General features: G+C 63.5%; 46 protein-coding genes (1 of these 46 running past the window's edge). 13 read left to right on the plus strand and 33 right to left on the minus strand.

Features of this window, described 5'->3' with window-relative positions; translation table 11 throughout:
• The 6 genes from NFJ07_RS17460 to pgl form a co-directional block, all read left to right on the plus strand.
• Window positions 1-1,272 (plus strand): transketolase-like TK C-terminal-containing protein (locus NFJ07_RS17460; RefSeq protein WP_333482068.1); only part of this gene is annotated, 1,272 nt, incomplete at its 5' end.
• 57 nt (window positions 1,273-1,329) lie between these two features.
• On the plus strand, window positions 1,330-2,448 hold the full coding sequence (gene tal, locus NFJ07_RS17465; protein WP_269996170.1) for a transaldolase: 1,119 nt from the start codon (window positions 1,330-1,332) through the stop codon (window positions 2,446-2,448).
• Window positions 2,449-2,453: 5 nt separating this feature from the next.
• Window positions 2,454-4,085: a glucose-6-phosphate isomerase gene (locus NFJ07_RS17470; RefSeq protein ID WP_269996172.1), complete on the plus strand. Its 1,632-nt coding sequence runs from the start codon at window positions 2,454-2,456 to the stop codon at window positions 4,083-4,085.
• 15 nt (window positions 4,086-4,100) lie between these two features.
• Window positions 4,101-5,666, plus strand: coding sequence for a glucose-6-phosphate dehydrogenase (gene zwf, locus NFJ07_RS17475; protein WP_269996173.1), 1,566 nt, complete (start codon window positions 4,101-4,103; stop codon window positions 5,664-5,666).
• A complete protein-coding gene (locus NFJ07_RS17480) occupies window positions 5,663-6,586 on the plus strand; it encodes a glucose-6-phosphate dehydrogenase assembly protein OpcA (protein WP_269996174.1) in 924 nt (307 codons plus the stop codon). Before zwf ends, NFJ07_RS17480 begins: the two co-directional genes overlap by 4 nt.
• An 8-nt stretch (window positions 6,587-6,594) precedes the next feature.
• Window positions 6,595-7,413, plus strand: coding sequence for a 6-phosphogluconolactonase (pgl, locus tag NFJ07_RS17485; RefSeq protein WP_269996175.1), 819 nt, complete (start codon window positions 6,595-6,597; stop codon window positions 7,411-7,413).
• On the opposite strand, the gene NFJ07_RS17490 is transcribed toward pgl, so the two are convergent.
• The 17 genes from NFJ07_RS17490 to NFJ07_RS17570 form a co-directional block, all read right to left on the minus strand.
• Window positions 7,366-7,761 (minus strand): RNA polymerase-binding protein RbpA, encoded by a 396-nt coding sequence (locus NFJ07_RS17490; RefSeq protein WP_269996176.1) that lies wholly within the window; start codon window positions 7,759-7,761, stop codon window positions 7,366-7,368. The two genes, pgl and NFJ07_RS17490, sit on opposite strands and share 48 nt — an antisense overlap.
• Before the next feature lie 83 nt (window positions 7,762-7,844).
• Window positions 7,845-8,102 carry a preprotein translocase subunit SecG gene (gene secG, locus NFJ07_RS17495; protein WP_234749463.1) on the minus strand — a complete coding sequence of 86 codons (258 nt, stop codon included), beginning with the start codon at window positions 8,100-8,102 and terminating at the stop codon, window positions 7,845-7,847.
• A 47-nt stretch (window positions 8,103-8,149) separates the two neighbouring features.
• Complete coding sequence (gene tpiA, locus NFJ07_RS17500; protein WP_269996179.1) at window positions 8,150-8,965, minus strand: triose-phosphate isomerase; 816 nt, start codon at window positions 8,963-8,965, stop codon at window positions 8,150-8,152.
• Window positions 8,966-9,047: 82 nt separating this feature from the next.
• Window positions 9,048-10,274 (minus strand): phosphoglycerate kinase, encoded by a 1,227-nt coding sequence (locus NFJ07_RS17505; RefSeq protein WP_269996181.1) that lies wholly within the window; start codon window positions 10,272-10,274, stop codon window positions 9,048-9,050.
• 9 nt (window positions 10,275-10,283) lie between these two features.
• The gene (gene gap / locus NFJ07_RS17510) at window positions 10,284-11,294 is read right to left on the minus strand and encodes a type I glyceraldehyde-3-phosphate dehydrogenase (RefSeq protein ID WP_269996183.1); all 1,011 of its coding nucleotides are present in this window, start codon (window positions 11,292-11,294) and stop codon (window positions 10,284-10,286) included.
• 286 nt (window positions 11,295-11,580) lie between these two features.
• Window positions 11,581-12,204: a superoxide dismutase gene (locus NFJ07_RS17515; RefSeq protein WP_059389282.1), complete on the minus strand. Its 624-nt coding sequence runs from the start codon at window positions 12,202-12,204 to the stop codon at window positions 11,581-11,583.
• 137 nt (window positions 12,205-12,341) lie between these two features.
• On the minus strand, window positions 12,342-13,322 hold the full coding sequence (gene whiA, locus NFJ07_RS17520) for a DNA-binding protein WhiA (RefSeq protein ID WP_269996185.1): 981 nt from the start codon (window positions 13,320-13,322) through the stop codon (window positions 12,342-12,344).
• Window positions 13,323-13,331: 9 nt separating this feature from the next.
• The gene (locus NFJ07_RS17525) at window positions 13,332-14,348 is read right to left on the minus strand and encodes a gluconeogenesis factor YvcK family protein (RefSeq protein ID WP_269996186.1); all 1,017 of its coding nucleotides are present in this window, start codon (window positions 14,346-14,348) and stop codon (window positions 13,332-13,334) included.
• The gene (gene rapZ, locus NFJ07_RS17530; protein ID WP_269996187.1) at window positions 14,348-15,271 is read right to left on the minus strand and encodes an RNase adapter RapZ; all 924 of its coding nucleotides are present in this window, start codon (window positions 15,269-15,271) and stop codon (window positions 14,348-14,350) included. The genes NFJ07_RS17525 and rapZ overlap by 1 nt, the downstream gene beginning before the upstream one ends.
• Window positions 15,272-15,376: 105 nt before the next feature.
• Complete coding sequence (gene uvrC / locus NFJ07_RS17535; RefSeq protein ID WP_269996188.1) at window positions 15,377-17,377, minus strand: excinuclease ABC subunit UvrC; 2,001 nt, start codon at window positions 17,375-17,377, stop codon at window positions 15,377-15,379.
• 95 nt (window positions 17,378-17,472) lie between these two features.
• A complete protein-coding gene (locus NFJ07_RS17540) occupies window positions 17,473-18,141 on the minus strand; it encodes a lysophospholipid acyltransferase family protein (RefSeq protein WP_269996189.1) in 669 nt (222 codons plus the stop codon).
• Complete coding sequence (locus NFJ07_RS17545) at window positions 18,128-18,844, minus strand: HAD hydrolase-like protein (RefSeq protein ID WP_269996190.1); 717 nt, start codon at window positions 18,842-18,844, stop codon at window positions 18,128-18,130. Before NFJ07_RS17545 ends, NFJ07_RS17540 begins: the two co-directional genes overlap by 14 nt.
• 100 nt (window positions 18,845-18,944) lie before the next feature.
• Window positions 18,945-21,872, minus strand: coding sequence for an excinuclease ABC subunit UvrA (gene uvrA / locus NFJ07_RS17550; RefSeq protein WP_269996191.1), 2,928 nt, complete (start codon window positions 21,870-21,872; stop codon window positions 18,945-18,947).
• Window positions 21,873-21,937: 65 nt separating this feature from the next.
• Entirely contained in the window at window positions 21,938-22,315 is a 378-nt protein-coding gene (locus NFJ07_RS17555) for a GntR family transcriptional regulator (protein ID WP_269996192.1), read from the minus strand.
• Window positions 22,312-24,132: an ABC transporter ATP-binding protein gene (locus NFJ07_RS17560; RefSeq protein ID WP_442865367.1), complete on the minus strand. Its 1,821-nt coding sequence runs from the start codon at window positions 24,130-24,132 to the stop codon at window positions 22,312-22,314. The genes NFJ07_RS17555 and NFJ07_RS17560 overlap by 4 nt, the downstream gene beginning before the upstream one ends.
• A 68-nt stretch (window positions 24,133-24,200) precedes the next feature.
• Window positions 24,201-25,946 (minus strand): ABC transporter ATP-binding protein, encoded by a 1,746-nt coding sequence (locus tag NFJ07_RS17565; protein WP_269996194.1) that lies wholly within the window; start codon window positions 25,944-25,946, stop codon window positions 24,201-24,203.
• Window positions 25,947-26,084: 138 nt separating this feature from the next.
• Window positions 26,085-26,864 carry a trans-aconitate 2-methyltransferase gene (locus tag NFJ07_RS17570; protein ID WP_269996195.1) on the minus strand — a complete coding sequence of 260 codons (780 nt, stop codon included), beginning with the start codon at window positions 26,862-26,864 and terminating at the stop codon, window positions 26,085-26,087.
• Window positions 26,865-26,921: 57 nt separating this feature from the next.
• Between NFJ07_RS17570 and NFJ07_RS17575 the strand changes: the two genes are divergently transcribed.
• From NFJ07_RS17575 to NFJ07_RS17585, 3 genes are read left to right on the plus strand one after another with little or no spacing between them, the layout of a single operon-like run.
• Entirely contained in the window at window positions 26,922-29,447 is a 2,526-nt protein-coding gene (locus tag NFJ07_RS17575; RefSeq protein ID WP_269996196.1) for a DEAD/DEAH box helicase, read from the plus strand.
• A 20-nt stretch (window positions 29,448-29,467) separates the two neighbouring features.
• A complete protein-coding gene (locus NFJ07_RS17580) occupies window positions 29,468-29,968 on the plus strand; it encodes a GNAT family N-acetyltransferase (protein WP_269996198.1) in 501 nt (166 codons plus the stop codon).
• Window positions 29,969-29,972: 4 nt separating this feature from the next.
• A complete protein-coding gene (locus NFJ07_RS17585) occupies window positions 29,973-31,331 on the plus strand; it encodes an alpha/beta fold hydrolase (RefSeq protein WP_269996284.1) in 1,359 nt (452 codons plus the stop codon).
• Between the two features lie 46 nt (window positions 31,332-31,377).
• Here the strand turns inward: NFJ07_RS17585 and NFJ07_RS17590 are convergent, their stop codons facing one another.
• From NFJ07_RS17590 to coaE, 4 genes are all read right to left on the minus strand, one after another.
• Window positions 31,378-32,412: a TerC family protein gene (locus NFJ07_RS17590; RefSeq protein WP_269996200.1), complete on the minus strand. Its 1,035-nt coding sequence runs from the start codon at window positions 32,410-32,412 to the stop codon at window positions 31,378-31,380.
• A 179-nt stretch (window positions 32,413-32,591) separates the two neighbouring features.
• A complete protein-coding gene (gene uvrB / locus NFJ07_RS17595) occupies window positions 32,592-34,679 on the minus strand; it encodes an excinuclease ABC subunit UvrB (RefSeq protein WP_269996201.1) in 2,088 nt (695 codons plus the stop codon).
• Between the two features lie 29 nt (window positions 34,680-34,708).
• Window positions 34,709-35,038, minus strand: coding sequence for a hypothetical protein (locus NFJ07_RS17600; protein ID WP_269996203.1), 330 nt, complete (start codon window positions 35,036-35,038; stop codon window positions 34,709-34,711).
• 10 nt (window positions 35,039-35,048) lie between these two features.
• The gene (gene coaE / locus NFJ07_RS17605) at window positions 35,049-36,269 is read right to left on the minus strand and encodes a dephospho-CoA kinase (protein WP_269996204.1); all 1,221 of its coding nucleotides are present in this window, start codon (window positions 36,267-36,269) and stop codon (window positions 35,049-35,051) included.
• Window positions 36,270-36,291: 22 nt separating this feature from the next.
• On the opposite strand from coaE, the gene NFJ07_RS17610 reads away from it, so the two are divergent.
• Complete coding sequence (locus NFJ07_RS17610) at window positions 36,292-36,981, plus strand: IMPACT family protein (RefSeq protein WP_269996206.1); 690 nt, start codon at window positions 36,292-36,294, stop codon at window positions 36,979-36,981.
• A gap of 363 nt (window positions 36,982-37,344) precedes the next feature.
• Here NFJ07_RS17610 and NFJ07_RS17615 read toward each other — a convergent pair whose 3' ends face one another.
• From NFJ07_RS17615 to polA, 5 genes are all read right to left on the minus strand, one after another.
• On the minus strand, window positions 37,345-38,061 hold the full coding sequence (locus tag NFJ07_RS17615; protein ID WP_269996207.1) for a hypothetical protein: 717 nt from the start codon (window positions 38,059-38,061) through the stop codon (window positions 37,345-37,347).
• 421 nt (window positions 38,062-38,482) lie between these two features.
• On the minus strand, window positions 38,483-39,958 hold the full coding sequence (gene rpsA / locus NFJ07_RS17620) for a 30S ribosomal protein S1 (RefSeq protein WP_184735405.1): 1,476 nt from the start codon (window positions 39,956-39,958) through the stop codon (window positions 38,483-38,485).
• Between the two features lie 167 nt (window positions 39,959-40,125).
• Window positions 40,126-41,079: a polysaccharide deacetylase family protein gene (locus NFJ07_RS17625; protein WP_269996209.1), complete on the minus strand. Its 954-nt coding sequence runs from the start codon at window positions 41,077-41,079 to the stop codon at window positions 40,126-40,128.
• Between the two features lie 42 nt (window positions 41,080-41,121).
• Complete coding sequence (locus tag NFJ07_RS17630) at window positions 41,122-42,426, minus strand: GNAT family N-acetyltransferase (protein ID WP_269996210.1); 1,305 nt, start codon at window positions 42,424-42,426, stop codon at window positions 41,122-41,124.
• Between the two features lie 104 nt (window positions 42,427-42,530).
• A complete protein-coding gene (polA, locus tag NFJ07_RS17635; RefSeq protein ID WP_269996286.1) occupies window positions 42,531-45,173 on the minus strand; it encodes a DNA polymerase I in 2,643 nt (880 codons plus the stop codon).
• Window positions 45,174-45,354: 181 nt separating this feature from the next.
• Between polA and NFJ07_RS17640 the strand changes: the two genes are divergently transcribed.
• On the plus strand, window positions 45,355-45,822 hold the full coding sequence (locus NFJ07_RS17640; RefSeq protein WP_269996211.1) for a hotdog fold thioesterase: 468 nt from the start codon (window positions 45,355-45,357) through the stop codon (window positions 45,820-45,822).
• On the opposite strand, the gene NFJ07_RS17645 is transcribed toward NFJ07_RS17640, so the two are convergent.
• The 7 genes from NFJ07_RS17645 to NFJ07_RS17675 all read right to left on the minus strand — a co-directional run bounded on the left by NFJ07_RS17645 (window position 45,775) and on the right by NFJ07_RS17675 (window position 55,714).
• Window positions 45,775-46,371: a dihydrofolate reductase family protein gene (locus tag NFJ07_RS17645; RefSeq protein ID WP_269996213.1), complete on the minus strand. Its 597-nt coding sequence runs from the start codon at window positions 46,369-46,371 to the stop codon at window positions 45,775-45,777. The genes NFJ07_RS17640 and NFJ07_RS17645 overlap by 48 nt on opposite strands.
• A gap of 36 nt (window positions 46,372-46,407) precedes the next feature.
• Window positions 46,408-46,629 carry a hypothetical protein gene (locus NFJ07_RS17650; protein WP_269996214.1) on the minus strand — a complete coding sequence of 74 codons (222 nt, stop codon included), beginning with the start codon at window positions 46,627-46,629 and terminating at the stop codon, window positions 46,408-46,410.
• On the minus strand, window positions 46,626-47,840 hold the full coding sequence (locus tag NFJ07_RS17655) for an inorganic phosphate transporter (RefSeq protein WP_269996215.1): 1,215 nt from the start codon (window positions 47,838-47,840) through the stop codon (window positions 46,626-46,628). The genes NFJ07_RS17650 and NFJ07_RS17655 overlap by 4 nt, the downstream gene beginning before the upstream one ends.
• A gap of 174 nt (window positions 47,841-48,014) precedes the next feature.
• On the minus strand, window positions 48,015-48,512 hold the full coding sequence (locus tag NFJ07_RS17660; protein ID WP_269996216.1) for an HAD domain-containing protein: 498 nt from the start codon (window positions 48,510-48,512) through the stop codon (window positions 48,015-48,017).
• A gap of 52 nt (window positions 48,513-48,564) precedes the next feature.
• Window positions 48,565-52,698, minus strand: a complete 4,134-nt coding sequence (locus NFJ07_RS17665; protein WP_269996217.1) for a Pls/PosA family non-ribosomal peptide synthetase — start codon at window positions 52,696-52,698, stop codon at window positions 48,565-48,567.
• A gap of 27 nt (window positions 52,699-52,725) precedes the next feature.
• Window positions 52,726-54,180, minus strand: coding sequence for a diaminobutyrate--2-oxoglutarate transaminase family protein (locus NFJ07_RS17670; RefSeq protein WP_269996218.1), 1,455 nt, complete (start codon window positions 54,178-54,180; stop codon window positions 52,726-52,728).
• 112 nt (window positions 54,181-54,292) lie between these two features.
• Window positions 54,293-55,714: an aspartate kinase gene (locus NFJ07_RS17675; RefSeq protein WP_269996219.1), complete on the minus strand. Its 1,422-nt coding sequence runs from the start codon at window positions 55,712-55,714 to the stop codon at window positions 54,293-54,295.
• A 166-nt stretch (window positions 55,715-55,880) separates the two neighbouring features.
• Here NFJ07_RS17675 and kynA point away from each other — a divergent pair, with 166 nt between their 5' ends.
• Together kynA and kynU are read left to right on the plus strand one after the other, a co-directional pair.
• On the plus strand, window positions 55,881-56,765 hold the full coding sequence (kynA, locus tag NFJ07_RS17680) for a tryptophan 2,3-dioxygenase (protein WP_269996221.1): 885 nt from the start codon (window positions 55,881-55,883) through the stop codon (window positions 56,763-56,765).
• 61 nt (window positions 56,766-56,826) lie between these two features.
• Window positions 56,827-57,671: the 5' portion of a kynureninase gene (gene kynU, locus NFJ07_RS17685; protein ID WP_269996222.1), read on the plus strand. The gene runs 394 nt beyond the window's last position; 845 of the gene's 1,239 nt are visible here — the first part of the coding sequence; it begins with the start codon at window positions 56,827-56,829; its stop codon lies off the right edge, out of view.

Consider the following 57,671-nt stretch of genomic DNA (forward strand, 5'->3'; position numbering starts at 1 on the left):
GGCGCCGAGGAAGTCGCAGCCCTGAAGGAAGTCCTGGGCTTCGACCCGGAGCGTTCCTTCCAGGTTGACGAGGACGTCCTGGCACACGCCCGTGCCGTCGTCGAACGCGGCGCAGCCGAGCGCAGCGAATGGCAAGCATCCTTCGAGGCCTGGCAGACCGCCAACCCCGAAGGCGCTGCACTGCTCGAGCGCATAGAGGCCAAGAAGCTTCCTGTCGAGCTCGACGCCGCGCTGCCGGTGTTCGAAGCAGGCAAGGAAGTCTCCACCCGCGCCGCGTCCGGCAAGGTCCTGAACGCGATCGGCCCGGTCCTTCCGGAACTCTGGGGCGGCTCCGCCGACCTCGCCGAGTCCAACAACACCACCATCGAGGGTTCGCCGTCGTTCATCCCGGCTTCCCGCTCCACCGGTGCGTGGAAGGGCAACCCGTACGGCCGGGTGCTGCACTTCGGCATCCGTGAGCACGCCGCCGCGTCGATCGTGAACGGCATCAGCCTGCACGGCCGGACCCGGGCATTCTCCGGTACGTTCCTGATCTTCAGCGACTACCAGCGTCCCGCGATCCGCCTCGGCGCCCTCATGGGTGTCCCGTCGCTGTACGTATGGACCCACGACTCCATCGGCCTGGGCGAGGACGGCCCCACCCACCAGCCGGTGGAACAGCTCTCCACCCTTCGCGCGATCCCGGGCCTCGACGTGGTCCGTCCCGGCGACGCCAACGAGGTCGCCGCAGCATGGAAGACCATGCTGGAGAACCACGAGAACCCGGCCGGCATCGTGCTGACCCGCCAGAACATCCCGACCTACGCACGCGGCGAGGGCATTGCCGAGGGTGACACCTTCGGCTCCACCGCCGGCGTCGCGAAGGGCGGCTACGTCCTGGCAGAGGCTTCGAAGGATGGCGCCACGGTCCCGGCCTCGGTCATCCTGATCGGCACCGGTTCAGAGGTCCAGCTCGCCGTGAACGCCCGCGAGGCACTCCAGGCCGAAGGCATCGCCACCCGCGTCGTCTCCATGCCGTGCGTCGAGTGGTTCAACAAGCAGGACTCCGCGTACCGCGAGTCCGTGCTCCCCGCAGCCGTGAAGGCCCGCGTGTCCGTCGAAGCCGGCCTGGCACTGGGCTGGAAGGAATTCGTCGGCGACGCCGGCCGTTCCATCAGCCTCGAGCACTTCGGCGCCTCGGCAGACTACAAGCGCCTCTTCAAGGAGTTCGGCATCACGGCAGAAGCAGTCGCCGCCGCCGCCAAGGACTCCCTCGCGGGTCTCAGCAGCTGAAAACCCGTCCGAGACGAATCCGACTGCAACGAACAGATTTCCAAGGAGATTAAAGAAATGACTACGACTCCCACCCAGCAGCTCTCCGACGCCGGCGTGTCCATCTGGCTTGACGATCTTTCCCGGGAGCGCCTTTCCAGCGGCAGCCTGCAGAAGCTCATCGAAGAGAAGAACGTCGTTGGTGTCACCACCAACCCGTCCATCTTCCACGCCGCCATCACCGCCGGCAGCGACTACGACGCCGTGATTGCCGAAGAGGCCGCGAAGGGCGCGTCCGTCGAAGAGACCGTCTTCGAGATCACCACCACCGACGTCGCCGATGCCTGCGACCTCTTCGCCCCGGTCGCAGCAGCGAGCAAGGGCGTGGACGGCCGCGTCTCCATCGAGGTGGACCCCCGCCTGGCGTGGGACACCGAAGGCACCATCGCCGAGGCCAAGCACCTGTACAAGAAGGTCAACAAGGACAACGTCCACATCAAGATCCCGGCAACCCTTGAAGGCCTCGCCGCCATCACGGCCACCCTGGCCGAGGGCATCAGCGTCAACGTGACCCTGATCTTCTCCCTGGAGCGCTACCGCGCCGTCATCAACGCTTTCCAGTCCGGCCTGGAGCTGGCCAAGGAAAACGGCCACGACCTCTCCAAGATCCACTCCGTGGCATCCTTCTTCGTCTCCCGCGTGGACTCCGAGATCGACAAGCGCCTCAACGCCTTGGGCACCGATGAAGCGAAGGCCCTCAAGGGCAAGGCAGGCGTTGCCAACGCCCGCCTGGCGTACCAGGTCTACGAAGAGCTGTTCTCCACCGAGCGCTGGGCAGTCCTGGCCGAAGCCGGCGCACTCCCCCAGCGCCCGCTGTGGGCCTCCACCGGCGTCAAGGACCCGGACTACCCGGACACCCTCTACGTGACCGAACTGGTCGCCGCGGGCGTCGTCAACACCATGCCGGAAAAGACCCTCGACGCCACGTTCGACCACGGCGTGGTCACGGGTGACACCGTCTCCGGCACCTACGAGGAAGCAAACAGCGTCCTCAACGCGCTGGAGGGCCTGGGGATCTCCTACAACGACGTCGTCGCAATCCTCGAATCCGAGGGCCTGGACAAGTTCGTCGCCAGCTGGAAGGAACTTCTGGCCGACGTCGAAGGTGCCCTCGCCACCGCACGGAAGGCTTCCTAACCCACATGAGCACTCTCAGCTACGACGCCAGCGGTGCTGCGCAGCAGGCCATCGAGCAGCACATCCCGGCACTTGTAGAAGACCGGATTGCCACCAGGATTTTCGCTAAGGACCACACGTTGTGGGGTCCGGATGCCGAATCCGAGTCCGCCATCCGCCTCGGATGGGTGGAAGCGGCAACCGTTTCCCAGCCCTTGGTGGAAGGAATCCTGGAACTCCGGGATGCCCTCCGGGCCGAAGGCGTCTCCCGCATTGTCCTGTGTGGCATGGGCGGCTCTTCGCTTGCCCCCGAGGTCATTGCCGGCACCGCTGGCGTCGAGCTGACCGTGCTGGACAGCACAGACCCCGAACAGGTCGGTGCTGCCCTCGCGGACCGCCTGGCCGAGACCGCAATCGTGGTCTCTTCCAAGTCGGGTTCCACTGTGGAAACCGACTCCCAGCGACGGGTATTCGAACGGGCCTTCACCGAGGCCGGCATCGATGCCAAGAGCCGCATCGTCATCGTGACCGATCCCGGTTCCCCGCTGGACAAGGCCTCCCGTGAAGCCGGCTACCGTGCCGTCTTCAACGCCGACCCGAACGTCGGCGGCCGCTTTTCGGCGCTGACGGCGTTCGGATTGGTCCCCAGTGGCCTCGCCGGAGTCGACATCCAGGCATTCCTGGATGAGGCCGAGGAAGCTGCTGAAATCCTCAACGAGGACTCAGCCGAAAACATCGGGCTCCGGCTTGGTGCTGCGCTTGGCGGAACCAGCCCGCTGCGCAACAAGATTGTCATCGTAGAAGACGGTTCCGGCATTGTCGGCTTCGCCGATTGGGCCGAACAGCTCATCGCCGAGTCCACCGGCAAGCTCGGCACGGGCGTTCTGCCGGTTGTTGCAGGTCCTTCCGCACCCGAGGTCAGCAGCGGCGCGGAAGACGTCCTGGTGATCCGCCTCGTCGGTGCGGAATCCGACGTCGAACTCGGCGAAAACGAAGCCGCCATCGCCGGTGGCCTGGCCACCCAGATGTTCGTCTGGGAGTTCGCCACATCGGTCGCGGGGCGCCTGCTCGGTATCAACCCCTTTGACCAGCCCGACGTCGAGGCGGCCAAGATTGCCGCGCGCGGCCTCCTGGACGCGCGTCCCGAGCCGACGCCGGCGAACTTCGTCGACGGCGCGATCGAAGTACGGGGCGGTGACTGGCTCCGTGGTGCAGCCACTGCAGAGGAAGCCGTCGGCGCCCTCTTGGGAACGCTCGACGACGACAGTTACCTGAGCGTCCAGGCATATTTCGACCGGATCGCATTCGCGCAGCTGGAAGGCATCCGCGACGAACTCGCCAGCGTCAGTGGCCGGCCGGTCACTTTTGGCTGGGGTCCGCGCTTCCTGCACTCCACCGGACAGTTCCACAAGGGCGGACCGGCCATCGGTTCGTTCCTGCAGGTTACGGCCTCCGCGACCGGCGACATCGCCATCCCGGAACGGCCGTTCACGTTCGGTCAACTGATTACGGCCCAGGCGGCCGGCGATGCCCAGGTTCTCGAGAACCACGGCCGTCCGGTCCTGCGGCTGCACCTCACGGATCGCGGAGCCGGCGTTGCCCAGCTCCAGGACATCGTCGCCGCATTGGCCGGCCAGGCCAGCGCGCTCGAAAGCTAAGGCACAAACCCAAACATGCCAGAAACTGAAATCGGTTACCGGTCCACCGGGAAGGCAATCCACCGTAATCCCCTCCGGGATCCTCGGGACCGGCGCCTGAACCGCATCGCAGGGCCGTCGTCATTGGTGTTCTTCGGAGTCACCGGTGACCTCGCCCGCAAGAAACTCATGCCGGCGGTCTACGACCTCGCCAACCGCGGGCTGTTGCCGCCGAGCTTCGCGCTCGTCGGCTTCGGCCGGCGGGACTGGAGCAACGAGGACTTCGCGAACGAGGTCAAGGAGAACGTCAAGGCGCACTCTCGCACGCCGTTCGACGACGCCGTCTGGAACCAGCTCTCCGAGGGCATCCGCTTTGTCCAGGGAGAGTTCGACGACGACCAGGCGTTCAAGCGCCTCAGCGCCACCCTTGACGAACTGGACGAGACCCGCGGCACGCGCGGCAATCACGGCTTCTACCTCTCGATTCCGCCCAAGGCCTTCGAGCAGGTCTGCCGCCAGCTGTCCAAGCACGGGCTGGCGCAGGCCGGCGACGGCCAGTGGCGTCGGGTGGTCATCGAAAAGCCGTTCGGACACGATCTTGAGTCCGCGCGCAAGCTCAACGACATCGTGGAGTCCGTCTTCCCGCCGGACGCGGTCTTCCGCATCGACCACTACCTGGGCAAGGAGACGGTGCAGAACATCCTGGCCCTGCGCTTCGCCAACCAGCTGTTCGAACCGCTCTGGAACGCCAACTACGTTGACCACGTCCAGATCACCATGGCCGAGGACATCGGCACCGGCGGCCGTGCAGGCTATTACGACGGCGTCGGCGCGGCACGCGATGTCATCCAGAACCACCTCCTGCAGCTGCTGGCCCTGACCGCCATGGAGGAGCCCATCTCCTTCAACGCCGATGACTTGCGTGCCGAGAAGGAAAAGGTCCTGGCAGCGGTCAAACTGCCCGAGGACCTCTCCACCCACTCGGCCCGCGGCCAGTTCGCCGGCGGCTGGCAGGGCGGGGAACTGGTGCAGGGCTACCTGGAGGAAGAGGGCATTCCGGCCGATTCCAAGACCGAAACCTATGCGGCCATCCGCCTGGACATCCACACCCGGCGCTGGGCCGGGGCGCCGTTCTACCTGCGGGCCGGAAAGCGCCTGGGCCGGCGCGTCACGGAGATCGCCGTGGTGTTCAAGCGGGCGCCCAACCTGCTCTTCCGCGGTCACGGCGAGGACGACTTCGGCCAGAACGCCGTGGTCATCCGGGTCCAGCCCGACGAAGGCGCCACCATCCGCTTCGGGTCCAAGGTTCCCGGCACGCAGATGGAAGTCCGCGACGTCACCATGGACTTCGGCTACGGGCACTCCTTCACCGAGTCCAGCCCGGAAGCGTACGAACGCCTCATCCTGGACGTGCTGCTGGGCGAACCCCCGCTCTTCCCCCGGCACCAGGAAGTCGAGGAGTCCTGGAAGATCCTGGATCCCTTCGAAGAATACTGGGCCGGGCTCGATGAACAGCCCGAACCCTATGCTCCCGGCAGCTGGGGCCCGGCCTCGGCCGACGAGCTGCTTGCCCGCGACGGACGAACCTGGAGAAGGCCATGATCGTAGATCTTCCCGACACCACCACCTCCAAGATCTCCAAGAAGATCACCTCCCTGCGCGAGCAGGGAGGCGTGATCGCCCTGGGACGCGTCCTGACCCTCGTGGTCGTCACGAAGTCGGGTCTCGAGGAAGAAGCCATCGAGGCAGCCAACGAGGCCAGCCGCGAACACCCCTGCCGCATCATCGTGCTCGCGGACGCCGGCAGCAAGGCGCCGAACCGCCTCGACGCCCAGATCCGGGTCGGCGGGGACGCCGGAGCATCAGAGGTCATTGTCCTGCGCGGCTACGGTGAGCTCGCCAAGGAAAACGAATCCCTCGTCGCGGCCCTGCTCCTGCCGGACGCCCCGATCGTGGCCTGGTGGCCGCACGGAGCACCAGAGAACGCCTGCGAGACCTCCATCGGACGCATCGCGCACCGCCGCATCACGGACTCCGCCAACGAGGCCGACCCCGCGGCAGCCCTGGCCCGGATCCGGAAAACCTACCGGGCAGGCGACACCGACCTCGCCTGGACACGCCTGACCAACTGGCGCCTCCAGCTCGCGGCAGCCCTGGACCAGGTCGACGAATCCCCCGTGACGGCAATCGCCGTCGAGGGCGCGTCGGACTCTCCCAGTACCCTGCTGCTGGCCGCCTGGCTCACGCTGTTCCTCGATGCTCCGGTCCAGATCGTCGCCGACCCGGCAGGAACCGGCATCCGCCGGGTACGGCTGAGCCGCGCCACCGGCGACGTCCAACTGGTCCGTCCAGGCCTCACCATCGCGGAACTGACCCAGCCGGGCCAGCCCGCCCAGCGGATCTCCCTGCCGCGCCGCAGCCTGCGGGACTGCCTCGCCGAAGAACTGCGCCGCCTTGATCCGGACGATGTCTTCGGAGAAGTGATTACTATGGGACTGCCCCGAACCAATAGCAAGGAGTGACCGTCCCAGTGAGCGCTGACCCCAGAGTAAGCATCCATCCCGACTCCGCCGTCCTTATGGCCGCGATCGCAGCACGGCTCATCACCAAGCTGGTGGACGTGCAGGACAAGCACGGCGAAGCCACTGTGGTCCTCACCGGCGGAACCGTGGGTATCGGCACCCTGAAAGCTGTTGCCGACTCACCCGCGGCGCCCGCTGTTGACTGGTCCCGGGTGAACTTCTGGTGGGGTGACGAGCGTTTCGTCGCCAAGGACAGCACGGACCGCAACACCGTACAAGCGCGTGAGGCACTGCTTTCCAGCTTGCCGGTGGACTTGGCCCGCGTGCACGAACCGGGTTCAACGGACGAGTTCGCCACGGCGGACGACGCCGCGGCGGACTATGCAGCCCGGCTCAAGGCTGCAGCTGTTGCCGAGCACGCGGCGGATACTTCGGACAATCGTCCGGAGGAGGCCAGCGAGTTGCCTCGTTTCGACATCCTGCTGCTCGGTGTGGGTCCAGATGCGCACATCGCCTCGCTTTTCCCCGAGCAGGCCGGCATCCGTGTGCAGGACCGTACGGTGGTGGGGGTCGAGAACTCCCCCAAGCCACCGCCGTCGAGGATTTCGCTGACTTTGCCCGCCATCAACTCCGCCCAGGAAATCTGGATGGTTGTGGCAGGCGAGGACAAAGCCGGGGCCGTGGGACTGGCCCTCGCCGGGGCCAACCCGGTCCAGGTTCCCGCCTCCGGTCCTATTGGCCGGTCGAGGACCCTATGGCTCATCGATGAAAACGCAGCCTCACGTGTCCCCCAGCAGCTCATCCGTAAGGACCCCGCGGGCGCGTAGCCGCTTAAGCGCTCCGGCCAGGACAATCTCCGCGTCCTGGCTGGAGCGTCTTTCTTTAACGTAGTCCAGGTGGCTCTTGAAGACCTCTTCATCCGCCCGTTCCATGGTGGCCTCGCCCTGTTCGCGGACAGCAATCAGGCCACATTTCGGGCAGTCCCAGCGAAGCGGAATTTGCTCTTCCGGGAGCTTAACGAAAACAAGCCGCGTTTCATGTCCCTTGGCGCACCAATAGGGAACACGAATACGCGGCAAGCTTTCGCCAACTACAGAGTCGGGTTGGTTTCTCGGGGCCGATCCAGCTGTTACGCCGGCCCGTGTGCCCCGGAATCCTGAAGTACCATGAACCATCGTCGATCCCCTTGAGAGTTCGGCTGCATGGCGGTGAAGGCCATGCTGCCTAGTCTAGTGCGAGGATCCCGACGGCGGCAGTACTAGGAGTCTCCGCCCGTGGTGAAGCGCATGATGAGGCCAAGGCCAATGATCACGACGCCCCAAGTGCAGCCCAAGACAATGGTGAAGCGGTTGAGGTTTCGCTCTGCGACACCGGAAGAACTCAATCCCGAGCTCATGCCACCGCCAAACATATCGGACAACCCGCCGCCACGCCCCTTGTGGAGGAGGATGAGCAGCGTCAGCAGAAGGCTGGTAATGCCCAGCAGGATCTGCAGAATGACTTGAAGAACGTCCACGACGGCCTTTCAGAAGAACGGAAAACGGGAGCGGAACCTAAAACGGACTAAGCCGCGCTGAGGTGGCTCTCGAACCTGACAATGTTAGCAAACTCGGCAGGGTCCAGGCTCGCCCCACCCACCAGCAGGCCGTCCACGTCGCTCTCGGCCATGATCGCTGCCGCGTTGTTGGCCTTTACCGAACCGCCGTAGAGGAGGCGCGTCTTGGCAGCCACAGCATCGTCGAACAAGGAAGCGAGCTCCGAACGGATCGCGGCGCACATCTCCTGCGCGTCTTCGGGACCCGCGACTTCGCCCGTCCCAATGGCCCAGACAGGCTCGTATGCGACAACCAGTTCGCTTGCTTGCTCTGCCGAGAGGCCTTCGACGCCGGCGCGCAGCTGGGCCAGCGTGTGCTCCACGTGGGTGCCGGCCTGGCGGATCTCAAGGCCTTCGCCGACACACAGGACCGGCGTGACCTCATGGCGGAAAGCGGCCTTGACCTTCGCGTTGAGGACCTGGTCGTCCTCGTTGTGGATGGTCCGGCGTTCGCTGTGGCCCACCAGGACATAGGCGCAACCGAGCTTGTTGAGGAACTGGCCGGAGACATCACCGGTGTACGCTCCGGAGTCGAACTGCGAAAGGTCCTGTCCGCCGTAGACGACGTCCAACTCGTCGCCCTGAACGAGGGTTTGCACACCGCGCAGGTCGGTAAACGGCGGGAAGACCGAAACCTCCACCCGGCTGTAGTCGTGCTTTGCGTCGGATAGGGTCCATGCCAGCTTCTGCAGCAGGGTGATGCCTTGGACGTGGTCCATGTTCATCTTCCAGTTGCCGGCGATGAAGGGCTTGCGGATGAAGTTTCCGTTCGCAGAAGTTGTCACGTGTGCTCCAAAGATGCGTTGAGATAGGGAAGCCGGCGGGGCGCTTGCCTTCCAGGAAGGGCGCCCCGCCGGCCGTGTAGCCTTAGCGGTCCAGAACGCTCAGGCCCGGAAGATCCTTGCCTTCAAGGTATTCCAGGCTGGCGCCGCCGCCGGTGGAAATGTGGCCGAACTGGGAGTCCTCAAAGCCGAGGGTCCGGACGGCTGCGGCGGAGTCGCCGCCGCCCACCACGGTGAATGCCGGTGTCTCAGTCAAAGCCTGGGCGATGGCACGGGTGCCGCCCGAGAAGGCTTCGAATTCAAAGACGCCCATGGGGCCGTTCCAGAACACGGTCTTGGCGGCCTTGATCTGCTCTGCGAAGGCCGCTGCGGATACCGGTCCGATGTCCAGGCCAATGCCGGAGGCACCGAACGAGCTGTCCTCGATTGCGTCCGCGGCGACCACTTCGTGTTCAGCGTCAGCGGCGAAGCGGCTGGCGACCACCACGTCGGTGGGGATGACGAAGGTGGTACCGGCGTCGGAAGCGCGCTTGAGGTAGTCCTGGACCACGGGGATCTGGTCGGCTTCAAGCAAGCTGCCCGCGACCTTGTGGCCGGCCGCTGCGAGGAACGTAAAGAGCATGCCGCCACCCACGAGGATGGTGTCTGCCTTGCCCAGGAGATTGTCGATCACCGCGAGCTTGTCCGAGACCTTGGAGCCCCCGAGAACCACGACGTACGGGCGCTGGGTATCCGTGGTGAGTTTGCGCAGGACCTCGACCTCGGTGTGCACGAGGTCCCCCTGGTAGGAAGGAATCCGGGTGGCGACGTCGTAAACGCTGGCGTGCTTGCGGTGGACGGCACCGAAGGCGTCATCCACGAAGGCACCGTTGTCACCGGTCAGCGCCACGAGTTCATCGGCGAAGGCGCCGCGCTCGGCGTCGTCCTTGCTGGTTTCGCGGGCGTCGAAGCGGACGTTCTCCAGGACCAGGACGTCTCCGTCGCCCAGGGATCCGGCCAGCTCCTTGGCGGATTCACCAACGGTGTCTTCCGCGAGCTGGACCTTGAATGGCGCGAGCTCCGCAAGCCGCGCTACTGCGGGCTTGAGCGAATACTTGGCCTCGGGAGAACCCTTGGGGCGTCCCAGGTGGGCCGTGACGAGCACGCGGGCACCGGCGTCCGAGAGCTTTTCGATGACCGGGAGGGAGGCCTTGATGCGGCCGTCGTCGGTCACTGTAGAGCCGTCGAGCGGCACATTCAGGTCACTTCTGACAAGAATGTACCGCCCGCGGACACCTTCAGCGATCAGTTCGTTGAGGGTGTGAGATGTCATGTGTCTACCCTAGCCCAGCTTGGATGCGACGAGCTCCGTGAGGTCAACGAGGCGGTTGGAGTAGCCCCATTCGTTGTCATACCAGGAAACAACCTTGACCTGGTTGCCGATGACCTTGGTGAGGCCGGAGTCGAAGATCGAAGAAGAGGGATCGCCGACGATGTCCGAAGAGACGATCGGATCTGCCGTGTAGCTCAGGATGCCCTTGAACTGCTCGGTCTCGGAAGCGGCCTTGAGCGCTGCGTTGACTTCCTCAACGGTCACTTCGCGGGAAACCGTGACGGTCAGGTCCGTGGCGGAACCCGTCGGGACCGGAACGCGGATGGCGTAGCCGTCGAGCTTGCCCTTCAGCTCCGGAAGGACGAGTCCGATTGCCTTGGCAGCACCCGTGGAGGTGGGGACCATGTTGATGGCAGCGGCGCGGGCACGGCGAAGGTCACTGTGGGGGCCGTCCTGCAGGTTCTGGTCTGCCGTGTAGGCGTGCACCGTGGTCATGAGGCCGCGCTCGATGCCGAAGGCGTCGTTGACGACCTTGGCCAGCGGGCCCAGGCAGTTGGTGGTGCAGGAAGCGTTGGAAATGATGTGGTGCGCGGCGGGGTCGTAGAGCTCGTGGTTGACGCCCATGACGATGGTGATGTCTTCGTCCGAAGCAGGAGCGGAGATCAGGACCTTCTTGGCACCGGCATCGATGTGCTTCTGTGCGGCGGCAGCCTTGGTGAAGAAGCCGGTGGACTCGATGACGATGTCAACGCCCAGCTCGCCCCAGGGGAGGTTCGCAGGATCGCGCTCTGCAAGGACCTTGATGATGTTGCCGTCAACAATGAGGTTTCCCTCCTTGACTTCAACGGACTGGGTCAGGCGACCGCCGACGGAGTCGTACTTCAAAAGGTGGGCAAGCGCCTCGGGACTCGTGAGGTCGTTGACCGCAACAATTTCGAGGTCTGCACCCTGGGCGAGTGCTGCGCGGAAGTAGTTGCGGCCGATGCGGCCAAAGCCGTTGATACCAATACGGGTGGTCACTATTTCAGTCTCCTTGGTGCTCTTGCAAGCACACCTAGTGAGTCGGATCTTGATTCCAACTAACAATTCCCGCACATCATTGGGCAGAAGTGATTATCAGATCGGAGGGCGACCAGCCACATTGCTGAAGGCTAACCGCCTTCCGTGACCCATCTTACGTTTAACTACGTCTGCCCCCGCAACTGCGGGGGCAGACAATCCGGTATTTGGGCGAAATTCACCTGAATGTGAAGTTTGTTACATCCTCATGTATTCCGCGTCACGCACCGATGTAGCAGGAATTTTCCTAGAGAACAATCAGCCCGGTGGCGTTCGCGCGAGCCGCTTCGAAGCGCTTCGCGACGTCGGCCCAGTTGACGATGTTCCAGAAAGCCTTGACATAGTCAGCCTTGACGTTGACGTAGTCCAGGTAGAAGGCGTGCTCCCACATGTCCAGCATGAGCAGGGGCGTGGTGCCGACTGCGACGTTGCCCTGCTGGTCGTAGAGCTGCTCGATGAGGAGGTTGCCACCGATGGGCTCGTAGGCGAGGAAGCCCCAGCCGGATCCCTGCAGGCCGAGCGCAGCCGCCGAGAACTGGGCACGGAATGCATCGAAGGAGCCGAAGGCATCGTCAATGGCTGCAGCGAGCTCGCCTTCGGGCTTGTCGCCGCCGTCCGGGGAGATGTTGTTCCAGAACACGGAGTGGTTGATGTGGCCGCCGGTGTGGAACGCGAGGTCCTTGGAGAGGCGGTTGATGTTGGCGAAGTCGCCCTTGTCGCGAGCCTCGGCCAACTGGGCCAAAGCGTTGTTGGCGCCTGCTACATAGGCAGCGTGGTGCTTGCTGTGGTGCAGCTCCATGATCTTCGCCGAAATGTGCGGCTCAAGTGCTGCGTAGTCGTAGCCGAGCTCGGGCAGTACGTACTCTGTCACGAAATCCTCCAATGTAGTGGACCGGGGTCCGGTTGGTAACTCTCGTTTTGTTCATCCGGCCGGCGAACCGGCCGGAAACCTATGGGAAGGAACCCCTGGGCATTCCTCCGCACCCTGACGATTCTAGGGCGGGTGTTTTATTCGTCCATCATTTCGGGGGTCACATTTGCCTCAGTGCCCGGGATCCCCAGGTCCCCGGCCCGTTTGTCCGCCATGGCCAGAAGCCGGCGGATCCTCCCCGCAATGGCGTCCTTGGTCATGGGCGGATCAGCAAGCCTGCCCAATTCATCCAGGCTGGCCTGCTTGTGGGCCACCCGGAGCTCACCGGCGTACTTGAGGTGGTCCGGAACGTCGTCGCCCAGGATTTCCAAGGCCCTGTCCACGCGGGCGCCGGCCGCTACGGCAGCCTGGGCCGAGCGGCGCAGGTTGGCGTCGTCGAAGTTCGCGAGGCGGTTTGCCGTGGCGCGGACTTCCTTCCGCATGCGGCGTTCCTCCCACACCATGAGGGCGTCATGGGCGCCCATCCGGATGAGCAAAGCGGCGATGGTGTCGCCGTCACGGATGACGACCCGATCCACGCCGCGCACTTCCCGCGCTTTGGCCTGGATGCCGAGGCGACGGGCTGCCCCAACCAACGCAAGCGCGGATTCCGGTCCGGGACACGTGACCTCGAGCGAAGAGGACCGGCCAGGTTCAGTGAGTGAACCGTGGGCCAGGAACGCGCCGCGCCACACGGCCTCCGCGTCTGACGCCGAACCGTTGACGACGGCGGACGGCAAGCCTCGTACAGGCCGTCCCCGGCCGTCCAGGAGGCCGGTCTGGCGGGCCAGGGCTTCGCCGTCGCGCACTACACGGACAACATAGCGGCTACCGCGCCGGAGTCCCCCGCCCGAGACGACGATGATCTCGCTCTGGTGCCCGTAGACTTCGGCGATCGCGGCGCGCAGCCGCCGCGCCGTCGAGGCGAGGTCAACCTCGGCCTCGATCACGATCCGGCCCGAAATGATGTGCAGTCCGCCGGCAAAACGCAGCATGGCCGAGACTTCGGCCTTGCGGACGGACGACTTCTTGATGTCCAGCCGGGAAAGTTCTTCCTTGACCGATGCGGTCAGTGCCATCGCATGTTCCTAACTATTCCCGAAGATATCGTGATACGCCGATGCCAGACGCAGCGGGTCATGGACTGGACGGCGGCTCGACGCCCCCACTTTACCCAAGACCACCTCTGCACCGATCATCCCGGCAGCGCGTTCGAATTCCTTGAGGTCCGATATCGAGGAGGGATCGGCCAGGACAACGTCCACACTGAACTCCGGCGCATAGTGGCGTAAGGCATCCAGATGGTCCGCAGCGGACATCCCGGAGGTTTCCTTCGTATCCATGGCGAGGTTCATGGTGAGGCAGCGTTTGGCGGGAGTGTCGCACAAGGCTTGGCGCATTTCGGGCAGCAGCAAATGCGGCAACACGGACGTGTACCAGGAGCCGGGACCCAGAATGATCCAGTCGGCAAGCTCGATGGCCGTCAGCGCTTCGATGCAAGCGCGCGCGTCTTCCGGAAGGAGCCTGACGTTTTCGAGGGATCCGGCAACGGCGCACTTGGCCTGGCCTTTGACGGCCTGGAACTCATACCCGCCCCCGGGCAAGGGCACCCGGACGTCGCCCTCGATGTTCAGCGGCTGCGTGGACATCGGCAGGACCTGGCCGCGGGCACCCAAAAGGGCGCCTGCCCATTTCAGTCCCGCCACGGCGTCGCCCAGAAGCTCCCAGAGGGTAACAATGAGCAGGTTCCCCATGGCATGGTCGTCCAAGGAACCTTGGCGGCCGCTCGGAGTCTTGAAGCGGTGCTGCATGACGTCCCGCCAGGTGCGCCCCCAATCGGTGTCATCACAAAGGGCGCTCAGCGCCATTCGAAGATCGCCGGGCGGAAGGACGCCGTACTCTTCGCGCAGCCGCCCGGAGGATCCGCCGTCGTCGGCAACCGTGACAATCGCGGTGAGCTCGGAGGTCAGCAGCCGCAACGCCGACAGTGATGCCGAAAGCCCGTGTCCGCCGCCGAGCGCCACAACCGAGGGGCCCTTGGCAGGCTGGCTGCCAGGGGTGCCCTTCGGTGGAACCAGCGGCAGGGGTCCGGTCAGGACCCCCATTACTCGCGACCCAGATCGCGGTGGCTCGTGGTGACAGTGACCCGGGGATATTGCGCCAGCCGTTTGGAAAGTTCGACGGCGACCGCGACTGAACGGTGCTTGCCGCCTGTGCATCCGACAGCGATGGTGGCGTAGTGCTTGTTTTCCGTCCGATAGCCGTCGAGGACGGGCTCCAAGGCAAGGACGTAGCGGTCAACGAAGTCCTTCACGCCCGCGGCCCCCAGCACATAGTCGCTGACATCGGCGTCGAGTCCCGTGTGCGGACGCAATTTCGGAACCCAGTGCGGGTTGGGAATGAAGCGTGCATCCGCCACGAAGTTGGCGTCCACGGGCAGGCCATATTTGAAGCCGAAGCTCATGACGTTCAAGCGCAACGCCACTGGGCCTGTCTCGGTGAAAAGTTCGGTGATGGCCGTCGCGAGGCCGTGGACGTTGTACGTACTCGTGTCCAGGACTACGTCGGCCGATTCCCGGAGTTCCTTCAGGACGTCGCGTTCCGCCGCGATGCCGTCCAGGATCCGGCCACCACCCTGGAGCGGATGCGGGCGGCGGCCTTGCTCAAAGCGCCGCACCAGGACGTTGTCGCTGGCATCGAGGAAGAGGAGGCGAAAGGTGATTCCGCTGGCGCTGAGGGCGCCGAGGGCCGTCCTGATATCGGTGAACAGGCCTTTGCTGCGCACGTCCACGACGACGGCAAGCTTGGGGATGGACTGGGGCGCGTGCGAGACGATTTCCGCAAGCGTCCCCAGCATCTGCGGCGGGAGGTTTTCGACGACGTACCAGCCGTGGTCTTCCAGGGCGTCAGAGGCGGTGCTGCGGCCTGCTCCGGACATGCCAGTCACCACCAGCAGCTCCGCTTCGACAGGCTTGACGGGTATGAGGCCGTCCTGCTCCGCGCCGGATCCTGCTGTTGACTCTGACATCAAGTTTCCCCGTTCTGAGATGGTCCAAAGTTTCCGGGACGGTCCAGGTTTCTGGGATGGCCCACAGGCGGACCACCTTCAGGAGGCGTCCGCTTATTACCCTAGCTAAATTTCAAGGATTTCGCCGGTGGTCATGTTCACGGCGGGAGCGGCTTCTCCCGAGGCGCCGGCCACCGCCAGATGGCTGACGACGGCTTCCGCCAATGCCGGGCCGATCCCCTTCGCGGCTGTGAGCTCAAGTGCCGTTGCGGCCTTGATTTTCTTGAGGGAGCCGAAATGCGCCACGAGCGACTTCCGTTTTGCTTCGCCGAGGCCCGGAACGCCGTCGAGTGCGGACACCGTCATGGCCTTTCCACGCTTCTGCCGGTGGAAGGTGATGGCGAAACGGTGGGCTTCGTCGCGGATGCGCTGGAGCAAGTAGAGTCCCTGCGAGGTGCGGGGCAGAATCACCGGGAAGTCGCTGTCCGGCAACCAGACTTCTTCGAGCCGCTTGGCCAGACCCACGACGTAGACGTCGTCGATCCCCAGTTCCGCGAGTGCCCGGGCGGCCGCATTCACCTGGGGCTGCCCGCCGTCGACGACGACGAGGTTGGGCGGATAGGCGAATCTCGCCTTCGCTCCCGTGAGGGCAGCATCATCCGACGACGACGGTGGCTCCCCGCCGCCGGGGTTCGGAACTTCCCCGCTCTTGGGAAGCTGGGCGGATTTATCCTGCAGATAGTGCCTGAAGCGCCTGGTAAGGACGTCGTGCATCGCAGCTGTGTCGTCGCTTGCGGCCGCGCCGGTGATGGAGAACTTCCTGTAGTCGGCCTTCTTAGGGAGGCCGTCCTCCACCACCACCATGGACGCAACCACGTTGGTGCCCTGCACGTGGGAAATGTCGTAGCACTCGATCCGGAGCAGCGGCACGGGAAGCTCGAGCGCCTCTTGCAGTTCTTGGAGCGCCTGGGAGCGGACGGTAATATCGCCGGCCCGCCGGACTTTGTGGAGCTTCAGCGCCTGCTCGGCGTTGTCGCGGACCGTGGACATGAGGGCAGCCTTGTCACCGCGCTGCGGCACCCGGATATCCACTTTGGCGCCCCGGAGGCCACCGAGCCATTCAAGCAGTTCGTGATGGTTGCTCGGAATCTCCGGCACGAGGACTTCGCGCGGAATCCTGCCCTGGTTGTCGCTGTCCTCGCCGTAGACCTGCTGCAGCAAGTGCTCGATGAGCTCCGGAGTGGTGGCGTCTTCGACTTTTTCCACGACCCAGCCCCGCTGGCCGCGCACCCGGCCACCCCTGACGTGGAATACCTGCACGGAAGCCTCGAGGTCGTCGTCGTGCAAGGCGAAGACATCCGCGTCGGTGTCTTCGGAAAGCACCACGGCGTTGCGCTCGAACACTTTGCGGAGGGCGATGATGTCGTCCCGGAGCCGCGCTGCCCGTTCGTAGTCCAGCTCGGCGACGGCGGCGCCCATGTCCTTTTCGAGGCGGGTGATGAAGCGTTTCGCTTCGCCACCCATGAATGAGCAGAAGTCTTCAGCAATGGCCCGGTGCTCCTCGGCGGTGACACGGCCCACACACGGGGCCGAGCATTTATCGATGTAGCCAAGCAAGCATGGCCGGCCACTGGCCTGGGCGCGCTTCAGCACTCCGGGACTGCAGCTACGGACCGGAAAGACCCGCAGCAAGGTGTCCATGGTTTCGCGGATGGCCCCGGCCGTGTACGGTCCGAAATAGCGGGTTCCCTTGCGGCGCTCCCCGCGCATGACCTGGACCCGGGGGAGCTTCTCCGCCATGCTCACGGCAAGGTACGGATAGGTCTTGTCATCGCGGAAGACGACGTTGAAGCGGGGCTTGAATTCCTTGATCCAGGTGTATTCGAGCTGAAGGGACTCAAGCTCGCTGCCCACCATGGTCCACTCGACGCTGCTGGCCGCGTGCACCATCGCATGCGTCTTCGGCAGCAAGCCCGCAGGGTTGGCGAAGTACGAGTTCAGCCGGGAACGGAGGTTCTTCGCCTTGCCGACGTAGATGACGCGGCCGTGCGGATCCCGGAACCGATAGACACCGGGGGTGGTGGGGATTTCTCCCGTCTGGGGTCGATAACTCGCTGGATCTGCCACAGATCCAGTCTAGTAAGGGAATCGCACTCCCCTGGCACGCACCAAGTGCGCGTGCCAATTGCGCTCACCCGTTCTGACCGGCCAGCCCACCGAAGCTACTCCGCGGATTTGCTCTGGTTGTAGCTCGTGGAACGTTCCTGGCCGCTCAATACCGCAATGGCATCCATGATCTTGTCCGTCACTTCGCGCCGGGCAGGCAGGGAATGGTCCGGGCCTGTCTTCTCGAAGTAGAGCGGCTCGCCCACCTTCATGATGAAGTGCTGCGGACGGACAGTGTTGCGATCCACAGGCTGCAACTTGTCGGTGCCGATAAGGCCAACCGGCACCACGGGCGCCCCCGTGGTCAGGGCAAGCCAGCCGACACCGGTACGCCCGCGGTAGAGCAGGCCGTCGCGGGAGCGGGTCCCCTCCGGATAGATGCCGATGCCCCTGCCGTTCTCCAGGATGTCCAGGAGGGTCTTGAGGGCCTGCACACTGGCCGCTTGCTCTCCGCGTTCCACCGGAATGGATCCAACAGCCTGGAAGAAAGCCTTCATCGCGCGGCCTTTGAAGCCCTTGGTGGTGAAGTACTCGGCTTTTGCAAAGAAGCCCACCGGACGGGGCATCAAGGCCTGGACAATCACGCTGTCCAGAAAAGACAAATGGTTTGGGGCCACAATGAAGGGCCCTTCCTTGGGCACGTTCTCCAGCCCGATGACCGTGGGCCGGCAGCTGCTGGAAATTAGTCCGCGCGTGGTCCAGCGGATGACATCAAAGGCTTCCATCGTTCTGCACCTCGCTCAGGGCCGCCGCGCGGACCGCGTCAAGTTCTTCGATCTTCTTCAGCAGCTGCGCCGTGGTGTCCACGACGGCGACGGCGCCTGCCTCTTGAAGTTCGCCGTCGGGCGCAAATCCCCAACTGACCCCGATGCAGTCAAGTCCGTTGGCCATGGCACCGGCAACATCCTGGTGGCGGTCCCCGACCATCACCGCAGGCTGGGAATGCAACGTCGCCAGCGCAGCACCAACGATTGCCACTTTGCCCGGAGCTGTATTGGCCGCCATTGATTCGTCGTCCGAGGCGCCGCAAATGGAGGCAAAGAAATCGGAAATGCCGTGGTGCTCCAACACGATGTGAGCCAGGCCTTGGGGTTTCTGCGTGGCCACTGCCACCGGCCGCCGCGACTCCGCGAAGAACTCGAGGAGCTCACGGATGCCGGGGTAAAGCCGGCTTTGGCCGATTCCCACAGAACGGTAGTGGCTGCGGTAAAGCCCAATGACTTCGTCGACTTTTCCTGCGGGAACTCCGGCAATATGCTCCAGGGAATCGCTGAGCTTGGGTCCAACCATGGAGTCCAGCACGGCTTGTTCCGGGACACGGAGGCCCATTTTGTCCAGGGCCGCGGCGATGCCGCCGGTTATGCCACCTGCAGGATCGACAAGGGTGCCGTCCAGATCAAAGATTACGGGCACCATTGTTTGAGTCACCGGGTTAGTTTCTCACGAGTTGAGGCATGCCTGAAACTCACATGCCGGCCGGCGAATACTTCGGCCGCCACCGAAATATTCCCCGGCCGTTGCCGCATGACTAGCCGAGAATCTCCGCCAGGAACGAGGCGGTATGGCTTTCCGTGGACTTGGCTACCTGTTCGGGCGTGCCCGTTGCCACGATGCGCCCACCGCCTGAACCGCCATTGGGGCCAAGGTCCACAATCCAGTCTGCGGATTTGATGACGTCAAGGTTGTGTTCAATGGTGATGACCGTGTTGCCCTTGTCCACCAAACCCTGCAGCACCATGAGCAACTTGCGGATGTCCTCGAAATGGAGGCCCGTGGTGGGCTCGTCCAGGACGTACACGCTCCGACCATTCGAACGCTTCTGCAGTTCCGAGGCCAGCTTCACGCGCTGCGCCTCGCCACCGGAAAGCGTGGTGGCGGGCTGCCCGAGCCGGACGTAGCCGAGGCCGACGTCGACGAGGGTGTTCAAATGCCGGGCGATGGGGCTGAAAGCGGCAAAGAACTCGGCACCCTCCTCGATGGGCATGTTGAGGACGTCCGCGATGGTCTTGCCCTTGTAATGAACCTCCAGGGTCTCCCGGTTGTAACGGGCTCCATGGCACACCTCGCAGGGGACATAGACGTCCGGCAGGAAGTTCATCTCGATCTTCAGGGTGCCGTCGCCGGAGCACGCCTCGCAGCGGCCGCCCTTGACGTTGAAGGAGAAGCGTCCTGGTTGATATCCGCGGACCTTGGCTTCGGTGGTTTCCGCGAAAAGCTTCCGGATGTTGTCGAAGACGCCGGTGTACGTGGCCGGGTTGGAACGTGGAGTCCGGCCGATAGGGCTCTGGTCCACGTGGACCACCTTGTCGAGGTGCTCAAGGCCTGCCACGGAACGATGCCGGCCGGCAACCTGCTTGGCACCGTTGAGCTTGTTGGCAAGAACCTTATAAAGGATCTCGTTCACCAGGGTGGACTTCCCTGAACCACTGACGCCCGTGACTGCCGTGAAGAGGCCCAGCGGGAAGGTGGCGTCAACGTTGTTCAGGTTGTTTTCGCGCGCTCCGATGACCTTGAGCTCGCGCTTCTTGTCATACTTGCGCCGCTTGGCCGGGATGTCGATCTTGCGTCGCCCGGACAGGTAGTCGCCGGTCAGCGAGTTCCTGTTCTCCAGGAGCTCCTTGTAGGAACCGGAATGCACCACCTGGCCACCGTGCTCACCGGCGCCGGGTCCGATGTCCACCACCCAATCGGCTTCGTGAATGGTGTCTTCGTCGTGTTCGACCACGATCAGCGTATTGCCCAGGTCGCGAAGCCTGGTGAGCGTTTCGATGAGGCGGCGGTTGTCTTTTTGGTGTAGCCCGATGGACGGCTCGTCCAGGACATACAGGACACCCACCAAGCCGGAGCCGATCTGCGTGGCCAGCCGGATGCGCTGGGCTTCACCGCCGGACAGCGTCCCGGACGGCCGTTCGAGATTCAGGTATTCGAGTCCGACGTCCAGGAGGAATGTCAGGCGCGCCTGGATCTCCTTGAGAACCTGGTGGGCAATCTGGGCCTCGCGGTCAGTGAGCGTGAGGCCGCCGAGGAAGTCGGCGCAGTCCCGCATCGGGAGGGCCGCTACTTCAGCGATCGACTTGCCGTTGATCAGCACGGAAAGCGATGCCGGATTAAGCCGGGCGCCATTGCATTCAGGGCAAGGAATCTGCCGCATGTACTCTTCGTAGCGGTCGCGCGCCCAATCCGAGTCCGTTTCACCGTGCTTGCGGTGAACGTACTGGATAGCGCCCTCGAACCCAGTGCTGTACTTGCGCTCCCGGCCGAACCTGTTGCGGTACTGCACGACGACCTTGTGGTCCTTGCCAAACAGCACGGTCTGCCGTACTTCCTGCGACAGCTTTTCCCAGGCGGTATCCATGGAGAAGTCGAGTTCCAAGGCAAGGCCCTCCAGGAGCCGGTTCCAGTACTCCGTGGTGGCAGTACCCAGCGACCAAGGCGCTATGGCTCCCTGGTTCAAGGAAAGTTCCGGGTTGGGGACCACCAATTCTTCATCGACTTCGAGCTTGGTACCGATACCGCTGCAGGCCGCACATGCGCCGAAGGGGTTGTTGAAGGAGAAGGAGCGTGGCTCGATTTCGTCAATGGCAAGCGGGTGCTCATTGGGGCAGGCAAGGTTTTCGGAGAAGGCCCGGATCCGTGCGGGGTCTTCGGCGTCGAGATCCACGAACTCGACCAGCACCCGGCCTTCCGCAAGTCCGAGCGCGGTTTCGATCGAGTCGGTCAGCCGTTGGCTGATCCCTTCCTTGACCACCAGCCGGTCCACGACCACTTCAATGGAGTGCTTGAATTGCTTGCCGAGCTTGGGCGGATCGCTCAGCTGGACAAGGTCTCCGTCCACCCGGGCGCGTGAGTATCCCTTGGCAGTGAGCTCTTTGAAGAGCTCGACGAATTCGCCCTTGCGTCCGCGGACCACAGGGGCAAGGATCTGGAAGCGCGTGCCGGATTCGAGCTCCAGCAACTGGTCGACGATCTGCTGCGGCGTCTGGCGCGTGATCGGCTCGTGGCACACCGGGCAATGCGGCCGGCCGACACGTGCCCAGAGAAGGCGCATGTAGTCGTAGATCTCGGTGATGGTGCCCACGGTGGAACGCGGATTCTTGCTCGTGGACTTCTGGTCGATGGAGACCGCCGGGGAAAGGCCCTCGATGAAATCCACGTCCGGTTTGTCCACTTGGCCCAGGAACTGGCGGGCATAGGCCGACAATGACTCCACGTACCGGCGCTGGCCCTCGGCGAAGATGGTGTCGAAGGCCAAGGACGACTTACCTGAACCTGACAAGCCCGTGAAAACGATCATCGCGTCCCGGGGCAGGTCGAGATCGACGTTGCGGAGGTTGTGTTCTCGCGCTCCCTTGACCACGAGCCGGGACAGGTCATGTCTTACGGGCGACGCAGCTTGCTGCGCGGAAACACTTGCGAAGGATTCGACGGCGGGAACTTCAGCTACGGCTTTAGGCACCCACTAATGCTAATCGAAAACTTCTTCGAATTTCCATGTGGCTTCCCACAGCCTACCGACGGGTATCAATCGGCGTCATAGGCGGCGGCCAGAAGCTGCACAGCCTGCGCGAAACTGGCACCCTGCGCTTTGGCCGCCGCCGAGTAGCTCGCAGCCACGGCTGCCAATGCGCTCCAGCGGTCATCCCGGGCGCACACTACTGTTCCGTTACGGCCACGGGTTGCGACTACTCCCGCAGCTTCAAGTTCCTTGTAGGCACGGGCCACCGTGTGGGGGGCGACATCCAACTGGCCGGCCAGGCTGCGCACCGCGGGAAGTTTGGTACCGACAGCCAGGGTGCCGCCGTCGGCCAACTCGATGATGCGGAGCCGAAGCTGTTCATACAGGGCGACGGTGCTGGACTGGTTGGGACGCCACGAACCGGGAAACTCGAGCGGGCTCATGAGGCTTCCCTCTCCCCCTGGCTGGCGCGATGCTTGGCGGACCTCACCGGCATCGCGGCGAGCTCGCCACCTCCGGCGGCAAACTGTGCTTCGTGCAAGCGGGCGTAATGCCCGCCAAGCTCCAACAGCGAATGATGGGTGCCGTGTTCAACGATCCGTCCGTGGTCCATGACGAGAATTAGATCAGCGTCGCGGATAGTGGACAAGCGGTGCGCAATGACGAATGAGGTCTTGTTGCTCCGCAGCCTGTGCATCGCTTGGCGGATGAGGACTTCCGTGCGGGTATCCACCGAACTTGTGGCCTCGTCCAGGATCAGGATGGGGCGGCCCGAGAGACGTGCGCGCGCGATGCTCAGCAATTGCCTCTGGCCCTGGCTGAGGGGTTCCCCTCCGTTGCTGAGCATGGTTGAGTACCCGTTGGGCAGTGAGCGGACAAAGTGGTCAACATGGCTTGCCTCGGCTGCGGCGACGATCTCCGCGTCGCTGGCGCCCGGAAGTCCATATTCAATGTTCTCCCTTATGGTGCCCGTGAAAATCCACGGGTCCTGGAGAACGACGCCGAAATTCCGGCGGAGTGGATCACGTCCCATTCCGGCGATGTCCACGCCGTCGATGGTGATCCTTCCGGAGCCGAGTTCGTGGAAACGCATGAGGAGGCTGACCAGCGTGGTCTTCCCCGCGCCGGTGTGCCCGACAATGGCCACCGTTTGTCCCGGTTCCACATGGAAGGACAGGTCCTCGATCAGTGGGGCATCCGGCCGGTAGCTGAAGGATATGCGTTCAAAGGCAACCCGCCCCGAAGGGGCATCAAACCGTGCATCAAAGCTTGAACCGGCGTCAGCGCGCGCACCGACACCCGGTTCCGCCGGTTCCCCTGTTAATTCAGCGGCGTCCAATAGCTCGAAGACCCTGCTGGCGGAAACTGCGCACGATTGCAGGACCTGGGCCATTCCGCCGATCTGGCCCAGCGGCTGGCTGAAGAGCCGGTTGAATTGGATGAACGCTTGAATGCCGCCAATAGTCATCGCCCCGGCGAGGAACTGGAGGGCACCAACAATCGCAACCCCCACATAGCTGGCGTTCGAGACGAAACCCATGAGGGGTACCAGCAACCCCGAAGCGAACTGTGCCTTGGAACTGGCGGCGTACAGGCCGTCATTGTGGGCAGCGAAGCGGACCGCCATCGCAGGCTGGACGTTGAAAAGCTTGATGGTCTCATGACCGGTAGCTGTCTCCTCCACGAGGGAGTTCACGTCCCCCGTGGTTTCCCACTGCCGGACAAAGTATTTCTGCGAGCGTCGGGTCACAATAATCGACGCCAAGGCCGATACGGGAACAGCCAACAGGGACACGACGGCGAGGAGGGGCGAAAGCAGCAGCATCATCCCGAGGGAACCGATGACCATCAACGTCGAGGTCAAGAGCTGGGAAAGGAGCTGGTTGAGCGTCTGGGACACGTTGTCGAGGTCGTTCGTGGCACGGCTCAGGACGTCGCCCCGGGAGCGGCCGTCGTAGTAGGCCACGGGAAGCCGGTGCAGTTTCGCTTCCACCGCTTCCCGGAGGTCGTGCGCGAGCCGCTGCACGGCGAGGGCGTTGAGGCGGCCCTGTGCCCAGCTGAGCAGCGCCGTGACGCAATACATGGCTGCGGCCACGAGCAGCAGGGAGACAAAGCGCCCGGTGTTGAACTGCGCTCCGAACACGGTGGCCGCGATGACGTCGGTGGCGTCGCCGAGTATCTTGGGGGCCGCGACATTGAGCGTGACAAAACCGCAGATGCACAGTATCGCCGCAGTCATGACTCCCCGGGCGGGCTTCATCAAGCCCACCAGGCGGAGGAGCGACCGCGATGGTTTTCCGGTGACAGCGAGGAGCTCGCTTTCGCTGCTCACGCGGCTTCTTCCGTTTCCAGCTGGGACGCCACGATTTCCCGGTAGGTCTCCGAGGACCCAAGAAGTTCGTCATGGGTTCCGTTTGCCACCAGGCGGCCCTCGTCGATGAGCAGAATCTGGTTCGCCGACACCACGGTGTTGACGCGCTGGGCGACGATGATGACGGTTGCCCCGCGGAGTTCCGGTTCAAGCGCGGCACGGAGCTTTGCTTCCGTCACTGTGTCCAGCGCTGAGAAGCTGTCGTCAAAGAGGTAGACAGATGCTGGGCGCAGAATCGCGCGGGCTATGCATAAGCGCTGTCTCTGACCGCCGGACAGGCCGGCGCCGCCTTGGGACAACGTGGTTTCCAGTCCTTGCGGCAACTCATTCACGAAATCTGCCGCCTGGGCCGTCTCCAGGGCATGCCACAATTGCGAGTCTGTTGCGGACGGCAGTGAAATCCGCAGGTTCTCGGCAATGGTTCCGCGGAACAGCCAGGCCTCCTGGGGCACGACGGCGAGCTGGTTGCGCAAGGCGGCGAGGGGAACGGCAGCGATGTCCCGGCCATCGAGCGAGATGCTCCCGCTGCTCGCCTCAAGCAGTCTCGGCACAAGGCTGACGATGGTCGACTTGCCGCTTCCCGTGGAGCCGATGACCGCCGTCGTGGTTCCCGGAGCCGCGTGGAAGGTGATGCTATCCAATACGGGCGTTTCGGCTCCCGGGTAGGCGAAAACGACATTATCGAAGCGCAAGCCCTCTGCTTGCGAGGGGCCTACCACCATTCCACCAGCGGTGTTTGCCGGCAGGACCATTTCAGATTCCGTATTGAGCACTTCGGTGACGCGTTCAGCGCTGACAGCCGCGCGGGGCGCAGTGCTCAACACGTACATTGCCATCATGATCGCGAGGAGGATCTGCATGATGTAGGCGATGAATGCAGTGAGCGCACCCAGTTTCATGTCTCCGGCAATGATGCGGTGGCCGCCGAGCCAGACCACGCCCGCAGACGAGAGGTTGACCACGGTCATGACGAGCGGAAGCATGGCCGCGACGATCCGCGCAGAACGGAGATTGTTCTTTGTCAGGGCGTCGTTGGCGGCCTCGAACCGTTTCATCTCGAACGGCTGGCGGACAAAGGCACGGATGATCGCGGTCCCTAGGATCTGTTCGCGGAGCACGCCGTTGATCCGGTCCACCAAGCCTTGGCCCTCCCGGTACAGCGGGACGAGCTTGCGGACAATCAACAGCATGATGATCAGCAACACGGGAACGATGGCGAAAACGATCCAGGACAGGGCAAAGTCCTGTTCGACTGCCAGGATCACGCCGCCGATGCCCATGACGGGCGCTGCCACCAGCATGCTGAAAACGAGCACCGTGATGTTCTGCAGTTGCAGGACGTCATTGGTGGTCCTGACCACGAGGCTGGCCGGTCCGAAGGCTGCGACGTCTTGGTCGGGCAGGGAATGAATCTTGTCGAAGAGTTCCTGCCGCAGTCCGCGGCCGACCTTCATGGCGACGATTGCTCCAAGGTAGCCGGCCAGCACGGCGGCAAGCACCTGGATGACCGTGAGAACCAGCATCCAAGCGCCCAGGCGCAGGATCACTTCGCTGTTCCCGGCGACAAGGCCGTCGTCGACGATCTTGGCGTTGAAGGTGGGTAGGAGGAGTGTGGCGCCGGTCTGGACAAGCTGCAGGAGAACAATGGCGAGCACGTGGGTCTTGTAGGGGGCCAGGCGCTGCAACAGCAAGGATGCCAGCACATTGCCTCCAATCGTTGGTCTCCGGAGCAGCGGATTCCACACGATGCCGCCCCGCGATCGCGTTGCCATTGTAGTTCAGATCACAGTGCGAAACCTTGTAATCGGGGCACTTCCGGGGTCCTTTGGGCTTGGGCCCGCTCAGACCTGCTTTTGTGCCACCGCAAAAATCCTGCGGAAGGCAAACACGGTCCCCTGCCGCTCCATTGGATAGGCCTCGCGAAGCGCGGCTGCGTATTGGTTTTCGAAGGTGCGTGCTTCGTCTTCGGGAAGGGCTGCGAGCACCGGACGCAGGCCGGTCCCCCGCACCCACTCCAGCACGGGATCGGCCCCCGGCAAAAGTTGCTGGTAGGTGGTTTCCCAAGCGTCGGCGTCGCATCCGGCGTCGAGCATGATCCGCAAGTAGTCGGCCGGTTCCCCGACCGCGTCGTCGTGGCGGAGCACACCGGACAGCTTTCCGGACCATTCCGGCGAACCGGCCAGTTCGCGCATGAGCACGTGTGAAGGCGCACCGAAGTTTCCGGGGACCTGGAGCGCAAACCATGCGCCCGGTTTCAGCCCTTCCAACCACGCGGCGAGCATCGCCAAATGGCCTGGCACCCATTGCAGCGCCGCGTTGCTGACCACGACGTCGGTGTCCGGTTCCGGTGTCCATTCGGCAATGTCGCTTTGGACGAACGAAAGACCCGGTTGCGCGGCTGCGAGGACTTGGGCTTTGGCCAGCATCTCGGCTGAGGAGTCCAGCCCGACGACGGCGGCACCAGGCCATCGCGTCGCGAGGGTCGCCGTCAAGTTCCCCGGGCCGCAGCCCAGATCCACGACGCGCCGCGGATCCTTCGCCAGAATCCTCGAGGTCAGATCAAAAAACGGCCGGTCGCGGTGATTGCCGAACTCGATGTACTTGGCTGGATCCCACTTCACTGCATCCTCCATCGTCCGTCTCCGTGGCCTGCTCCACCCACACTAAGCTGGAAGGCAATGAAACTTCTTGAGCAACTCCCCGGCAGCGGACGCATTGACCCGGACGAAATCTACACACGCTTCGTTGAGTGGACCGAGAGCCGCGGGCTTCAGCTCTACCCTGCCCAGGACGAGGCCATCATGGAACTCGCGTCCGGCTCCAATGTCATCCTGGCAACCCCTACCGGTTCCGGGAAGTCCCTTGTGGCGATCGCCGCGCACTTCGAGGCGATGTCCCGGGGCATGCGCAGCTATTACACCGCCCCCATCAAGGCCTTGGTCTCCGAGAAGTTCTTCGCACTCTGCGACATCTTCGGAGCCGAAAACGTTGGCATGATCACCGGTGATTCAGGGGTCAACCAGGATGCCCCGATCATCTGCTGCACCGCCGAAATCCTCGCCAATATCGCTCTGCGTGAAGGCAAGGAAGCCGAGCTCGGCACGGTCATCATGGACGAATTCCACTTCTACTCCGATCCCCAGCGCGGTTGGGCGTGGCAGGTGCCGCTTCTGGAACTCCCCCAGGCCCAGTTCCTGCTGATGTCGGCCACCCTGGGAGACGTCAGCCGCTTCGAAACCGGCCTAAGCGAACTCACCGGACGGTCCACTACCACCGTCAGTTCGGCCGAACGGCCCATCCCACTGCACTACTACTTCCAGGAAACGCCGGTCCACGAAACCCTCGAGGAACTGCTGAGCACCAAGCAGGTTCCCGTGTACGTGGTGCATTTCAGCCAGGTCGAGGCCATCGAGCGGGCCCAGAACCTCATGAGCGTCAACATGTGCACCCGCGAGGAGAAGGACAAGATTGCCGAGCTGATTTCCGGTTTCCGGTTCGCCGCCGGCTTCGGCAAGACCCTGAACCGGCTGGTCCGCCATGGCATCGGCGTCCATCATGCCGGCATGCTGCCCAAATACCGCCGCCTCGTGGAGCAACTGGCCCAGGCAGGACTCTTGAAGGTCATCTGCGGCACCGACACGCTCGGCGTCGGGATCAACGTTCCCATCCGCACAGTCCTCCTGACGGCGCTCAGCAAATACGACGGCGTCCGCACCCGCCTGCTGAACTCCCGGGAATTCCACCAAATCGCCGGCCGCGCGGGCCGCGCAGGCTATGACACTGCCGGAACCGTCGTGGTGCAGGCTCCAGAACACGTGGTGGAGAACGCGAAGGCGATGGCCAAGGCCACCGCGAAGTTCGGCGACGACCAGAAGAAACTACGGCAAGTCGTGCGGAAGAAGCCGCCGGAAGGCTTCGTCTCCTGGGGGCAGCCCACCTTTACCCGTTTGGTGGAGTCCGTGCCGGACCCGTTGACCTCGAGTTTCACCGTGACGCATGCAATGCTGCTCAACTTGATGGAGCGCCCCGGCGACCCCTTCGCCGCTGCCCGCCGTCTCCTCACCGAAAACCACGAGGCACGGCCCGCCCAACTGCAGCTCATGAAGAAGGCCCTGGGTATCTACCGCGAGCTGTTGGCAGCCGGAGTGGTTGAACGCATTCCCGAGGCCGAGCAGGAGAAAGAGGGCCGTTCCGTACGGCTGACCGTTCATCTGCAAGCCAACTTTGCCCTGAACCAGCCGCTTTCACCGTTTGCCCTTGCCGCGCTCGAACTCCTGGATCCGGAGTCGCCGTCGTACGCCTTGGACGTGGTGTCCGTGATCGAAGCGACCCTCGAGAAGCCCCGGCAGATCCTCTCTGCGCAGCAGAAGAAGGCACGCGGCGAGGCCGTCGCCGCGATGAAGGCCGATGGCATTGATTACGACCAGCGCATGGCGATGCTTGAAGCGGTCAGCTACCCGCAGCCCCTGGCGGAGATCCTGGGCGAAGCATTCGAGGTGTACCGCAAGGCCGCTCCCTGGGTGGGCGACTTTGAGCTGGCTCCCAAGTCGGTGGTCCGCGATATGTATGAGCGCGCCATGAATTTCGGAGAGTTCGTCCAGTTCTACGGACTCGCCCGCTCCGAGGGGATCGTGCTGCGGTATTTGGCCGATGGCTTCAAGGCCCTGCGTCAGACGGTCCCCCAGGACTCGCTCCGCGAAGACCTCGAGGACCTCATCGCCTGGCTGGGTGAACTGGTCCGCCAAGTCGACTCCAGCCTGCTCGACGAGTGGGAAGAGCTCACGTCCGGGGTGGCTCCGACGCCGCACGACGCTCCGCCTCCTCCGCCGCCGTCGCTCACGTCCAACATCCGCGCCTTCAGGGTCATGGTCCGCAACGAAATGTTCCGGCGTGTTGAGTTGTTCGCGGACGAGGATGCGGCTGCCTTGGGCGAGCTCGACGCCGGCAGCGGCTGGGATGCGGAGCGCTGGGAAGACGCCCTGGACGACTACTTCGACGAACACGACGACATCGGAACCGGCCCCGACGCCCGGGGCCCGGGACTCCTCATGATCACCGAGGAACCCGGCGTCTGGCGGGTGCGGCAGATTTTCGATGACCCGGCCCGCAACCATGACTGGGGCGTTTCCGCCGAAGTGGACTTGGCAGCCTCCGACGAGAGCGGCACCGCCGTGGTCAAGGTGACCGAGGTCAACCGCCTCTAGGGGCCTAGTAAGCTCGAATCATGAGTGTTATCCGCCCTGCCACAGTGTCCGATGTCCCCGCGATCCTGCAGATGATCCATGAGCTTGCGGTCTACGAAAAAGAGCCCGACGCCGTGAAGAACACGCCGGAAATGCTGAGCGATGCCTTGTTCGGCGAGAATCCGCGGGTGTACGCGCACATGGCGGAAAACGCGGCCGGGGACGTCCAGGGATTCGCCTTGTGGTTTCTGAACTACTCCACGTGGGAAGGCGTGCACGGCATCTATCTCGAGGACCTCTACGTCACCCCCGATGCACGGGGCGAAGGCCACGGGAAGGCGCTCCTGCAGCATCTGGCCGCCACCGCCGTCGAACGCGGCTATGCGCGGGTGGAATGGAGCGTCCTGGACTGGAACGAACCATCTATCAACTTCTACCGTAGCCTGGGTGCCGTGCCCATGGACGGCTGGTCAACGTTCCGGCTGACCGGCGAAGCACTGGGTGCCTTCGGCAGCGATGACAAGGTCATGGCGCGTGGCTGAGCGCATGGTTGAGCGGGTGGCTGAGCAAGGCGTTGAGCAAGCGGCCCACGCCGTCCGGGCACATCACGAATTCCGGGGTGTCCGGACCTCGGAGCACTTCTTCACCGTTCCCCTCGACCATTGGCCTTCCACGGCTGGGGAGGCTCCCGGCACCGCGGAGACGATCACCGTCTTCGCCCGGGAGTTCGTCTCCGCCGAGCACTCGCAGGAGGACGCAGCCCGGCTGCCGTGGTTGCTCTACCTCCAGGGCGGGCCCGGCGGACGCGGTACCCGGACTACGTCCCTGTCGGGCTGGATGAAGGCTGCGGCAAGGAGTTTCCGCATCCTGATGCTGGATCAACGGGGCACGGGCCTCTCCACGTCAGCGGACCGCAATACCTTGCCGCTTCGGGGCGATGCCGCGGCGCAGGCGGATTACCTCACGCATTTCCGGGCGGACTCGATCGTGGCCGACGCCGAACTCATCCGGAAGGCCTTGGGCTCGGAGCCGTGGACCGTCCTTGGCCAGAGCTTCGGCGGTTTCTGCGCGCTGACGTACCTGTCCTTCGCGCCGGAAGGTTTGAGCGAAGTACTCATCACGGGAGGGCTGGCGCCGTTGGATGGTCCGGCCGAGCGCGTCTACCGGGCCACCTTCCAACGGGTTGCGGAACGGAACGCTGAATACTTCGCGTGGTATCCGGAGGACCGCGCCGTAGTGACCCGGATAGCGCGGCATCTTGAATCCACGGAGGAGCGGCTGCCCAGCGGAGAACGCCTCACCACGGAACGCTTCCAAATGGTGGGATCGTTCCTGGGCGGGAACGCCCGTGTGGATGCCCTGCACACCCTCCTGGAGGATGCCTTCGTACCCTCCGCCGACGGAGAACGACTCTCCGACGCGTTTCTGGAACAGATCCACGGGCTCGTCTCCCGGGCATCGAATCCCCTGTACGCGGTCTTGCACGAGTCCATCTACGGCCAGGGGCAGGCCACTGGCTGGGCGGCGTGGCGGGTGCGGGCCGAGTTCCCCGAGTTCCATCCCGACGCCGCAGAGCCGCTCCTGACGGGCGAAATGGTCTACCCCTGGTATTTCGAACAGGATCCGGCGCTTGTACCCCTGCAGGAAGTAGCCGCGCTGTTGGCCGGCAAGCAAGACTGGAAACCCCTCTACGATGTGTCCCGGCTGAACGCGAATACTGTGCCTGTCGTGGCTGCTGTGTATCGGGACGACATCTATGTGGACTTCCAGCTATCCATGGAAACCGCAGCCGCCGTGCGGGGACTGCAGGCCTGGACCACAGGGGACTTTCATCACGATGGCATCGGCGAAGACGGGGAAGGAATCTTCAACCGACTCTTGGGAATGGCTCGCGGCAAGAACTGAGCCCCGGCCACAGAAATGACCGGGGCTCAGAAGCGCTCCGCAGTTGTTAGTGGCCGCTAACCTTGTTCATGCTCTTGCGGGAGTCTTCCTCGAGCCGGGCGTCCAGTTTGGATTTGCTGGCGGCCGGGGTCAGGAGGCTAGCGACAACCGCCACCACGATGGTGCCGATGATGACCGCCAGGGACACATAGGTCGGGATCTCCGGAGCCCATTCAATATGGTGTCCGCCGTTGATGAAGGGCAGTTCGTTGACGTGCATGGCATGCAGGACCAGCTTGACGCCGATGAACGCGAGGATGACCGACAATGCGTGCTTGAGGTAGATCAACCGTGTCATGAGGCCGCCAAGCAGGAAGTACAGCTGGCGCAGGCCCATGAGGGCGAAGATGTTGGCAGTGAAGACGATGAAGGCGCTCTGAGTCAGTCCGAAGATGGCCGGAATGGAATCCACGGCGAACAAGAGGTCCGTCATGCCGATGGTCACGAAGACGATCAGCATGGGCGTGAACAGCTTCTTGCCGTCAACCGTGGTGCGAAGCTTGCCGCCGTCGAACTTCTCCGACATCGGGACAACCTTGCGGATGCGGGCAATAATCGGACTCTCGGCGGCATCTTCCTCGTCCTCGCCGCTGTCCGTGGCCTGCTTCCACGCGGTCCACAGCAGGAACGCGCCGAAGATGTAGAAGACCCAACTGAACTGTTCAATTACCACGGCACCAAGAGCAATGAAGATACCGCGCAGGACGAGGGCGATGATGATGCCCACCATGAGCACTTCCTGCTGGTACTTACGGGGCACTGAGAACCTCGCCATGATGATGATGAAGACAAAGAGGTTGTCGATACTCAGGCTGTATTCGGTCACCCAACCGGCGAGGAACTGGCTGCCATGCTCCGGGCCGGCAAAGGCGAACAGCGCTCCTGCGAACACCAGGGCGAGGGTGACGTAGAAGGCGACCCAGAGGCCTGCTTCCTTCATGGAGGGTTCATGCGGGCGCTTGACCACCAGCAGAAGGTCGACAAGGAGGATGATTCCGAGAACGACGAAGGAGCCGATCTCAAACCAGGCGGGGAGTTGCATTTAAAATGCCTTTCGCAGGTACGCCAAAACGGCGTAAGTCTCTCCGACCTGCCTGCGTCTGCATGCCCAAAGGCAACAACGCTCAAACGGCGATCCACTAGGCCCGGCGAGGCGTCTGTGCCTTGCGTGTTGACGGACCTAGCGCTTGGGATACTCCCCTACGTAGGCCCAACTTTACCCTAGGCGTGCCCGGCGGACTGCATCTGGCGCAGTTCGCGCTTGAGGTCGCCCACCTCGTCACGGATCCTCGCAGCGATCTCAAACTGGAGTTCAGCGGCGGCCGCGTGCATCTGCTCCGTCAGCTGTTCGATCAGGCCCACCAGGTCTTCGGCCGGCGCCGCGGCCAGGCCGTCGCGCCGTATCGTGGCGGCCCCCTTGCCCTTGCCGGTCCTGCCGCCCTTTCCGGCTGCGGCCAGCAACTCGCGGGTGTCGGCGTCTTCGCGGGCAAGCTGATCGGTAATATCTGCGATCTTCTTGCGCAACGGCTGGGGATCGACACCGTTGTCCGCGTTGTACTTGACTTGAATTTCCCGGCGGCGGTTGGTTTCCTCGATGGCCTTGGCCATCGAGTCCGTGATCCGGTCGGCGTACATGTGGACCTGGCCCGAGACGTTTCGGGCGGCGCGCCCGATGGTCTGGATGAGGGAGGTGGCCGAGCGGAGGAAACCTTCCTTGTCGGCGTCGAGGATACTGACAAGTGAGACTTCTGGCAGGTCGAGGCCCTCGCGGAGCAGGTTGATTCCCACCAGGACGTCGAAGCTGCCCATGCGGAGTTCGCGGAGCAGTTCCACACGCCGGAGGGTGTCGACGTCGGAGTGCAGGTATTGAACCTTGACCCCGTGGCCCAGCAGGTAGTCGGTGAGGTCCTCGGCCATGCGCTTGGTCAACGTGGTGACCAGCACGCGTTCGTCGCGCTCCACCCGCGTCCGGATTTCGCCAAGAAGGTCGTCGATCTGGCCCTTGGTCGGCTTCACGATGACTTCGGGATCGATCAGTCCGGTCGGGCGGATGATCTGCTGGACGAACCCGTCGGCCTTGCCCAGCTCGTACTTGCCGGGAGTCGCGGAAAGATAGACGGTCTGGCCCACTCGCTCCAGGAATTCATCCCACTTGAGCGGTCTGTTGTCCATTGCGGAAGGTAGCCGGAAGCCGTGGTCCACGAGGGTGCGCTTGCGCGACATGTCGCCCTCATACATCGCGCCGATCTGTGGGACCGTGACGTGGGATTCGTCGATGACCAGCAGGAAGTCGTCCGGGAAGTAGTCGATGAGGCAGTGCGGGGCTGTGCCGGAGCCGCGGCCATCGATGTGGCGTGAGTAGTTCTCGATCCCGTTGCAGAAACCCATTTGCTGCATCATCTCGAGGTCGTAGGTGGTGCGCATGCGCAGCCTCTGGGCCTCCACCAGCTTGTTCTGGCCTTCGAGGACCTTGAGCCGCTCCGCGAGCTCTCCTTCGATAGCGGTGATGGCGCGGGACATGCGTTCAGGCCCGGCGACATAGTGCGAAGCCGGGAAGATGTACATCTCGGTTTCTTCTCGGATGACGTCCCCCGTGACCGGGTGCAGTGTGTAAATGTTCTCGATCTCGTCGCCGAAGAACTCGATGCGCAGGGCCAGCTCTTCGTACATGGGGATGATTTCCACGGTGTCTCCGCGGACCCGGAAAGTGCCGCGGTGGAAGTCCATGTCATTGCGGGTGTACTGCATGGCGACGAACCTGCGCAGGAGATCGTCCCGGTTCAATTCTGCGCCCTTGGTGAGCGTGACCATCCCGGCGATGTACTCCTCCGGGGTGCCGAGGCCGTAGATGCAGGACACCGTAGCCACAACGATGACATCCCTGCGGGTCAGCAGCGCGTTGGTGGCCGAGTGCCGCAGCCGCTCGACTTCCTCGTTCACCGAGGAGTCCTTTTCGATGAAGGTATCCGTCTGGGGAACGTAGGCTTCGGGCTGGTAGTAGTCGTAGTACGAAACGAAGTACTCCACCGCGTTGTTGGGCAGCAGCTCCCGGAACTCGTTGGCGAGCTGCGCGGCCAGGGTTTTGTTCTGGACCATCACCAGGGTGGGCCTCTGGACCTGTTCGATCAACCAAGCGGTGGTGGCACTCTTGCCCGTACCGGTGGCACCGAGCAGCACGACGTCTTTTTCGCCATTGTTGATCCGTTCGGTCAGCTCCGCGATAGCGGTGGGCTGGTCACCTGCCGGCTTGAATTCGCTAATGACCTCAAAGGGCGCGACGACACGGTTGATCTCCTGGGCAAGACTCATGAATCCAATGTACCCCCGCCTGCGGACAGTTACTGTCCGCGTTTTCCGGTTGAACCGGTACCGCCGCCGGGCCGGGTCCAGCTGCCGTCCAGCCGCCCCATGATGGAACGGAACATCTTGATGGCGAACCACACTCCGGACACAAGCCAGACCGTCCACGCGAGCCAGAAAGCAACTGACGGGACAAGCACCCGCCATGTCACGGGCTGCGTTCCGGCGACGAACTCCTCCCGGCCGCCGGCCAGGAACCACAGCAGCGCAGCCCCGGCCATGAGGACCACGCCTGCCCACGCCAGGGCACGAACGGCGCCGAGCCGCTGCCCCTCAAGATGCGGCGTGATTCTCCGTTTCCCGTTCATGCGTGCCAGCCTAGCCTTGCGCCACGGAGTACGACGGCGGCTGCCACCCGCTGCTCCCGGCCCAGGCATCCATGAGCGGCCAGGCCACCTCCGTAAACCAGGGCTCCTTGGCTTCCGCATACGCCAAGGTCCGGGGGTCGCCGGCGTGCAGCGCGGCAAGCGCCTGTTTCATGTCCGCATACATGCGCACGGCGTCGGGGTTGGCGCGGAGCCAATCGCGGAACAACAACGCATAACGCCAGCCCGGACTTCCAAGGACCCGGACATGGACATTGGCGGCCCGGCCAGGGTCCGCGTTGCAATGGAAGCGTTTTTGCCATGCCGATGGATCCAGGTCCGGCGGCTTGGGCGTGTCACGGGCGGAAGCCTCCCGCAACGGGAAACCGGCCTCGCCCAGGGCCTCGGCTATCCGGTCCGCGGCTTCCAGCGATGACACATTTACTTGCAGGTCGATGATGTCTTTGGCTCGAAGTCCTTGTACCGAGGTCGAACCGATATGGTCTGCGCCCAACACCTCCGGAGACGCCCGCCGGATCCTGGCAAGCAGCCGTTCAGCCTGGACCGGCCAATTGGGGTTTGGCGCGGACAATACGGGGCCGCCGGCTCGTGGTGCAGGGCGGCCGGCTGCAAGATTTCGGGCAAACGGTTGGAAGCGATCTTCCCACAAGGTGTCCACGAGCGCCGTTACATCCTCGACGCTTCCGGAGTTGTCCAGCACGATGTCGGCCGCCGCCAACCGTTCATCCCTGCCGGCTTGCGCGGCCATGCGGGACACCGCGTCCTCGACTGTCATGCCGCGGATCTCCGTCATGCGCCGGATCCGTTCTTCGTCCGGCGCATCGACAACCAGCACCAGGTGGAAGCTGCTGCCCTGCCCGGCTTCCACAAGCAGCGGAATATCCTGGACGACGATGTCTCCGGGTCTAGCCGTCACGAGCATCGCGGCAGCCTTCTCCCTGACGCGCGGATGGATGATGGCGTTGAGCGCTTCCCGGCGATCGGGCTCAGCGAACACAATCGCACCCAGGCGTGCCCGGTCAAGGCGCCCATCGGCGTCGACGATGTCTTCACCAAACTCGGCCACGACGCGTGCCAAGCCCGGCGTGCCCGGTTCCACGACCTCGCGGGCCAACGCATCGGCGTCGATCAAGACAGCGCCCAACTCCGTCAACCGGGCGGACACGAGTGATTTGCCGGAGGCGATCCCGCCGGTAAGTCCAATCTTCAGCACTCCTCCACACTAGACTGGGTCGGTGGCAGAACAGGAAGAAAGCCGGGCGACCGCGTACACAACGTTGGCGCTTGGTGAAGATTTCCGCCACGAACTCGAAATCAAGCGTTCGCGCTTCATCACGGTGCTGCGCCGCGCCTCGGACGAGGACGCCGCCCGCGCCTTGGTGGCGGAACTGCGCAAGGAATTCCATGACGCCCGGCACCACTGCTCGGCATTCGTCCTCGGTCCGGATCGGGTCATCCAGCGTTCAAACGACGACGGCGAGCCCTCCGGAACCGCCGGCATCCCCATGCTTGAGGCGCTCATCAAACGCGAGACACTGCCCGGGGTGACTGACCTCAGCGACGTGAGTGCCGTCGTCGTGCGCTATTTCGGCGGGATCCTCCTGGGCGCCGGCGGACTGGTCCGTGCCTACTCCGAGTCAATCTCGGCCGCACTGGACTCCGCTCCCCTGGTTCAGCGACGCCGCCTGCGGATTTGCGACATCCCCGTGCCCCACCACGCGGCCGGAAGGCTTGAAAACGATCTGCGCTCCGCGGGCTACGTCATGGCCGAAACAAGTTACGAGCCCTCGGAGACGATCCTGCGCGTGGCCCTGCCTGATAATGCAAACGCAATCGCCGACGCCGGTGAGCGCCTGGCATCAATGACCGGGGGCGCCGCGGGACTCCAATTGCGCGGAGCGGAATGGGTCGACGTCCAGGCCTGAGCGTCCACGCGCGGGGACATGCTCTCCCCTTCTCACCACCACTGGACATAGTGGGTTTATGTCCAGTCCTTGCTGCCAACGAGGGGCATGTCCCGTGGGTGACACTAGGATCGCACCGTGCAGGGCGGGATCCATGCTGCAACGAGTTCTTGAACAGGCACACGGTCTATTTCAGATCGTGGTCATCCTGCGATGCAGTCCTTCCGCGTGAGCTCTGCTGGTGCGCCCTGGATACTGCCTTTCGGAATAACTTGACTGCATAGAACGTGATGATGGCCAGAGCTGCCAGCAAGAGGAAAGCCAGCGGGGCAAAAGAAAGTACTGCCTCGGGAAAAGTAGGAACCAAGGGGTTCATGAGTCTGATCACGCCCATCTGCACGAGACTACTCCGGGGCCGTTGGTTACCAATCGGAGATTAGCGGATCGCGTGGAGTGGTTCCACCCAAAGATGTTCCGCGTCACCGTCACGGTGGTCTGAAAATAGCCCCGTCCGCCGGAAACGTAGTGGCTGAAGTTACTGAAGGATATGCTCGATCCGGGATCGTATGAGTGTATGACATGTGCAGTTGCACCGTTGGTTCCCAATACGATACCGCTTCCCGTAATGTACGTCCCGGTCAAGCGAACCTTGGTCACGCTAATTCCCGCGAATCTGAACTCCTGGTCACAATTGGCAGTGACGTTATACGTCGAACGAAGCATGGCTCGGGAGCTGACCCCTTCAGCGGGTGATGTACATTCGCCGGTTCGTACGACTTCAACGCCACTACCTGGGCGCTGAGAAGCTTGAATGATTCCCTCGTCGAGGAGGATCCTAGCGAGTTCCGATTTCTGCTCCTTATCGAGCATGCCCAACGCGCTGAGGGAGTCTTTGGCAGTCTCGTCCCCGGCCATCGCCGCAGATGCGAGCTTCTGCGTCAGCTCATCCAGAATCCTGAACTCCGCTTCCCCCGGGTGGGATTCTGCTGCGTTCTCGACGGTTTTTTCGGAAGTCTCGGCATAGGCCGGGACGGCCGCCCCCGCGGCCAGCAAGGTCGATAGCGAAGCGATCATAAGGCCGGTCTTGATATGTTTCAGCACAATGACTATCCCCTTAGATCCATTGACTTGTCCAAAGAGCCAAACACATGCCACTAATGGATGGGACATATCTGATAGATAGTTATCAGTTAGTTATCTCCGGAACACAAAATGGGGCGGTCGCGGCGCACGCCTGGCATCCATGACCGGCGTGCGCCTTCGCACTCCAATTGCGGGGAACGGCATGCGTCCACGCGCAGGGACATGCTCTCCCCTGACCACCACCACTGGACATAGTCGGCATATGTCCACTCCTTGCTGCCAACGAGGGGCATGTCCCGTGGAGGCGTCGGCCAAGGGGACCGGGGCACGGTGAACTTGGGCAAGAGCGAAACGGGGTTAAAGAAAGCGGCTCCTGCGATTCGTAAATGAATCGCAGGAGCCGCTTTTATCCCAGCCCGGAAAACCGGGCCAGTGGCAATTAGTTGCCGGTCAGCTTCTCGCGCAGAGCTGCGAGGGCCTCGTCGGATGCCAGGGTGCCCGCGTTGGACTCGGTGGCAGCCGGCTCGGAGGAGTAGCTGGTGGTGCCGGAGTCGCTCTCGCCGGAAGCGGCAGCAGCGGCGTCGTCAGCAGCGTGCTGGGAAACCTGCTTCTTGTGAGCTTCCCAACGTGCCTGGGCGTCAGCGTACTGCTGCTCCCAAGCGGCGCGCTGCGTCTCGTAGCCCTCGAGCCATTCGTTCGACTCGGGGTCGAAGCCCTCGGGGTACTTGTAGTTGCCCTCTTCGTCGTACTCGGCAGCCATGCCGTACAGAGCCGGGTCGAACTCGGTGCTGTCAGCGTCAACGCCCTCGTTAGCCTGCTTGAGGGAGAGGGAGATGCGGCGGCGCTCGAGGTCGATGTCGATGACCTTGACGAAGAGCTCGTCGCCAACGGAGACGACCTGCTCAGCAAGCTCAACGTGGCGGACAGCCAGCTCGGAGATGTGAACGAGGCCTTCGATGCCGTCTTCGACGCGAACGAACGCACCGAACGGAACCAGCTTGGTGACCTTACCCGGAACAACCTGGCCGAGGGCGTGGGTGCGGGCGAAGGTCTGCCACGGGTCTTCCTGCGTGGCCTTGAGGGACAGGGACACGCGCTCGCGGTCCAGATCCACTTCGAGAACCTCGACGGTGACTTCCTGGCCAACCTCGACAACCTCGGACGGGTGGTCGATGTGCTTCCAGGACAGCTCGGAAACGTGAACGAGGCCGTCTACGCCGCCAAGGTCCACGAATGCACCGAAGTTGACGATGGAGGAAACGACGCCGGGACGAACCTGGCCCTTTTCCAGCTTGTTGAGGAACGTGGAGCGAACCTCGGACTGGGTCTGCTCGAGCCATGCACGGCGGGAAAGAACAACGTTGTTGCGGTTCTTGTCCAGCTCGATGATCTTGGCTTCGATCTGCTGACCGATGTACGGAGCGAGGTCGCGGACGCGGCGCATCTCGACGAGGGATGCGGGCAGGAAGCCGCGCAGGCCGATGTCGAGGATAAGACCACCCTTGACAACCTCGATGACGGTACCGGTGACAACACCGTCTTCTTCCTTGACCTTCTCGATGTCGCCCCAGGCACGCTCGTACTGAGCACGCTTCTTGGAGAGGATCAGTCGGCCTTCTTTGTCTTCCTTGGTGAGCACCAGGGCTTCGACCTGATCGCCAACGGAGACGACGTCCCCGGGGTCAACGTCGTGCTTGATGGAAAGCTCGCGGGAAGGGATGACACCTTCGGTCTTGTAACCGATGTCGAGCAGAACTTCGTCGCGGTCAACCTTGACGACGATACCTTCGACGAGGTCTCCGTCGTTGAAGTACTTGATGGTGGCGTCGACAGCTGCGAGGAAGTCCTCAGCGGTACCGATGTCGTTGATCGCGACTACGGGGGTACCGGGCTTCTCGGTGGAGGTGATGGTCATGTAGTAGGGGCTCCGTTGTGGATAGAGTATCGGTCAGGCAAACCGCCCGCTTTCCGTCGCCGGTCCGCAGGACACGGCAAAATGCCGGGTCATCCTGAATTGTGGATTGTAAATTTGCGCGCACGTAGTATGCGCCCGTTCATTCTAGTCGTTCGCCTCAAGGAGGGTCAAAGCGGCAGCGTGTCACCGAGCGGCGCGAACGTCACGCCACGGTCCAGCAAGATTGGGAGGGCACGCGCATATCCCTCTGCGGTGCCGCTGGCGGGCTGGTTGAAATGCGAGATCACTATGTGGCCGGAGCCCTGTCCCGCAGCGATTTTACCCACCTCGGACGCGACAGTGGGGGCCGGGAAGGTCGCGCCGCCGTCGCCGTTCACCGTGAAGCTCACTGGAACCAGTCCCAGGGCATTGGTGATCGCCGCCGCGACGTCGTCGTAGTAGGCGGTTCCCGCCCTGAAGAAACGGGGGGCTTTGCCACAGAGCCGCTCCATAACCTCCTGGTTGCCCATGATTTCGTCATAGACCTCGCCCGCATTGGACGTGCCCGGGATGCCGTACGCTGAGCGCCCGCTGACCGACAGTGGCTGGTGCCGGAAGCCGTGGTTGCCGAGCTCGAACAAAGGATCAGCCGCGAGATCGGCCGCTAGCCCGGGGTTGGCCTTGATCCAACGGCCGTTGACGAACAACGTGGCGGGAACGTTGAGCTTCCGCAGGGTCTTGAGCAAACGTTGATCGCAATCCGAGCCCTGGGGGCCACCGCAAGCATCAAACGTCAAGACCGCATGCGTGGACGCGGTTTTCGATACCACGCCAGTGACTGCAAGCCCCCACTCGACGGGCTTGCGCCCGGAGAATTCGGCCATAACCTGAGACTTCGAAGGCGGTGCCGGCCGCGTTTCGGGCACGACTGGATGCTGACCCGCCGCCTCCATGACCGGCGTTGAAACCGATGCGGGGCCAGGCGCGGGTGCAGCCGGCGGTTGCGCGGGTGCAGCCGCCGGTTGTTGGGCGCAGGCGGCCAGGCCGGTCACCACGAGTCCGGCGGCAACCGCCAGCAATGACCGCCGGCCCGGCAGCCCTGATTGGCCGGAGGAGTGGCCCCCCGGCTGGAATTCCCCCATGGAATCCTTCTTCTGTTGTAGATCCTGCGTGCGGAGATGTGCCTAGAAATGCGTTAGGCAATGGGCTGGACGTTCGACGGCGAACATGTGCTGGGCAGCCAATGCTGCTCCTGGCGTGTGCTCGCGGATCCGGCCCGCCGAAGCCAAGATTACAGGACTGACGGCACCCAAATAGACAGACCCCAGGTCTGTGACGTCCAAGGTCAAATCCGGGCCCCCGCCAGGCGCCTCACTGACCGTGACGACGCCGCCGTCGGACGTCAATTCCCACGTACCGTCGGCAAAACCGAGCGCATCCCGGACTTCCAGCACCAGGCGTCCATCGGTGCCATAGCGGCGGGCTGACAAGGCTGCAGGGACGTCAAGGACGCGCAACCACAACATGTCGCGATAGTCGGAAGACATGACGCAACGCCCGTCCACGAGCGCCCACGCAAGGGGGTCTTCAACGGGAGCTTCAGGCCAGGAAACCTGTTCGACAAGATCCAGGCTGCCCAGGAATTGCCACAGTTCCAGGTACGCGGAGTCCGTCACGGCGACGAGGTCCACGATTTCCACCGTGTATGGCTTCGTGTCCCAGCCGGCGAACTTGTAGGACACGTAGCCGTCAATGGCGGCGTCCGGTCCGTAGTGGAGCGCGCATTTGATGGCTTTGTCTTCACTGCCGTCACGCTTCATGGCACCGGAGACGTGATGGCGGTAGGAGTCCTGCCTCACGATTGACCCCGGCGTACGGTGGTGAACGCGTTCGAAAACTTCAGGCGCGAGTTCGAGAAGGACTCTTGGATCTGCGATCTCCACCCGGCCGACTGACTCGTGCCTGATGCGGAATTTCGGACCGGTGTCAACCTTGATGCTCCGCTCAAAGGTTGCGACGCCAAAACCAAAGCGGCCGTAGATTGATGCCTCGGATGCGGTCAGTGCGGCCATGGCGAGGCCATCGTCCTTGGCATCGGCGAGATCGGCGGTCATCATCCCCCGCAGGATGCCATGGCGCCGATGCGTCCCGCGCACGGTGACAGCGGTGATCTGGCGTGTCGGCAGTTCCTGGCCGAAGCCAACATTGAGCATGTTTTCCAGCGTTCCAAAGGTCGCCACCGGAAATCCCGGGTTGAGCGCGTGCAACGGTGGTTCGTCGTTGACGTAAACTCCGGTCAGCTCACGGTTGTCCGCTTGGTACATCGCGAGAGTCTTGTCGATGAACTCATCGCTTCGTTGCTCGTCGTGGAATCCGAAGCCAACGGCCTGGAGCCAATCACGTGCTTGTCCGTAGTCCGGGTTCTCCTTGTCGACGGAACGAAAGCGCTTGACGTTGTATTTTTCGTTTGTTTCCTTGGGATCAGCCACGTCCCGAGCCTAGCCAGACAGCATGGGGGCACGCCACCATATCGGCGGCGTGCCCCGTGTCAGCCCTCAAACCGTGTCGGCCTCCAACCGGGCCGGCCCGCCTGCTAGTGCCCGGCGTCGTACCAGCTGGACCCGACTCCGAGCTGCACGTCCAGCGGCACCGTGAGCTCGGCCGCCGTCCCCATTTGTTCGGTGACGAGCTTTTCCACGGCTTCGCGTTCGCCGTGGGCAACCTCGAGCACGAGTTCGTCATGGACCTGCAACAGCATCCGGGACTTCAGCCCCTGGCTGGTCAACTCCGCCGAAACTCCGAGCATGGCCCGCTTCATGAGGTCCGCCGCCGAACCCTGGATCGGCGAGTTCAGCGCAATGCGTTCGGCGATCTCCCGGTGCTGGCGGTCGGTGCTGGTCAGGTCCGGAAGATAGCGACGGCGGCCTTCGATCGTGGCGGTGTAGCCGTCGATCCGGGCCTGCTCCACCACGCCGCGCAGATAGTCGCGCACTGCGCCGAAGCGGTCGAAGTAGTCCTTCATGAGGGTCCTGGCTTCGTCGACGGAGATTTCCAGTTGCTTGGACAGGCCGAACGAGGTCAGCCCGTAGGCCAATCCATAGGACATGGCCTTGACCTTGGAGCGCATGGCACTGGTGACCTCTTCCGGTGCCACGTTGAAGATGTGCGAGCCGACATAGCGGTGCAGGTCCTCGCCCTCCTTGTACGCCTGGATGAGCCCTTCGTCGCCGGACAGGTGCGCCATGATACGCATTTCGATCTGCGAGTAGTCGGCAGACAGCAGGCATTCGTAGCCCTCGCTGACGACGAAGATCCCGCGGACGCGCCGGCCTTCCTCACTGCGCACCGGGATGTTCTGCAGATTGGGGTTGTTCGAGGAAATACGCCCCGTGGCCGCGACGTTCTGTGCGTACGTGGTGTGGATGCGGCCGTCCTCCGCAACTGATTTCTTGAGGGTCTCCAGCATTTGGGCGAGCTTGGAGGATTCCCGGTGGGCCATGAGCTGCACCAGGAACTCGTGGCCGGTCTTCTCCAGGAGGGCCTTCAACGAGGCGGCGTCCGTCGTGTAGCCGGACTTGATCTTCTTGGTTTTGGGCAGGCCAAGTTCTTCGAAGAGGACAGTCTGGAGCTGCTTGGGCGAGCCAAGGTTGACCTCGTGGCCGATTGCGGCGAAAGCCTGCTCCTGGGCGTTGTCGATCACTTTTGCGAGGTCCGCGAGCTGTTCGTTCAGGCGTTCCGTGGAGATGGCAATGCCCGAGAGTTCCATCTGGGCCAGAACCCGCGCGACCGGCAGCTCCAAAGTGGTCAGGAGCGCCTCAGCCTTGCGCTCGGCGAGCTCGCTTTCGAAGTGCTTGCTCAGTGCGTGCACGACGGCGGCCTGCTGGACGAGCGCGCTGGCCGCGGCTCCGTCCGGTCCATCACCGAGTTCAAGCTCCAGTTGGCCTGTTTGCGCCGCGGCCGTGGTGAGCGTGATCCTCAAGTGGTGCTGGGCAAGCTCGGCGAGTTCGTAGCTGCGGCGGTCCGGCTGGATCAGGTAGCCCGAGATGGCGGTGTCGTCCACCACGCCTTCCAGGCCAAGTCCACGGTGATGAAGGGCCTTCAACGCGTCCTTGAACTCGTGTATGACCTTGGCTTCTTCGGGGTCCTGCAGCCACTTGGCCAGGACAGCATCGGCCGCCGCGTCCAAGGACGATAGCTCGATGTAGGCGGCTCCGTTGGACCGCGCGACCGCGAGGGCAGTGGCGTCGTCGCCAATCCGCCCTGGAACCAACTGCACGGCAACTGCGGCGCGACTCCCCACGCCCGCAGCGAAAAAGGCCTCCAGGGCACCGGCGTTGTCCAGGACCGAGTAGTCGGGTGCCTCGATGGTTTCCGGAGCCGCTCCGGCGGTGTCGTCGCCATAGAGTGCGAACAGCCGGGTGCGAAGCGTCCTGAATTCGAGGGTGTCGAACAGAGTCTCGACCTCCTGGCGGTTCGGGCGCGGTTCCTCAAGGTCGGCAAGTGTCACGGGGAGTTGGAGGTCGTGCAGGAGCCGGTTGAGGCGTCGGTTCCGCTTCACGGCGTCGATGTTTTCCCGGAGGGCTCCACCGACCTTGCCGCCGATTGAATCCAGGTTCTCCAGGATCCCTTCCAGGCCGCCGTAAAGGTTGATCCATTTGGCTGCGGTCTTGGGGCCGACGCCTGGAACGCCGGGGAGGTTGTCGGCAGACTCCCCTACCAGCGCGGCGAGATCGGAGTAGCGGGACGGCGGAACGAAGTACTTCTCTTCGATGGCCGCTGCATCCATGCGCGGAATGTTGGAAACACCCTGTTTCGGATACAGAACGAACACGTTGTCCGTGATGAGCTGGAAAGCGTCACGGTCTCCCGATACGAGGAGAACTTCGAAGCCCGCGGCGTCGCCTTGGGCCGCGAGAGTGGCGAGGATGTCGTCAGCCTCGTAGCCGGGCATCTTGATCGTCTTGATGCCCCACGCTTCCATGACTTGATCGATGAGATCGATCTGCCCGCGGAATTCCTGCGGCGTCTCGTTGCGGCCACCCTTGTATTCGCTGTACTCCGCCTTGCGGAACGTCGTGTCGTCCGAGACATCGAAGGCCACCGCAACGTGGGTGGGCTTCTGATCCTTGATGAGGTTGATCAACATCGAGGTGAAGCCATGCACGGCGTTGGTGTGCTGGCCCGAGGATGTGGCGAAGTTCTCAGCCGGCAGGGCATAGAACGCCCGGAACGCCATCGAGTGACCATCGAGGACCAGAAGCCGCGGCCGGCCACCCGACGCGGTGCCCGCAATGGTTGTTGAAGGGTCTGGTGCCGTTGCGGTGGCAGTTGACGCTGCGCTTACCGTTGACGTTGACGTTGCCGTTGGAACTGAGTCCGGTTTGGTTGTTTCGCTCACAGGTGCCAGCCTAGTTGCCATGATGGACAATTTCACGCCGGGCCCATTCACTGACGAACTCAATGCGGCTGGCGTTCCGCAGGAGTTGCATGGTTGGCTTTCCCGCTACGGCGTGGGCTCGCTCGTGGCGAAGATGGGCATCAAGTTCCTTGAGCTGGGCCCGGAACGGACCGTCGCCACCATGCCGGTGGAGGGCAACACCCAAGTTGCCGGCATCCTCCACGGCGGAGCCCATGTGGTTCTCGCCGAAACCCTGGGCTCCTTCTCGGCGGCATTGCATGCGGGAGCCGGACGCCACGTGGTGGGAATCGAGGTGGGCGCAACCCACCATCGCTCCGTAGCAAGCGGCCTGGTCACCGGCACATGCACAGCCATCCACCTGGGCGGTACGCTCGCCACCCACGAAATTGTCATGACCGATGAACACGGCCGACGGCTGTCAACTGCCCGAATCACCAACATGATCCGGGAGAACAGGGCCCGCTGACCCGGCACGCGCGGGAAACTTGTAGCGCAGCTCAACCGCCGCGCCACCAAGGGTGCGGGACGAGACTAACTCAAGCGGCGCCGTCGGGATCTCGACAGGCAGCAATCGCTTACCGGAACCCAAGGCGACGGGGATAAGGGTGACGATCATCTCGTCCAGCAGGCCGGCCTTGGTGAACTGGGCCACCAGGTTTCCACCGCCAACCAGCCACACGTTCTTGTCACCGGCGTCGGCAATCAGGTCCGGCGCGAATTCCTCAACCTCGCCACGCACGAACGTGACGTCCGCACCCGGCGGCGCGGCGTATTCGCGGTGGGTGAAGATCCAACATGGAACACCCGGATAGGGCCATTTGCCCGGTTCGTGTTCCATGAGCCAGCGATAGGTCTGGCCGCCCATGACGATGCAGCCGATGCCTGCCATGAAGTCTTCGTAGCTTTCGGTGACACCCTCGGCCTCCTCGAACTGCATGAGCCAGCCGAGATCGTCATCTTTGGTGGCGATAAACCCGTCAAGCGAGGATGCCACGTAGTACTGGAAATCCGCCATGGCCCCACCCTACTCAGTAGGCAGCAGCGTTCCCAGCTACTTCGTGAAGTACGGGACGATCAGATAGATCCCGAAAAGCACGGCGATTCCGCAGGCCACGAAACACAGGTAGGCAAGGGACCGGACCATGGCCGGTGATTTCTGCCGGGCGTCCCCCGCGATGGCAGTGAGACGGACGCCGAGCGAATACAGCACTACGAGGAGCACGGCCGCCACCAGGGTCGCGCCGGCTACCTGCACCAAATCCAACCACTTCATGCCTGGAGGTCCTTACTCATGCTCTTGCTCAGACTTTTTTCTCGAGAGTTCTTCTTGAGGAAGCGGACTGCGGTGCCGGCTTCCTCGACTTCGACGGCGTTGTGGTGGCCCACGTGCGACTTCTTCGAGTACATGAACATGTAGACGACGACGGCGGTGCCCACGACTGCGGCGATAGCCACGCCGACGGTGCCTGTTCCGACGAGGAACGCGGTCAGGGCGCCCACGATCGCGGCCGCGGGGAGGGTGAAGAGCCAGCCGGTGGCGATGCGCCCCACCGTTCCCCAGCGCACCGTGGTGCCTTTGCGTCCGAGTCCCGAGCCAATGACGGACCCGGAGGCCACCTGCGTGGTGGACAGCGCGAAGCCGAGATGGGAGGAAGCAAGGATGGCCGAAGCGGTGCTGGCTTCCGCAGAGAAGCCTTGGGCCGGCTTGACGTCGGTCAGCCCGGAGCCCATGGTCCGGATGATGCGCCAGCCGCCAGCGTAGGTTCCGATGGCGATGGCGAGTGCGCAGGCCCCGATGACCCAGAGCTGCGGGCCGCTGCCCGCCGGCTGGGTTCCGGCGGCGATCAGGACGAGGGTGATGATGCCCATGGTCTTCTGCGCGTCGTTGGTACCGTGTGCCAGCGCGACCAAGCTGGAAGTGAAGATCTGGCCGGTACGGAATCCGCCCCGCTTCTGGGTCAGCTTGTCGCCGGTTTCGGGGTCGTGCCGGGACGTCAGGGCGTAGGCCAGCTTGGTGCATAGATAGGCCACGGCACCGGCGAGCAGTGGCGAGAAGATGGCCGGAAGGATGACCTTCTGGAGTACGGTATCGAAGTTGACGGCGTGGAATCCGATGCCAACGATCGCCGCACCGATCAGGCCGCCAAAGAGCGCGTGCGAAGAACTGGACGGCAGCCCCTTGAGCCACGTGAACATGTTCCACAGGACGGCCCCCATCAGCCCGGCGAAGATGATCTCCGGCGTGATGTGGATACCGTCCGTGCCCTCGCGGATAAGTCCTCCCGAAATGGTCTTCGCCACTTCGGTCGACAGGAACGCGCCCACGAGGTTGAGCACCGCGGCAAGGGCAACAGCCGTCTTGGGCTTGATGGCACCCGTGGCGATCGGAGTGGCCATTGCGTTCGCAGTGTCGTGGAACCCGTTGGTGAAGTCAAAAAATAAGGCCAGCGCTATGACAAGCGCGACCATGAAGGTGATTCCCACCTGGTGCCCAATCTGCAGAGTCGACGATGCGCAGTTCCACTTCCCCGGGCCCGCCTAACACAAAACAGTTCAGCAAGCGTTCATCTGACTGTACTGGCGGAATTAACTATGGCGGGCGTGAAACCTTAAGAATCCTACGTGCCATTGCCGGCAGGGCAAAACGTAGGCCCAGCATCATCCCAGGAAGTGCCGAACAGCCGCGATATCGCTCCGTGACAGGCCCCGCCGCGGGTCTGGTGAGATCCAAAGCACACGGCTGCCGAGGAATTCTGCCCAGGACCGGGCCGCGGCTTCGTGGTTCAGTTGATCATCCATCCACACGATGCGTTCGGCTCCTGACTCCTGGACGTCCCTTTGCAAAACGTCCAGCTTCCACCAATCGGCAGTCTGGTCCCAACCGTCGCTGGTCAAGACGGGCCAATGCTCACCGTTGAGACCGATTGCCGGGCACAGGAACTCAGGCGCGAGCCGTTGCCACGTCGTCAGCCAAACAAACCTCGCCGCTGGATGCGCGGCCAACTCATTGAGCTCGTCAACCAGTTCGGAGGCGTAAACGACGTCAAGGATTCCGGCGTCGGCGATTTTCCATTCAGTACCCCAATCGGTGAAGCCCATGGGACCGAAGGGGTTCACCACGCCGTCGACGTCCAGATACAGCGACACGGTGGTCATGCAGCCCCCTCCCGGACTTGCCAACAATGCCAGCGTAAGGCACGCGCTGGTGTTAGAGCAGTCCGGGAACGGCTTGCCCGGTCAGTTGGCGCGCGGGATTGCCGCCGAAGATACCGCCGGCCGGGACGTCCTCGCCCTTCATCAGGAACGAGTCGGCTTCGAGTTCTGAACCCTCGTGCATGGTGGTGCCGTAATGGATGAATGCACCCACTCCAAGGGTGCAGCCGGTGTCAAGGGTGATGGCATCGAGTTTGAACGCGCCGTCCTCCATGGAGTGGCATTGCGCGACGGCGTAAGCGTTCAGGGTGCAGTAGTCCCCGATGCTGACGAGGGTCCTTTCCGGGATCCCGCAGCCGTCGTCGAAGACCTTCTTGCCCATCCGGACCCCCAGGACCCGCCAGATCACGGGTTTGAGGGGCGTGCCGTTGAACATCTGCACGATGCCCCCGGCGCCGAGCTTCCAGTAGCGCTCATGCCGCCAGAAGGGCACTTCGTAGATGGAGCAAAAGGTGGGCGAAAGTCTTCCGAAACCGAGGGATGCCCGCTCCACGAGGACCATCAGGGCGCCTGTGGTTACGACCATTGTTCCCACCGCAGCCACGGCAGCGAGCCCGCCTGCGGTGGGGAGGTAGGCCTGCGATGCCCAGGCGGCGAGCAGAATCACGTACAGTTCGGCCCAGCGGGCCAGGAGGTAGAAGATCACCGTCATGGTGTTGTGCAGGTTCTTGGCCGGGATCCGGCGCCTCAGTTCCTCTGCCGTCCTGAACCGCTCAAAGGTGCTGTCACGGTCCACAGTGCGCGGTATTTCAAAGGGCGGTGAGCCCAGGAGGCCCACCCCCTCGCGGAGCGGACCCTCCAAAGGCACCATGGTCTTGGTCCCCAGGAGGCAGTTATCCCCCATCCTGGCCCCGGCGGGATAGGCGATGTTGTTGCCGAAGAAGCTCCTGGCCCCAATGATGGCAGGCGAGAGGCGGAAAGCGGTGTTCGAGTAGTCGGCATTGATGATCGACAGGCCGTCCGAGACCATGGTGCCGCTGCCGACAGTAGTCAGTGTGGGACTGTCATGCTTCAGCCCGACGCCGAAGTTGGATCCGGTCTGCACCATGTCCGGCTGGTGGTAGCCCAGCACGTTCAGGTAGTACACGATCAGGGAACTGTCGCCGCTGAGCTGGAGGAGGGCTTTGAGGTTGGTCAGCCGCTGAGCTGTCCGCAGAAGTCCGAAGCGGACGCCGTAGAGGGGGTAGTCCTTGCCTGGAACCAGGAGCAATGCCAGCAGCCTGGGAAGGGTGGCGGCCAGGGCGAAAGCGGCCAGGATGCTGCCGAAAAGAAGGACGGCGGAGATCAGCAGTAGTGCTTGCCAGAAAAGCGGCTTGGCCGGGTTTGTTTCGCCCGTGGGGAGGGAGGCGAGCACGACGTCGATGGCTCCGAGCCCGATGGATGACACCATTACCACGTGGACCACCACGGTCCAGAAACTGAAACTGGCCCTTCGGGGCGTCCCGGAAGTGGCTTGTCCCGCCCGACGGTAACTAGTGGTGGTGGGCTCGGCCGGCGAGCCGGCCCAGGCTCCGCCCGGCGGAACGCTTTGGAAGCGATGCAGGCACGAGCTGTGTCCCAGTTGGGCGTCGTCGCCCATGGCGGTGTCGATGTCCAGCGTCGTCAGTTCGCCGATCAGGACATTGCGGCCCAAAGTGACTGGCCCCGTCTGGATCCGGCCCGCGTGCGCACGGTAACAGTTGAACGTGCAGTCCCTCCGGATCACCGTGTCCGCCCCTACCGTCAGCAGGTCGGTGCAGGCCGGAATCCTTGAAGAGAGGATGGTTACCCGGGGGCCAACCTTGGCCCCAAGTGCCCTGAGGTACAGGGGGAAGATGGGCGTCCCGACGAACACTCGGAGGGGGCTCGTATTGACCAAGGTTTTGACAAACCAGAAGCGGACGTAGCGCAAAGACCAGAGGGGAATCTCTTCGGTCTTCCACCGGCCGATAAGCGCCCATTTGAGCACAATGGGTATGGCCGCCAAGGCAATGAAGGATATGGTGCCGACGGCGACGGAGCGCGCCACGAGGGCGCCGGGCTGCCGGGACCCGCCGATCCACTGCTCGCCGGCTAAGGGGATCAGTAGGACGATGTAGCCGTAGGCCAGGGCGACGATTGCCTGCAAAACCCCGCACAGCAGGTACTGTCCAGTCCCCACGCGCAAGAACGGTTCGGCTATCGCGGATCCCCTGCCCTCGGCCGGGGAGAGTGCGTGGTCGTTCGCGGCGTCCAGGGCGGCGGCCAGGGCGGCGATGGTCGGATGTGCATAGACTTCGCGCATCGAGACGGAGGGTGAATTGGCCTCCTTGCGGACATTGGCGCAAAAATGCGCCATGAGCAGGGAGTTTGCTCCGAGGTCGTTGAAGAAATTGGCAGCGGTTGAAACCCGCTCGAGCTGGAGGGCCGCAGCCAAAGCCGGGGCGAGGATCCGTTCCGTGGGCGTCACCGGCCTGGTGTCGGCGAAGTCTGTACTCACCGCGCGCGGGCCAGTGGGATCTGGAAGGCTGCTGCGGTCCGCTTTTCCGCTGACCATCATCGGCATGGTCGGGAGGGACTGGAAATAGCCCGGCACCATGTAAGCGGGGAGCCGCTCGCGCAGCCAGGCGCGGATGTCTCCCCCTTCCACCGCGGGGACGTTCTGGTGCAGCGTGTAGTAGGCGGCAAGTTCCGTGATTCCCGGCTCGGGCTCCCAGGTCTTCACAACAGCCATCGCTATCCCGGGCATCTGCAGGAGGACGTTTTCGATTTCGCTCAGCTCAATCCGATAGCCTCGGACCTTCACCTGCGTGTCGGTGCGGCCGTGGTATTCGATTTCGTCGTGGTCGTTGAACCGGCCGAGGTCGCCCGTGCGGTAGATGCGATGCGACGGGTTGTCCTCGAGGGCCAGGAAATCGGGAATGAATGCCCTTTCCGTTAACTCGGGCCGGTTGATGTAGCCTCGGGCGAGCCCGACGCCGGCCAGCCCGATTTCGCCCAGCTCGCCGTGAGGCAGGGCACGGTCCTGGGCAGGATCCAGGATGACCGCCGAATAGCCGGGCAGGGGTTTGCCCAGGGTCACGGGTTTGCCGGGCTCCGCCGTGCCCCAGGTGGCTGTCACCGTCGCTTCGGTGGGCCCGTAGACATTCAAGAAGCGCCGGCCGGGCCGGTACCAACGCTCCACAAGGTCCTCCGGGCAGGCTTCACCGGAGACGAGCAGGAACCGCAGCCCGGGCACGTCGTCGTCGAGCGTGGCGAGCAGGGTCGGCACGCAGCAAAGGGCGGTGATGTTCCGGGCCTCGATGAATTCGGCAAGGTCTGTCCCCAGAAGGTTGTTCCCGGGCGGCCGGGGCACCAAGGTGGCCCCCACCATCCAGGGCACCCAGATCTCCTCCACGGAGAAATCGAAAGCCGTTGTCATGCCCTGGTAGACCCGGTCGCGGGAATCGTAGCCGTAGGTTTCGGCGGCAATCCGGACGAAGTGGCAGATGCTGGCGTGCGCTATGGCCACGCCCTTTGGCCGTCCGGTGGATCCCGAGGTGTAGATGATGTAGGCCAGTCCGTTGGCCGGGGACGTCTGCCCCGCCCAAGCCAGGCGGGAGGGTTCAAACGCGGCAATGTGATGGTCCTCCTTGTCGACGCGAATCGCGAGGGCCGCAGTTCCGGCCAGGAGGCTGTCCGCGAGGCGGGAGACAGTCAGGATCATGGTGACGTCGGCGTCGGCGGCAATGTAGGCGATTCTTTCGGAAGGGAACGCCGGGTCGAGGGGCACGTAGACGGCATGGGCCTTGAGGACGGCAAGCATGCTGACATAGGACCGCACCGCGTCATCGAACAGCAGGGCGATTCTGTCGCCGGGGCTTACCCCAAGGGCAACGAGGTAGTGGGCGAGCCGGTTGGCCCGGGCGTCCAGTTCTTCGTAGCTGAGCGAACCATCCGCCGTTTCCACGGCCGGATGACGGCCGCGGCCTTCGGCTCGTTGCCGGTCGCACCGGTCCTCGAAGAGCTCCTCAAGCCGCTCGCCGGGGCTCCACCGGATGGCACTGCCCGCCATGGCGTCGCCCGGGGCGGTGCCGAGCAGGACCGGGGCACCATCCCTCAGATGGATCATGGATCCGGCGCTTGTGGCCGCTCCGCCGGGGGTCCGGTCTTGGTCCACATGCCTTCCCATAGTCCCCTCCTGGTCCTGTGCCCGGCCCTATTGGGCCGCATCGCTCGTGGTCCCGTGGCCTGCAAAGGCGCCGTGTTTGGCAATTGAACTTGGTACGGCAATGGAACTTTGTCCTGAAATGGAACTTTGTTCGGCAATGGCAGCCAGCAGCAGCTCGCAAGCGGCATCGACGAGTTCTTCCGTGATGTTCAGCGGAGGCAGGAGCCTGACCACGCAGTCGTCCCGGCCGCCGCATTCGAGTATCAGGCCCAGCTCCAGGGCATTTCGCTGCACTGCATGGGCCAAGTCCCCGGCGGGACGGCCTGTCACCGGATCGGCGAGCTCAATTCCCCACATCAGGCCCCGCCCCCGTACCTCACGCACCCAGGGGTTGCCGGTCAAGGGCTCGAGAAGCCTGCCAATCTGCGCACCGCGGCTGCGGACGTTGCCCAGGACGTCGTCGCGCCGGATGATCTCGACGGCTGCGGCCCCCGCGGCGAAGGCCAGCTGGTTTCCCCGGAATGTCCCGGTGTGGGCACCGGGGAGCCAACGGTCAAGGTCCTTGTTGTAAATGATCAAAGCAACGGGGAGGCCTATTCCGCTGAGGGCCTTGGATGCGACGATGACATCGGGCTCGATCCCGTACTGCTCGAACGCGAACCAGGTCCCGGTGCGCCCGCACCCGGTCTGGATCTCATCGATAATCAACGGGATACCCAGCTCACGGGTCACCCTGCGCACGGTCCGCGCGAATTCGACGGTGGCTGGTACAACTCCCCCCTCGCCTTGAACCATTTCCATGATGACGGCCGCGGGACGCGCGATGCCCCCGAGCGGGTCTTTGAGCGAATTTTCGAGGAACTGAACACAATTGGTCAAACAGGTCTCCGGGTGCAGGCCTACCGGACACCGTGTGCAGTACGAGAAGGGGAAGAAGTGCACTCCTGGCATCCCGTTCGCCACCGGCTGCTTCTGTTCAACCAGTCCGGTCAACGCCATTCCCGCCGCGCTGCTGCCATGGAATCCTCCCTGGAAGGACACGATGTCCCCGCGCCCGGTGGCCGTCTTGCACAATTTGATGGCGGCATCCACGGCATTTGCACCCGTCGGTCCGCAGAAGTGGATCTTCATCCGATCCGCGAGATCCCAGGGAAGCATCGACAGCTGTGCCCTCATGAAGGCATCCTTCGCCGGCGTCGGGAAATCAAGCCCATGGCTCAATCTGCCCACCTGCCCCGCCACGACTTCCACCAGTTCCGGATGGCTGTGCCCGAGGGACAAAACCCCGGCACCGGCCAGGAAATCAATGAAGACATTGTCATCGACGTCCCGCACAAAGGCTCCGAAGCCCTCGGCAATCGCGATGGGAAGATGCCGCGGATAGGTGCGGGCATTGGATTCGTGGAGTTCCTGGCGCGCCAACAATTCGGCAGATCTGGGTCCTGGAAGTGGCCCGTTTACATGTGCCGAGGTCAAGGTGGCCTGCTGCGGGCGAGTTTTCATGGCGATCGGGTCCTTATCCCGTGGATCCACGAAGGCGGATCAACGACTGAAGCGCTTCCCGTGGCCAGTGCTTTTGCCACGGGGAGAATCGGGCCGCGGTGCTGCGGCCGCGCTACGGCGTAGTGGTGGCCCCCTCTCCCGCATGGTCCAGCCCGAAGGCCAAGCGCACGGCGCGCCCTGCGTCCTCAAGCACGGCCGCGCGGATAACGACGTCGATGCGCATGTCCGACGCCGAGATCAGCTCGATCTCGACACCCGCGTCCGAAAGGGCCTTGAAGAGCCGCGAAAACACCTGGGCGTCGGTGCGCATGCCCAGCCCGACCAGCGACAGTTTGCCGATTTGGCCGTCGTATTGGAGGTCCACGAAGCCGATGGCCCCTTGGGCGGCGGACAGGGCAGCACGGACACGGAATCCGTCCCGGCTGGGAACCGCCAGCGAAATGTCGCTCCCGCCGGCGCGCGCGGACGAGGTGTTTTGAACGACCATGTCAACCTGGACGTCCGCATCGGCAAGAAGCCCGAAAATTTCTGCGGACTTTCCCACGCCGTCCGCGACTCCTAATACCGTCAGCTTCGCCACGGACTCGTCGCAGAGAACTGCAGAGACCAGTGGCTGCTCAACTGCCGGAGCCCGTTCCCAGACCGGTTTGTGGTCCCACTCCGCCTCCTGGTCCTTGCTTGGGAGGATCAGGGTTCCAAGGGCACGGTTGAAGGAGGAGCGCACATGGATGGGAACGCCGAAACGGCGGGCATACTCAAGGCATCTGGCATGCAGGACTTTGGAACCGGACGCAGCCAACTCCAGCATTTCCTCGTTTGAAATGACGTCGATTTTCCGCGCGCGGGGAACGATCCGCGGGTCAGCGGTATAAACGCCATCAACGTCGGTATAGATTTCGCACATACCGGCGCCCAACGCGGCGGCCAAGGCTACGGCCGTAATGTCTGAACCGCCCCGGCCCAGCGTGGTGACCTCTCTCTTCTTGAGGCCCTTTCCCTGGAAACCAGCCACGATGGCAACTTCTTCGCGCTTCAAGCAAGCGCGGATATGGTGCGGATCAACGTTGACGATGTGCGCCTTGCCGTGGATGCCATCGGTAATCAGCCCGGCTTTCTTTCCGCTGAACGTCCGGGAAGGAACACCGAGATCCGCGAGTGCAATCGCCAAGAGCGTCACCGAGATCCGTTCACCCGTGGTCAGCAGCGTGTCAAGTTCGCCGGCGGGAGGCTTGGGGCTGAGGGACACGGCGAGGTCAAGCAGCTCGTCGGTGGTGTCGCCCATGGCCGAGACCACCACCACCAGCGGATGTCCGGCCTCGCGGGTCTCGGCGATCCGCCGGGCCACGCGCTTGATGGCTGCCGCATCCGCTACGGAGGAGCCCCCGTATTTCTGCACTATGAGGTCCCGGGATCGAAGCTTTGTACGCGTACGTAGCGCCAAATGTTCGAGACCGGACAACTGTTCTGGTCCGTCTACCTCCGGATGCTGACGGTCTGCTGGTAAATCCCGAATGCTGACTGTCTGCTGGTACATGGAGCCTCCTGGAGCCCGCATACCCCCCTGCCGATCTTACAACGTATATACTTCGCCAGCGGTTCACTCAGGCAACAAAAAGTGGCCTTCAGAACGTCAGCGAGAGTCAAGATTTTCCGGAAATTCACTATCTTGACGTTCGTCACAAGAGTGATACGATTGACGCATGGAAAACCGCACCGGCCACTCTGCACAAAGCATCAGGGCCCAAAGCATCAGGCCCATCGAGGATTCGGTCCGCACCGACTTCAGCCAGGCCATGTCCTACGGGGGGTATCTGGACCTTGACCGCCTCCTCACTGCCCAGCACCCGTTGAGCACCCCGGAACACCATGACGAATTGCTGTTCATCATCCAGCACCAGACCAGCGAACTGTGGCTCAAGCTCATCCTGCATGAACTGCTTGAAGCCCGCCGGCTCCTTGATGCGGACAACCTCGCCAAGGCCCTCAAATGCATCGCACGCGTCAAGGCGATCCAGCGGACCATGACCGAGCAGTGGTCTGTCCTGGGCACGCTCACTCCGCGCGAGTACTCCGAATTCCGGCGCTTCCTGGGCAGTTCGTCAGGTTTCCAGTCCCACCAGTACCGCGGCGTCGAGTTCCTGCTGGGCAACAAGAACCGCGACATGCTCCGGGTCTTCGAGAGCGATCCGGCGGCGCACAGCCAGCTCAGCACCCTCCTGGAGGAGCCGACCCTCTACGACGCCTTCCTCGCTGTGTTGGCGCGGGCCGGCTATGCCGTTCCCGCCGACATCCTGGAACGTGACACGAGCGAACCGTGGACGTTCCAGAAGGACCTGGTCCCTGTCTTCCAGGAGATCTACGAATCGGAAGCCACGCCATGGGGTTTCTATGAGGCGTGCGAAGACCTCGTAGACATTGAGGACAACTTCCACGCCTGGCGCTTCCGCCACTTGCGTACGGTGCAACGAACTATCGGATTCAAGGTGGGCACGGGCGGCTCCTCAGGCGTCGACTTCCTCAAGCGGGCCCTTGACCTGACTTTCTTCCCGGAGCTCTACGCAGTCCGCACCGAGATCGGCAACTGAGCCCCCCAACGGCAAAAGCAACACTTCCAGCAACCGCAGTCGAATTTTCTTCAGGAGAGACATGAACAGCGCGCAGCAAACGCAACGGCCGACGTCGGCAGAACTCGACGCCGCCGATCCCCTCGCCGAGCAGCGTGAGGCCTTCTACTCCCCGGCGGATGGTCAGCTCACCGCTTACCTGGACGGGAACTCGCTCGGCCGGCCGCTCAAGGCGACGTCGGCGAAGCTGGCGTCATTCGTCCAGGACGCCTGGGGCAGCCGCCTCATCCGTGGCTGGGACGAACAGTGGATGGACGAGCCCACCGCGGTGGGCGACCGGATCGGCGTCGTCGCCCTGGGCGCGGCCGCTGGCCAGGTCACCGTGGGAGATTCCACTTCCGTGATGCTCTACAAGCTCATCCGGGCAGCGGTGGACGCGCAGCCGGGCCGCGACGAGATTGTGGTGGACCGGGACAACTTCCCCACGGACCGTTTCATCATCGAGGGCATCGCCGCGGAGAAGGGCGCCACCATCAAGTGGGTCGCCTCCAACCCGGCCAGCGGCGTCACGACCACGGACCTTGAGGGACTACTCGGCGAGCGGACCGCCGTCGTGGTGCTCAGCCACGTGGCTTACCGTTCCGGTTTCCTGGCGGATGCCGCGGCGATCACCGCGATGGTCAAGGAAGCCGGAGCGCTCATGCTCTGGGACCTGTGCCACTCGGTAGGCTCGGTGCCCCTCGAACTGGACGCCTGGGGTGTGGACCTTGCTGTTGGCTGCACGTACAAGTACCTCAATGGCGGCCCGGGCTCCCCCGCGTTCGCCTACGTCAACGCTTCGCAGCAGGACCGTCTGCAACAGCCCATTTGGGGCTGGATGGGCGCCGACAACCCCTTCGGCATGACAGAGAGCTACAAACCGGCAAA

The sequence above is a fragment of the Arthrobacter sp. B2a2-09 genome, assembly GCF_027587375.1.
GTDB lineage: Bacteria > Actinomycetota > Actinomycetes > Actinomycetales > Micrococcaceae > Arthrobacter.

What these genes read in the sequence shown, in the direction of transcription:
- tal (WP_269996170.1), top strand. Translation starts at nt 1,330, where the DNA reads ATGACTACGACTCCCACCCAGCAGCTCTCCGACGCCGGCGTGTCCATC.
- NFJ07_RS17470 (WP_269996172.1), top strand. Translation starts at nt 2,454, where the DNA reads ATGAGCACTCTCAGCTACGACGCCAGCGGTGCTGCGCAGCAGGCCATC.
- zwf (WP_269996173.1), top strand. Translation starts at nt 4,101, where the DNA reads ATGCCAGAAACTGAAATCGGTTACCGGTCCACCGGGAAGGCAATCCAC.
- NFJ07_RS17480 (WP_269996174.1), top strand. Translation starts at nt 5,663, where the DNA reads ATGATCGTAGATCTTCCCGACACCACCACCTCCAAGATCTCCAAGAAG.
- NFJ07_RS17490 (WP_269996176.1), bottom strand. Translation starts at nt 7,761, where the DNA reads ATGGTTCATGGTACTTCAGGATTCCGGGGCACACGGGCCGGCGTAACA.
- NFJ07_RS17505 (WP_269996181.1), bottom strand. Translation starts at nt 10,274, where the DNA reads ATGACATCTCACACCCTCAACGAACTGATCGCTGAAGGTGTCCGCGGG.
- whiA (WP_269996185.1), bottom strand. Translation starts at nt 13,322, where the DNA reads ATGGCACTGACCGCATCGGTCAAGGAAGAACTTTCCCGGCTGGACATC.
- NFJ07_RS17525 (WP_269996186.1), bottom strand. Translation starts at nt 14,348, where the DNA reads ATGGGGGTCCTGACCGGACCCCTGCCGCTGGTTCCACCGAAGGGCACC.
- rapZ (WP_269996187.1), bottom strand. Translation starts at nt 15,271, where the DNA reads ATGTCAGAGTCAACAGCAGGATCCGGCGCGGAGCAGGACGGCCTCATA.
- NFJ07_RS17540 (WP_269996189.1), bottom strand. Translation starts at nt 18,141, where the DNA reads ATGGAAGCCTTTGATGTCATCCGCTGGACCACGCGCGGACTAATTTCC.
- NFJ07_RS17555 (WP_269996192.1), bottom strand. Translation starts at nt 22,315, where the DNA reads ATGAGCCCGCTCGAGTTTCCCGGTTCGTGGCGTCCCAACCAGTCCAGC.
- NFJ07_RS17560 (WP_442865367.1), bottom strand. Translation starts at nt 24,132, where the DNA reads ATGAAGCCCGCCCGGGGAGTCATGACTGCGGCGATACTGTGCATCTGC.
- NFJ07_RS17575 (WP_269996196.1), top strand. Translation starts at nt 26,922, where the DNA reads ATGAAACTTCTTGAGCAACTCCCCGGCAGCGGACGCATTGACCCGGAC.
- NFJ07_RS17580 (WP_269996198.1), top strand. Translation starts at nt 29,468, where the DNA reads ATGAGTGTTATCCGCCCTGCCACAGTGTCCGATGTCCCCGCGATCCTG.
- NFJ07_RS17585 (WP_269996284.1), top strand. Translation starts at nt 29,973, where the DNA reads ATGGTTGAGCGGGTGGCTGAGCAAGGCGTTGAGCAAGCGGCCCACGCC.
- NFJ07_RS17590 (WP_269996200.1), bottom strand. Translation starts at nt 32,412, where the DNA reads ATGCAACTCCCCGCCTGGTTTGAGATCGGCTCCTTCGTCGTTCTCGGA.
- uvrB (WP_269996201.1), bottom strand. Translation starts at nt 34,679, where the DNA reads ATGAGTCTTGCCCAGGAGATCAACCGTGTCGTCGCGCCCTTTGAGGTC.
- NFJ07_RS17600 (WP_269996203.1), bottom strand. Translation starts at nt 35,038, where the DNA reads ATGAACGGGAAACGGAGAATCACGCCGCATCTTGAGGGGCAGCGGCTC.
- rpsA (WP_184735405.1), bottom strand. Translation starts at nt 39,958, where the DNA reads ATGACCATCACCTCCACCGAGAAGCCCGGTACCCCCGTAGTCGCGATC.
- NFJ07_RS17625 (WP_269996209.1), bottom strand. Translation starts at nt 41,079, where the DNA reads ATGGGGGAATTCCAGCCGGGGGGCCACTCCTCCGGCCAATCAGGGCTG.
- polA (WP_269996286.1), bottom strand. Translation starts at nt 45,173, where the DNA reads ATGGCGTTCCGGGCGTTCTATGCCCTGCCGGCTGAGAACTTCGCCACA.
- NFJ07_RS17640 (WP_269996211.1), top strand. Translation starts at nt 45,355, where the DNA reads ATGATGGACAATTTCACGCCGGGCCCATTCACTGACGAACTCAATGCG.
- NFJ07_RS17645 (WP_269996213.1), bottom strand. Translation starts at nt 46,371, where the DNA reads ATGGCGGATTTCCAGTACTACGTGGCATCCTCGCTTGACGGGTTTATC.
- NFJ07_RS17650 (WP_269996214.1), bottom strand. Translation starts at nt 46,629, where the DNA reads ATGAAGTGGTTGGATTTGGTGCAGGTAGCCGGCGCGACCCTGGTGGCG.
- NFJ07_RS17660 (WP_269996216.1), bottom strand. Translation starts at nt 48,512, where the DNA reads ATGACCACCGTGTCGCTGTATCTGGACGTCGACGGCGTGGTGAACCCC.
- NFJ07_RS17665 (WP_269996217.1), bottom strand. Translation starts at nt 52,698, where the DNA reads ATGGGAAGGCATGTGGACCAAGACCGGACCCCCGGCGGAGCGGCCACA.
- NFJ07_RS17670 (WP_269996218.1), bottom strand. Translation starts at nt 54,180, where the DNA reads ATGAAAACTCGCCCGCAGCAGGCCACCTTGACCTCGGCACATGTAAAC.
- NFJ07_RS17675 (WP_269996219.1), bottom strand. Translation starts at nt 55,714, where the DNA reads ATGTACCAGCAGACAGTCAGCATTCGGGATTTACCAGCAGACCGTCAG.
- kynA (WP_269996221.1), top strand. Translation starts at nt 55,881, where the DNA reads ATGGAAAACCGCACCGGCCACTCTGCACAAAGCATCAGGGCCCAAAGC.